The organism is Pseudorhodobacter ferrugineus DSM 5888 (assembly GCF_000420745.1).
GTDB lineage: Bacteria > Pseudomonadota > Alphaproteobacteria > Rhodobacterales > Rhodobacteraceae > Pseudorhodobacter > Pseudorhodobacter ferrugineus.
Genome location: NZ_ATVN01000012.1, coordinates 1 through 57,671, shown reverse-complemented (window position 1 = coordinate 57,671; position 57,671 = coordinate 1). Strand labels below are relative to the sequence as shown.

The 57,671-nt window shown below is 57.5% G+C and carries 50 protein-coding genes and 1 pseudogene (1 of these 51 running past the window's edge); 28 read left to right on the top strand and 23 right to left on the bottom strand.

The features are described 5' to 3' along the window. Positions 1 to 2,463, bottom strand: the 5' portion of a protein-coding gene (locus tag G560_RS19140) for an efflux RND transporter permease subunit (protein WP_022704521.1). Its footprint begins 1,287 nt before the window's first position; only the first 2,463 of its 3,750 coding nucleotides appear in the window; the start codon lies at positions 2,461 to 2,463; its stop codon lies beyond the left edge, outside the window. Continuing rightward, positions 2,460 to 3,695, bottom strand: coding sequence for an efflux RND transporter periplasmic adaptor subunit (locus G560_RS0111810; protein WP_022704520.1), 1,236 nt, complete (start codon positions 3,693 to 3,695; stop codon positions 2,460 to 2,462). Before G560_RS0111810 ends, G560_RS19140 begins: the two co-directional genes overlap by 4 nt. A 289-nt stretch (positions 3,696 to 3,984) precedes the next feature. On the opposite strand from G560_RS0111810, the gene G560_RS0111800 reads away from it, so the two are divergent. The 3 genes from G560_RS0111800 to der all read left to right on the top strand — a co-directional run bounded on the left by G560_RS0111800 (position 3,985) and on the right by der (position 7,674). Then, positions 3,985 to 4,644, top strand: a complete 660-nt coding sequence (locus G560_RS0111800; protein ID WP_028914028.1) for a hypothetical protein — start codon at positions 3,985 to 3,987, stop codon at positions 4,642 to 4,644. Between the two features lie 108 nt (positions 4,645 to 4,752). Further along, a complete protein-coding gene (locus G560_RS0111795) occupies positions 4,753 to 6,135 on the top strand; it encodes an outer membrane protein assembly factor BamB family protein (protein WP_022704517.1) in 1,383 nt (460 codons plus the stop codon). A gap of 60 nt (positions 6,136 to 6,195) precedes the next feature. Then, complete coding sequence (der, locus tag G560_RS0111790; protein WP_022704516.1) at positions 6,196 to 7,674, top strand: ribosome biogenesis GTPase Der; 1,479 nt, start codon at positions 6,196 to 6,198, stop codon at positions 7,672 to 7,674. Between the two features lie 45 nt (positions 7,675 to 7,719). On the opposite strand, the gene G560_RS0111785 is transcribed toward der, so the two are convergent. The 6 genes and pseudogenes from G560_RS0111785 to miaA all read right to left on the bottom strand — a co-directional run bounded on the left by G560_RS0111785 (position 7,720) and on the right by miaA (position 16,049). Then, positions 7,720 to 9,807 (bottom strand): dipeptide ABC transporter ATP-binding protein, encoded by a 2,088-nt coding sequence (locus tag G560_RS0111785; RefSeq protein WP_022704515.1) that lies wholly within the window; start codon positions 9,805 to 9,807, stop codon positions 7,720 to 7,722. A gap of 90 nt (positions 9,808 to 9,897) precedes the next feature. After that, positions 9,898 to 11,071: pseudogene (locus G560_RS19980) on the bottom strand (ABC transporter permease). Between the two features lie 13 nt (positions 11,072 to 11,084). Continuing rightward, positions 11,085 to 12,167 carry an ABC transporter permease gene (locus tag G560_RS0111775; RefSeq protein ID WP_022704514.1) on the bottom strand — a complete coding sequence of 361 codons (1,083 nt, stop codon included), beginning with the start codon at positions 12,165 to 12,167 and terminating at the stop codon, positions 11,085 to 11,087. Between the two features lie 132 nt (positions 12,168 to 12,299). Continuing rightward, positions 12,300 to 13,958, bottom strand: coding sequence for an ABC transporter substrate-binding protein (locus tag G560_RS0111770; protein WP_028914026.1), 1,659 nt, complete (start codon positions 13,956 to 13,958; stop codon positions 12,300 to 12,302). A 276-nt stretch (positions 13,959 to 14,234) separates the two neighbouring features. Beyond that, the gene (locus G560_RS0111765) at positions 14,235 to 15,032 is read right to left on the bottom strand and encodes an AraC family transcriptional regulator (protein WP_022704512.1); all 798 of its coding nucleotides are present in this window, start codon (positions 15,030 to 15,032) and stop codon (positions 14,235 to 14,237) included. A 123-nt stretch (positions 15,033 to 15,155) separates the two neighbouring features. After that, entirely contained in the window at positions 15,156 to 16,049 is an 894-nt protein-coding gene (gene miaA / locus G560_RS0111760; RefSeq protein WP_050525237.1) for a tRNA (adenosine(37)-N6)-dimethylallyltransferase MiaA, read from the bottom strand. 268 nt (positions 16,050 to 16,317) lie between these two features. Between miaA and pyrH the strand changes: the two genes are divergently transcribed. The 13 genes from pyrH to lpxB all read left to right on the top strand — a co-directional run bounded on the left by pyrH (position 16,318) and on the right by lpxB (position 28,530). Further along, positions 16,318 to 17,055: a UMP kinase gene (gene pyrH / locus G560_RS0111755; protein ID WP_022704510.1), complete on the top strand. Its 738-nt coding sequence runs from the start codon at positions 16,318 to 16,320 to the stop codon at positions 17,053 to 17,055. A 128-nt stretch (positions 17,056 to 17,183) separates the two neighbouring features. Next, the gene (frr, locus tag G560_RS0111750) at positions 17,184 to 17,747 is read left to right on the top strand and encodes a ribosome recycling factor (RefSeq protein ID WP_022704509.1); all 564 of its coding nucleotides are present in this window, start codon (positions 17,184 to 17,186) and stop codon (positions 17,745 to 17,747) included. A 52-nt stretch (positions 17,748 to 17,799) separates the two neighbouring features. Beyond that, on the top strand, positions 17,800 to 18,528 hold the full coding sequence (uppS, locus tag G560_RS0111745) for a polyprenyl diphosphate synthase (protein ID WP_022704508.1): 729 nt from the start codon (positions 17,800 to 17,802) through the stop codon (positions 18,526 to 18,528). Beyond that, positions 18,525 to 19,349, top strand: coding sequence for a phosphatidate cytidylyltransferase (locus G560_RS0111740; protein ID WP_022704507.1), 825 nt, complete (start codon positions 18,525 to 18,527; stop codon positions 19,347 to 19,349). The genes uppS and G560_RS0111740 overlap by 4 nt, the downstream gene beginning before the upstream one ends. Positions 19,350 to 19,352: 3 nt before the next feature. Next, a complete protein-coding gene (gene dxr / locus G560_RS0111735; protein ID WP_022704506.1) occupies positions 19,353 to 20,540 on the top strand; it encodes a 1-deoxy-D-xylulose-5-phosphate reductoisomerase in 1,188 nt (395 codons plus the stop codon). A 26-nt stretch (positions 20,541 to 20,566) separates the two neighbouring features. Next, positions 20,567 to 21,916 (top strand): RIP metalloprotease RseP, encoded by a 1,350-nt coding sequence (gene rseP / locus G560_RS0111730; protein ID WP_022704505.1) that lies wholly within the window; start codon positions 20,567 to 20,569, stop codon positions 21,914 to 21,916. Positions 21,917 to 22,029: 113 nt separating this feature from the next. Further along, positions 22,030 to 22,155, top strand: coding sequence for a hypothetical protein (locus G560_RS21630; RefSeq protein WP_280513718.1), 126 nt, complete (start codon positions 22,030 to 22,032; stop codon positions 22,153 to 22,155). Positions 22,156 to 22,327: 172 nt separating this feature from the next. Beyond that, positions 22,328 to 24,658: an outer membrane protein assembly factor BamA gene (bamA, locus tag G560_RS0111720; RefSeq protein ID WP_050525240.1), complete on the top strand. Its 2,331-nt coding sequence runs from the start codon at positions 22,328 to 22,330 to the stop codon at positions 24,656 to 24,658. Continuing rightward, the gene (locus G560_RS19130; RefSeq protein WP_050525239.1) at positions 24,658 to 25,272 is read left to right on the top strand and encodes an OmpH/Skp family outer membrane protein; all 615 of its coding nucleotides are present in this window, start codon (positions 24,658 to 24,660) and stop codon (positions 25,270 to 25,272) included. Before bamA ends, G560_RS19130 begins: the two co-directional genes overlap by 1 nt. An 84-nt stretch (positions 25,273 to 25,356) precedes the next feature. After that, positions 25,357 to 25,824 (top strand): 3-hydroxyacyl-ACP dehydratase FabZ, encoded by a 468-nt coding sequence (gene fabZ, locus G560_RS0111710; protein ID WP_028914024.1) that lies wholly within the window; start codon positions 25,357 to 25,359, stop codon positions 25,822 to 25,824. Next, positions 25,821 to 26,606, top strand: a complete 786-nt coding sequence (gene lpxA / locus G560_RS0111705) for an acyl-ACP--UDP-N-acetylglucosamine O-acyltransferase (protein WP_022704502.1) — start codon at positions 25,821 to 25,823, stop codon at positions 26,604 to 26,606. Before fabZ ends, lpxA begins: the two co-directional genes overlap by 4 nt. Further along, positions 26,603 to 27,418 carry an LpxI family protein gene (locus tag G560_RS0111700; protein WP_022704501.1) on the top strand — a complete coding sequence of 272 codons (816 nt, stop codon included), beginning with the start codon at positions 26,603 to 26,605 and terminating at the stop codon, positions 27,416 to 27,418. The genes lpxA and G560_RS0111700 overlap by 4 nt, the downstream gene beginning before the upstream one ends. Continuing rightward, positions 27,415 to 28,530 (top strand): lipid-A-disaccharide synthase, encoded by a 1,116-nt coding sequence (gene lpxB, locus G560_RS0111695; protein WP_028914023.1) that lies wholly within the window; start codon positions 27,415 to 27,417, stop codon positions 28,528 to 28,530. Before G560_RS0111700 ends, lpxB begins: the two co-directional genes overlap by 4 nt. A 219-nt stretch (positions 28,531 to 28,749) precedes the next feature. Here lpxB and mnmA read toward each other — a convergent pair whose 3' ends face one another. After that, on the bottom strand, positions 28,750 to 29,889 hold the full coding sequence (gene mnmA, locus G560_RS0111685) for a tRNA 2-thiouridine(34) synthase MnmA (protein ID WP_022704498.1): 1,140 nt from the start codon (positions 29,887 to 29,889) through the stop codon (positions 28,750 to 28,752). 121 nt (positions 29,890 to 30,010) lie between these two features. Between mnmA and sciP the strand changes: the two genes are divergently transcribed. The 5 genes from sciP (at position 30,011) to G560_RS21625 (ending at position 35,626) form a co-directional block, all read left to right on the top strand. After that, complete coding sequence (gene sciP / locus G560_RS20660) at positions 30,011 to 30,289, top strand: CtrA inhibitor SciP (protein WP_081647648.1); 279 nt, start codon at positions 30,011 to 30,013, stop codon at positions 30,287 to 30,289. Positions 30,290 to 30,382: 93 nt separating this feature from the next. Next, positions 30,383 to 31,096: a response regulator transcription factor CtrA gene (gene ctrA / locus G560_RS0111680; RefSeq protein ID WP_022704497.1), complete on the top strand. Its 714-nt coding sequence runs from the start codon at positions 30,383 to 30,385 to the stop codon at positions 31,094 to 31,096. A 113-nt stretch (positions 31,097 to 31,209) separates the two neighbouring features. After that, positions 31,210 to 33,330, top strand: coding sequence for an NAD-dependent DNA ligase LigA (gene ligA / locus G560_RS0111670; RefSeq protein ID WP_022704495.1), 2,121 nt, complete (start codon positions 31,210 to 31,212; stop codon positions 33,328 to 33,330). Further along, positions 33,327 to 35,414 (top strand): ATP-dependent DNA helicase RecG, encoded by a 2,088-nt coding sequence (recG, locus tag G560_RS0111665; RefSeq protein ID WP_022704494.1) that lies wholly within the window; start codon positions 33,327 to 33,329, stop codon positions 35,412 to 35,414. The genes ligA and recG overlap by 4 nt, the downstream gene beginning before the upstream one ends. Positions 35,415 to 35,503: 89 nt before the next feature. Next, positions 35,504 to 35,626, top strand: coding sequence for a hypothetical protein (locus G560_RS21625; RefSeq protein WP_022704493.1), 123 nt, complete (start codon positions 35,504 to 35,506; stop codon positions 35,624 to 35,626). Between the two features lie 144 nt (positions 35,627 to 35,770). Here the strand turns inward: G560_RS21625 and G560_RS0111655 are convergent, their stop codons facing one another. After that, positions 35,771 to 36,199 carry an iron-sulfur cluster assembly scaffold protein gene (locus tag G560_RS0111655; RefSeq protein ID WP_022704492.1) on the bottom strand — a complete coding sequence of 143 codons (429 nt, stop codon included), beginning with the start codon at positions 36,197 to 36,199 and terminating at the stop codon, positions 35,771 to 35,773. Positions 36,200 to 36,265: 66 nt separating this feature from the next. Here G560_RS0111655 and hisI point away from each other — a divergent pair, with 66 nt between their 5' ends. Beyond that, a complete protein-coding gene (gene hisI / locus G560_RS0111650) occupies positions 36,266 to 36,622 on the top strand; it encodes a phosphoribosyl-AMP cyclohydrolase (RefSeq protein ID WP_022704491.1) in 357 nt (118 codons plus the stop codon). Positions 36,623 to 36,625: 3 nt separating this feature from the next. Here the strand turns inward: hisI and gluQRS are convergent, their stop codons facing one another. The 8 genes from gluQRS to rocF form a co-directional block, all read right to left on the bottom strand. Continuing rightward, positions 36,626 to 37,465 (bottom strand): tRNA glutamyl-Q(34) synthetase GluQRS, encoded by an 840-nt coding sequence (gluQRS, locus tag G560_RS0111645; protein WP_022704490.1) that lies wholly within the window; start codon positions 37,463 to 37,465, stop codon positions 36,626 to 36,628. Then, entirely contained in the window at positions 37,453 to 38,781 is a 1,329-nt protein-coding gene (gene trmFO, locus G560_RS0111640) for a methylenetetrahydrofolate--tRNA-(uracil(54)-C(5))-methyltransferase (FADH(2)-oxidizing) TrmFO (RefSeq protein WP_022704489.1), read from the bottom strand. Before trmFO ends, gluQRS begins: the two co-directional genes overlap by 13 nt. Before the next feature lie 130 nt (positions 38,782 to 38,911). Continuing rightward, entirely contained in the window at positions 38,912 to 39,520 is a 609-nt protein-coding gene (locus G560_RS0111635) for a hypothetical protein (RefSeq protein WP_022704488.1), read from the bottom strand. A gap of 222 nt (positions 39,521 to 39,742) precedes the next feature. Beyond that, positions 39,743 to 40,066 (bottom strand): hypothetical protein, encoded by a 324-nt coding sequence (locus tag G560_RS19125; protein ID WP_022704487.1) that lies wholly within the window; start codon positions 40,064 to 40,066, stop codon positions 39,743 to 39,745. After that, entirely contained in the window at positions 40,063 to 42,834 is a 2,772-nt protein-coding gene (gyrA, locus tag G560_RS19120) for a DNA gyrase subunit A (protein WP_022704486.1), read from the bottom strand. The genes G560_RS19125 and gyrA overlap by 4 nt, the downstream gene beginning before the upstream one ends. Before the next feature lie 277 nt (positions 42,835 to 43,111). Continuing rightward, on the bottom strand, positions 43,112 to 44,155 hold the full coding sequence (locus tag G560_RS0111620; protein WP_028914022.1) for an ornithine cyclodeaminase: 1,044 nt from the start codon (positions 44,153 to 44,155) through the stop codon (positions 43,112 to 43,114). A gap of 40 nt (positions 44,156 to 44,195) precedes the next feature. Beyond that, positions 44,196 to 45,161: a citrulline utilization hydrolase CtlX gene (gene ctlX / locus G560_RS0111615; RefSeq protein WP_022704484.1), complete on the bottom strand. Its 966-nt coding sequence runs from the start codon at positions 45,159 to 45,161 to the stop codon at positions 44,196 to 44,198. A 1-nt stretch (position 45,162) separates the two neighbouring features. Further along, positions 45,163 to 46,089: an arginase gene (rocF, locus tag G560_RS0111610; protein ID WP_028914020.1), complete on the bottom strand. Its 927-nt coding sequence runs from the start codon at positions 46,087 to 46,089 to the stop codon at positions 45,163 to 45,165. 115 nt (positions 46,090 to 46,204) lie between these two features. Between rocF and G560_RS0111605 the strand changes: the two genes are divergently transcribed. From G560_RS0111605 to G560_RS0111590, 4 genes are all read left to right on the top strand, one after another. Next, the gene (locus G560_RS0111605) at positions 46,205 to 46,645 is read left to right on the top strand and encodes an Lrp/AsnC family transcriptional regulator (RefSeq protein WP_028914019.1); all 441 of its coding nucleotides are present in this window, start codon (positions 46,205 to 46,207) and stop codon (positions 46,643 to 46,645) included. Between the two features lie 91 nt (positions 46,646 to 46,736). Next, positions 46,737 to 48,710, top strand: coding sequence for a heme lyase CcmF/NrfE family subunit (locus G560_RS0111600; RefSeq protein ID WP_022704481.1), 1,974 nt, complete (start codon positions 46,737 to 46,739; stop codon positions 48,708 to 48,710). After that, on the top strand, positions 48,707 to 49,162 hold the full coding sequence (locus tag G560_RS0111595; protein ID WP_022704480.1) for a cytochrome c-type biogenesis protein: 456 nt from the start codon (positions 48,707 to 48,709) through the stop codon (positions 49,160 to 49,162). The genes G560_RS0111600 and G560_RS0111595 overlap by 4 nt, the downstream gene beginning before the upstream one ends. 67 nt (positions 49,163 to 49,229) lie before the next feature. Then, on the top strand, positions 49,230 to 50,006 hold the full coding sequence (locus G560_RS0111590; protein WP_022704479.1) for an enoyl-CoA hydratase-related protein: 777 nt from the start codon (positions 49,230 to 49,232) through the stop codon (positions 50,004 to 50,006). A 62-nt stretch (positions 50,007 to 50,068) separates the two neighbouring features. Here the strand turns inward: G560_RS0111590 and G560_RS0111585 are convergent, their stop codons facing one another. From G560_RS0111585 to G560_RS19115, 5 genes are all read right to left on the bottom strand, one after another. Next, entirely contained in the window at positions 50,069 to 50,428 is a 360-nt protein-coding gene (locus tag G560_RS0111585; protein ID WP_211215446.1) for a hypothetical protein, read from the bottom strand. Positions 50,429 to 50,456: 28 nt separating this feature from the next. Then, a complete protein-coding gene (gene ilvN / locus G560_RS0111580) occupies positions 50,457 to 51,017 on the bottom strand; it encodes an acetolactate synthase small subunit (protein ID WP_022704477.1) in 561 nt (186 codons plus the stop codon). A gap of 118 nt (positions 51,018 to 51,135) precedes the next feature. Next, positions 51,136 to 52,890 carry an acetolactate synthase 3 large subunit gene (locus G560_RS0111575; protein WP_022704476.1) on the bottom strand — a complete coding sequence of 585 codons (1,755 nt, stop codon included), beginning with the start codon at positions 52,888 to 52,890 and terminating at the stop codon, positions 51,136 to 51,138. Between the two features lie 686 nt (positions 52,891 to 53,576). Further along, a complete protein-coding gene (locus tag G560_RS0111570; protein ID WP_022704475.1) occupies positions 53,577 to 54,215 on the bottom strand; it encodes a response regulator transcription factor in 639 nt (212 codons plus the stop codon). After that, complete coding sequence (locus G560_RS19115) at positions 54,212 to 55,567, bottom strand: cache domain-containing protein (protein ID WP_081647652.1); 1,356 nt, start codon at positions 55,565 to 55,567, stop codon at positions 54,212 to 54,214. Before G560_RS19115 ends, G560_RS0111570 begins: the two co-directional genes overlap by 4 nt. 351 nt (positions 55,568 to 55,918) lie before the next feature. On the opposite strand from G560_RS19115, the gene G560_RS0111560 reads away from it, so the two are divergent. Beyond that, entirely contained in the window at positions 55,919 to 57,007 is a 1,089-nt protein-coding gene (locus G560_RS0111560) for a TRAP transporter substrate-binding protein (RefSeq protein ID WP_022704473.1), read from the top strand. 97 nt (positions 57,008 to 57,104) lie between these two features. Further along, positions 57,105 to 57,599 (top strand): hypothetical protein, encoded by a 495-nt coding sequence (locus G560_RS19110; RefSeq protein ID WP_022704472.1) that lies wholly within the window; start codon positions 57,105 to 57,107, stop codon positions 57,597 to 57,599. Positions 57,600 to 57,671: the final 72 nt, after the last annotated feature.

The following is a 57,671-nucleotide window of genomic DNA, read 5'->3' as shown; positions in this document are numbered from 1 at the left end:
GCGCGTAACCAGCTGCACCATGCCGCCCACAGTCGCCACATCGGCGCCAAAACGCCCTGCCTTTTCCACGTCCACGTCGATCTGCCAATCAATTCCTGGCAGGGGGCGCGTGTCCTCGATGCCAAAGACCGAGGGCATGGTTTCAATCTTGGCACGGGCAATGGCCACAGCATCGGCCAGCGCGCCGAAATCATCGCCTTTCAGGCGCAAATGGATCGGCTTGCCCGATGCAGGCCCACGGCTTTGACTAAGGGATTCGGTCTGAATGCCTGGCAGTTCAGCCAATTTCGCCATGATCCGTTCCATCACCAGATCGCCGTCCAGTTCGGGGATATCGGCGCGGTCGGCCCAAGGGATCATTTCGACCTGCACTTGCCCAATCGTGTCCAACGGGGCCAGCGCACCACCGTTGTTGGAATTGAGGCCCCCCGCACCGGCAAAGGCAAAAGCGCTTTCTACCCCGTCCGTCGCCAGAATAATCTCCTCGGCCTGCCGCAGCAGCACGTCCTTTTCGGCTAGCGACAGGTTGCCCCGCGCGCGCACATAGACAATCGCCTGTTCGGTTTCCGATTCCACAAAGAACTCTACCCCTTTGGAATGGGTCCCAAAATAGCTGAAGGTAAAACCGACCACCGCCAACACGGCCACAATCGACACCACAGGCATCACCGGATTGCCCGCGATCGCCTTGGTGAAATAGCCAAAGGGCGTGCGCCGATAGGCCCCTTTGATCGCCCGTGGTTTGCGTTCAATATGGGCGGCGGTCATGGTGATAGAGGTCAGCGCAGCGCCCAGCAAAAACAGCAAAGCCCCCGGCACAACCGCCATAATCCCCGAAGGGGCAGCCGCGCCCAACAAATAGGACGGGTTCAACACCTGCATCGCGCCCAGAAAGATCATGTACATCGACGGCACAACCAACGCGGCGCGCAGCCACCATGGCAGGGGCTTTAGCAGCTTGGCGGCCCCATCAAACTTGCGGCTGATCCGGCCCGAAACGCCGCCCAAAACCGGCAAATACACCAGCGCCACGATAAGGCTGGCCGACAGAACAAAGATCAGCGTGACAGGCAACATCCCCATAAACTGCCCTGGCACACCTGGCCAAAACAGCATCGGCAAAAACGCACAAAGCGTGGTCGCGGTGGATGACACCACAGGCCAGAACATCCGCTTGGCGGCTTCGGTATAGGCGGCCATCGGGCCGGACCCTTCGGAAATGCGCGTGTCGGCGTATTCCACCACCACAATCGCGCCATCGACCAACATGCCAACGGCCAAAATCAGCCCGAACATCACAATGTTGGACACTGTAATCCCCATCACCGCCAGCAATACAAAACACAGCAAGAATGAGGTCGGAATAGCAAATCCAACCAGCAGCGCCGACCGTGTGCCAAGGGACGCCAGAACCACAATCATCACCAGCGCAATCGCGGTCAAAACCGACCCTTCCAGCTGGCTGACCATGCTTTCCACTTGGCTCGACTGGTCCAGCGACGCTTGCACTTGCACCGCCTCACGCAGTTCCGGCGGCCAGCTGGCGCGCTCCAACTCGACCTGACGGCGCACCTCGGCAGTGGTGTCGATCAGGTTGAAGCCTTTGCGTTTCACGACCTGCACAGCCACCGTGGTTTCGCCGTTAAACCGCGCCGTCCCCAAACGGTCCTCGAATGTCAGGCGAATATCGGCCAATTCGCCCAGCGTCACCACGCGGTCGCCGTTCACCTTGACCGGCAGCGCGTAAACCTGCGCGGGCGTCTTGAACGACGACGGGATTTTCACCGCATAGGCGCCGTTCGCCGTTTCCACCTCACCCGCCGCGATCAGCTGGTTGTTGTTGCGCACCACCGAAATCAGCTCGGCCGCGGTGACGTTATAGGCCTCAAGGCGCAACGGGTCGATCACCACCTCCAGCATCTCGTCACGGTGGCCCGCAAGTTCCGCCTTTAGCACGGCATCCATGCCCTCAATCCGATCCTGCATCGACTTGGCCGCGCGCAGCAAGGTGCGTTCGGGCACCTGCCCCGACAGGGCTACGATGATGATCGGAAATTCGGAAAAGTTGATTTCGTTGATCGAATATTTGTCAGCCCCCGCCGGAAACTTGCCTTCGGCGGTGTTCATCTTGTCGCGCACATCGGCGATGATCTTGGTCTTGTCCCAGCCAAATTCAAACTCCAGCGCCACGCCGCCATAGTTTTCCGATGCTGTGCCCGACATCTTTTTCAAACCATCAAGGCCGGACAGTTCGGTTTCCATCACCTTGACCAGCAAGGTTTCACTGTCAGCCGCCGAAATACCGGGGAAGGGGACAGAGACAAACAGCGCCGGAATTTCAATATCCGGTTCGCCCTCTTTGGGCAGGGAATAATAGGCAAAGCTGCCGACCAGCAGCGATAGGACCACAAAGGCCACAACCATGCGGGCGCGGTTGGCGGCCCAGTCGATGATACCGATCATTGGCCCACATCCTTATAGGTCGGGGTCACGGCGACACCGTCGATCACAAATTCTTGGCCCACCACGATCACATCCACCGTTTCGGGCAAGCCTTCCAGCCAGACCCCGTCCACCGTGTCGCGCTGCAAGGTCACCGGCATAAATTCAGCGCGCATTTCGGCATTGACCACTCGAATGCCCAAGCGACCATTGTCATCCAGCGTCAGCGCCGAGGCAGGCAGCAAATGTGCGGGTTTTCCCGCGGTGCCAATCATCAATTCAGCGGTTTGACCGTCCCGAATGTTCAAACCTTCATTGCCAACGGTCACTTCGACCCGAAAGGTGCGGGTCAACGGATCGGCAGACCGCGACAGGAACGTCACGCGCCCAACCGTCTCGCCCCCCGATGCCAGCCGCGCCTGCGCCATCGCGCCCACGCTCACTTTATCTACATCGGATTCGGCCAAAAATCCCACCAGTTTGATCGGGTCTAACTGGATCACCGTGGCGCAAGACGCACCGGGTTGTAGCAATGCGCCCAATTCGGCTGTGTCCGTTTCCAACAACCCGTCGAACGGTGCGGTCAATGTCAGCCGCTCTATGTCGCGTGTAGCTTGTTCCAAAGCCGCTTCGGCAGACCATATCCCTGCCGCTGCTGCCGATACACCCGAACTTGCGGAATTCACCCCCGCGCGCGCGCTTTCCACCGCCGCAGTGGCCCCCGCCACGCGGGTTTCCGACGCAAAGCCGCCTTCGTTAAGTTTCATGGCCGCTGTGCCATTGATCTCGGCCTCAACCAGTCGCGCCCGCGCCTCGACCAAGCGTGATTCCGCCTCGGGCAGGCGGCCTTTCGCCTCAATCAGCCGCGATTCTGCTTCTTTCAACTGCGCTTGGCGGGTGCCCTCATCCAGCACGCACAAGGCCTGCCCTTGGGTCACGTAGGCGCCGCGCCGCAAGGGTTCAGACACCACAAGCCCAGAGGTTTCGGATTTGACATCCACCTGACGGGCCGCTTCAGTGCGCCCGCGTGCCAAAATCGCGCTGTCAATTTGCTGGGCTGTGCTGCGCTGTGCCAAAACCGATACCTTACGCTCGCCTGTGTCATCCGTTGCATCGCCTGTTGCAACGGTTGGCACCGCCGCCACATCGGCCACATCGCCAGCCGCAAACGCCATCAGTTTTTCACGCTGAAAGACCAGTAAAAACAACGCAGCACAGACAATTGCGGCTGTGATAATCGGGAAAATGCGCATTGTTTGGCCTTTTGTGTTGGGCTACCGGTTTTGCGCCACAAAGGCCGCAAGGGTGCATTGGTGTTATAAGGTTTATACGCATAACTCTTTCGCGCAGATTAAACTTTTTGGCTGGGCACTGCAAGGCAACCACCCTTTTGTGCAATTGGGTCGCCACGCCCCTGTTCCTTTGGCTTTATGCATGAACATTCATAGGAAGACCGAGGCGAAGGACCGTGTAAAGGCGGGGCAGGGCTTGGCAAGCCCTTGGCCTTGCGTGTAAGACAGGGTTAAATAATTGGAGGCAGGCGTGAGCAACTCAGAAAGCTTCATCGAAGAGGTTACCGAAGAGGTTCGCCGTGACCGCTTGTTTGCGACGTTTCGCAAATACGGCTGGATCGCTATCTTGCTGGTTTTTGGCATAGTCGGGGGGGCTGCCTATACCGAATGGCAAAAGGCGACCGACGCAACCGAGGCAAAAGCCTTTGGTGACAGCATTCTGACAGCGCTTGATGCCGATAGCTCCGAGGCGCGGCGTACCGCTTTGGAAGGGGCCGCTGCAGCTGCCGATGGTAATTCAGACCGTTTGGCAATTCAAAAACTGTTGCTGGCCTCGGACCCGGCGGCCGACAAGATGGGGACACTGAAAGCGCTTGACGCGGTAGCCGCCGATGCAAGCGTTCCACAGATTTACCGCGATTTGGCGGCGCTGCGCCGTGTCATCGTGGCTGGCCCCGATATGGACATCTCGGCACGGCGTGCAGCCCTTGACCCCTTGGCCATTCCGGGCCGCGCCTTCCGCACCTTGGCACTGGAACAGATGGCCTTCCTTTCGGTCGAAGCTGGCGATACCGCGGCAGCCATCACCCAGCTGCGCGCGCTCTCGACCGACCAAGAGGCCCCCGCAGGTTTGCGCCAGCGCGCAACCCAAATGATCGAGGCTTTGGGCGGCGAAACCGAAAAAGGTTAAGGATAGGCAGGCCTCCCGACAATCTGGGCTTGCTTTGGGGGCGCGCCATATAGAACATACGTTTGGAACATGCGGCGAAACCGGCGCTGGACAAAGGGCAGACAACAGATGACCTCTTTTTCTAACACGCGGGCCAAAACGGCCAAATCTTACGGTGTCAAATCCCTGTGCCTTCTGGCCGGATTTGCCTTGCTCGCGGGCTGCGAAAAGGAACTGATCTTGCAGGGCGAACGGTTTAACGCCCGCGCGCCCTTGGATGCCAGCATCGGCGAAGAGGGCCAGCCCGCGCCCACCGACAGCTTTGGTCAGGTCGTGAACCAGTCGGTTCCGATCAGCATTCCCGCCGCGCGCGCCAATGCCGATTGGACCCACCGTGCAGATAACGCCCAACACCTAATGCCCAATGCCAGCCTGTCTGGCGCCCCCGCGCGGGTCTGGTCGGTGGCGATTGGCAGCGGCAACAGCCGCAAAAACCGTATCACCGCAGCCCCTATTGTTGCCGATGGTCGGGTGTTCACAATGGATTCCGCCTCGGGCGTCACGGCCGTATCTGCGGCAGGCGTGAAACTTTGGTCCGCCAGTGCCGCAGCTGTCGCGGCCAACGGGCCTGCGGTTTCGGGTGGTGGTCTTGCCTATGGCGCTGGCCTGTTGTTTGCCGCCACCGGCCACGGCGAAGTCGTCGCGATGAATCCTGCCAGCGGTACAGTCGTCTGGCGCCAAAAACTTGGCTCGCCCGCAGCGGGCACGCCAACGGTTGATGGTGGCATAGTCTATGTCGTCGGGCGCGATGCTGCGGCTTGGGCGATCAATGCCAAGGATGGCAAGGTTGAATGGCAAACATCGGGCACCCCATCACCAACCGGCATCGTCGGCTCGTCGGCCCCCGCTATCACAGCCACCACGGTTTTGTTCCCCTTTGGCAGCGGTGATGTTGTCGCAGCACTCAAGGCGGACGGTTCGCCGGTTTGGTCAGCCAGCATTGCAGGCAAGCGTTTGGGCCGAGGCTATACAGGCGTTACCGATATCGCGGGTGATCCGGTGGTTGACGGTGCCGTCACCTATGTTGGCAACCAATCAGGTCGTGTCAGCGCTTTGGAAACGGCCACGGGGTCGGTTCTTTGGTCGGGACGTGAGGCGGCCTACAGCGCGGTTCTGCCGGTTGGTGGCTCGGTCTTTCTTGTCTCGGACGAGGCAAAGCTGGTCCGCCTTGATGCCAGCACGGGCGAGGCGATCTGGTCCGTCGACATGCCCTATTTTGTTCCCGTCAAGGAGCGCAAGCGCGCCGAAATCACCGCCCATTACGGCCCTGTCCTTGCGGGCGGTCGCCTTGCCGTCGCTTCGGGAGATGGCGTGATCCGCCTTTTCAACCCGACCGATGGGGCGCTGGTGGGCTCGGTCGCCCTACCGGGCGGTGCAGCCTCATCTCCCGCTTTGGCTGGGGGTGTAATGTATGTGGTTTCGCGCAACGGGCAACTTCACGCTTTCCGTTGACGTCTAACCCGTGTATGGCCAGCCTTTGATGATCTGACTTCAGCCCCCGGAGGGGCCAAGATGAGCTTTACCCTCGCCATAGTAGGCCGCCCCAATGTGGGCAAATCGACGTTGTTCAACCGCCTTGTGGGGCGCAAACTGGCTTTGGTCGATGACCAGCCCGGTGTTACCCGCGACCTGCGCGAAGGCGATGGCAAGATCTTTGATCTGCGCTTTACCGTCATTGATACGGCGGGTCTGGAGGATGTCACCGATGACAGCCTTCAAGGCCGTATGCGGCGTTTGACCGAACGCGCGGTTGATATGGCCGATGTCTGCCTGTTTTTGCTCGATGGCCGCGTTGGCGTCACCGGCACGGATGAGGTGTTCGCCGATATTCTGCGCAAAAAAGGCGCGCGGGTGATTGTCGGCGTGAACAAATCCGAAGGCAAAGCCGGCGACGCAGGCGCGATCGACGCATGGTCGCTGGGCCTTGGCGAACCCTTGCGTATTTCGGCCGAACATGGCGAAGGCATTGACGATCTTTACCGCCTGCTGCGCCCCATCGGCGATGAATTCCGTGAACGCGCCGAGGCAGACGCCCCAATTGTCGACGTAGACATCCCCGAGGACGAAGCCGACCTAGAGGCCGACCCCGAGTGGCACAAGCCCACCACGGGCAAGCCGCTGCAAATCGCGGTGATCGGTCGCCCGAACGCGGGCAAATCCACCCTCATCAACAAGATCATCGGCGAGGACCGTTTGCTGACCGGCCCCGAGGCAGGCATCACCCGCGATGCGATTTCGGTGAAAACCGAATGGTTTGGCACCCCTACGCGGATTTTCGACACCGCAGGTATGCGCAAGAAAGCCCGCATCAGTGACAAGCTGGAAAAGATGTCGGTATCGGACGGCTTGCGCGCCGTGCGCTTTGCCGAGGTGATTGTGGTCCTCCTCGACGTGGAAATTCCGTTTGAACAGCAAGATTTGCGCATCGCCGACTATGCCGAAACCGAAGGTCGTGCCGTTGTCGTGGCGGTGAACAAATGGGACCTCGAAGGCGAAAAGCAGGAAAAACTGGCCGAACTGCGCGAGAGTTTCGAGCGCCTGTTGCCGCAGCTGCGCGGCGCACCACTTGTCACCGTTTCCGCCAAAACCGGCCGTGGCCTTGACCGTTTGCATGACGCAATTATCCGAGCGCATGACGTGTGGAACCGCCGCATCCCGACCAACCGTTTGAACACCTGGCTGGGGGCGATGACCGAAGCGCACCCGCCACCGGCCCCCGGTGGGCGCCGCATCAAGCTACGCTATATGACCCAAGTGAAAACCCGCCCGCCGGGCTTTGTGGTCATGTGTTCGCATCCCGATTTGATGCAAGAAAGCTATAAACGCTATCTGGTCAACGGCTTGCGCGACCATTTTGATATGCCGGGAACGCCAATCCGCATCATGCTGCGTGGGCAGGGTGACAAAAACCCGTTCAAGGACAAGAAATTCCACACCCCAAGCCGCTTGCGTAAACACAAAGCGTCAAAAGACCCGGATCAGCGGTTCTAAGACATATCAAAGGGGCCATTTGGCCCCTTTTTTAATGCGCAGATTTTACTCGGCGGCCATGGTGATAACGGGTTCCATCTCTGCCAATATCTCATCCGACAAATGGCATTTGATTTGATGTCCCGTTGCCAGATATTTGACTGGCGGCACTTCTTTATCGCACAGCCCGTTCGGCACCTGCGATTTCCAGCGGCAGCGTGTTTGGAACGGGCAGCCCGGGGGCGGGTTCATCGCCGACGGGATATCACCTTCCAGCACGATCCGCTTTTTGATCACCTTGGTGTCGGCAATCGGCACGGCTGACAGCAGCGCCTCGGTATAGGGGTGATAGGGCGGGCTGAACACCTGATCGGTGGTGCCCATTTCAACCACATGGCCCAGATACATCACCATCACCCGATCGGCGAGGTAGCGCACGATCGACAGGTCATGGCTGATGAACAGCAAAGTCGTGCGGTTTTTGCGCTGAATCTCCATCAGCAAATCGGTGACAGCCGCTTGCACCGACACATCCAACGCTGACACGGGTTCATCCGCGACCACGATTTTCGCATCGCCCGCAAAGGCGCGCGCAATGCCCACCCGTTGCTTTTGACCGCCCGACAATTGGCGCGGCATACGTTCGGCGAATTCACGCGGCAGCTTTACAAGGTCCATCAGCTCGAGCATGCGCGCGTGGCGTTCGGCATCGGAATTGCCCTCACCAAAGATTTCTAACGCCCGAATAATCTGACGCCCCACGGTCATGGACGGGTTCAGCGTATCAAACGGGTTTTGGAACACCATCTGCACCGAGGACACGGTATCAACCGCACGTTTCTCAATCGGGGTGTCCTGAATGTCTTGATTATACAGGAAAATCTTGCCGCTGGTGGCTGTTTCCAATCCCATCAACACCTTGGCAAAGGTGGACTTGCCACAACCGGATTCGCCCACAATCGCCAAGGTTTCGCCTTCGCGCGCCTCAAAGGACAGGGTTTCATTGGCCTTGACCACCTTTTGTGCGCCGCCACCAAACAGCGACCCGCCCGAAACCTCGTAATACTTCCGCAGGTCTTCCATTTTCAAAACGACATCACCTACGGGCGTTTTTTCAAATGTCTTGACCGCGGCCAAAGGCGCGTCCCAGTCAATTTCCGCAAATTTCACACAGCGCGAATGATGGCGGTCGCCGCCTGTCTCGCCCATGCGCACATCGCCCGCATCACAGCGCCCCGCCTCAAAATAATCGCAGCGCGGGCCAAAGTTGCACCCCTTGGGCCGTTCATGCGGCAGCGGGAAGTTCCCCGGGATCGCCACCAAGGGGCGCGAGTTTTTATCGGCCGTGGGCAAGGGGATCGAGCGGAACAAGGCCTGCGTGTACGGGTGGCGCATCTTGTCGAACACTTCGCCAACATTGCCGGTTTCCACCGCCTCGCCCGAATACATCACGCATAAACGGTCGCAAACATCCAGCACAAGCCCAAGGTTATGGCTGATAAACAGCATCGACGTGCCGTATTTCTTGCCCAATTCCTTGACCAGATCGACGATCCCCGCCTCAACCGTCACGTCCAGCGCGGTGGTGGGTTCGTCCAAGATCAGCAAGGCCGGTTTGGACATCAGCGCCATTGCAATAACGATACGCTGCTGCTGGCCGCCAGACAATTGGTGCGGATAGGCGTTCACAATGCGGTCGGGGTCGGGCAGGCGCACATCGGCCACGATTTGGCGTGCCAATGCCCAAGCATCGGTTTTTGACATGCTTTCGTGGATCATCGGCACTTCGGCCAATTGCGCGCCTACGGTCATGGCGGGGTTAAGGCTTGCCATCGGTTCTTGGTAGATCATTGCGATTTCAGAGCCGCGCAGCTGGCGCAGCTCTTCCTCGCCCATATTGGTCAGGTCGCGGCCTTTGAACTTGATCGAACCTGCAACGATTTTACCGTTCTTGCCCAAATCACGCATGACGGCCAGCGCCACGGTGGATTTGCCGCAACCGCTTTCGCCGACAAGGCCCATCGCCTCGCCTGCCATGACTGTGCAGGAAAAATCCATCACAGCAGGGATTTCACGCAAGCGCGTGAAGAACGAGATTGAGAGGTTGGTGATCTCAAGGATCGGTTGGGATGAATCCCAGTCAGGTTTTGTCATGGTCTTCTCCTTTGGCGGAGGGCTTGGGGCCGAGCGCCGGGGGCTGTCTGCCCCCGGACCCCCGAGGATATTTGTGCCGAAAAGAAAGCATCAGTCTTTCATACTTTCTTCGCGCAGGCCGTCGGCGAGCAGGTTGAGGCCCAGGACGAGGCTCATCAATGCGATGGCGGGCACGACTGCGGGATGCGGGAAGACCGACAGAAGGCGGCGGCCATCGTTGATGGTCGAGCCCCAATCGGGGGATTCCGGGCTGACGCCGAGGCCGAAGAAGCCGAGCGTGCCGAGCAGGATGGTGGTGTAGCCGATGCGCAGGCAGAAATCGACAATTAGTGGCCCGCGTGCGTTGGGCAGGATTTCCCATCGCATGCTCTTCCCATAGCATGATGTACCACGGCCCTTCGCCGCGCGTTTGGCCTGCGGCGACATAATCACGAGAGCGCAGATCCAGCACGATGCCGCGCACAATACGAAACACAGTGGGCGCGTTCACAAACACCACGGCGACAAAGACGTTCAGCATGTTCGGTGCCATCGACCAGACGCCCAAAGGATCGGCGTTAAAGGCAAGGCCGGAATAGGCCCAAAGGCCGATAACCAGCGTAATGCCGACGTAAATATTGCGGCGTTTCGGATCGGTAAAGAACCGGCTTTGGAATAGCGTAACCATAAAGATGATCGGAAAGATGAACAGGATCGCGGCCAGCACCACGGGAATACCGGTGTCGCGGATTTCCGGCGTGACCAGCAGATAGAACAGCAAGATCACCGGAAACGCCAGTACGAGGTTGGCCAGGAACGATAGCCCCGTATCCAGTTTGCCTGCGAAATAGCCGGCAGGCAGGCCCAAGGTGATGCCAACCATAAAGGCGAACAGCGTGGCCGCAGGGGCAATCGCCAACACACGGCGTGCGCCCATCACAACACGGCTGAACACATCGCGGGCAAGGTTATCGCCACCCAGCAGGTAAAAGGCATAGCTGCTGCCATCAGGGGCAGGGGTGCCTGGTGGTTTGTTTTTCATGCCCGACAATTGGCCCAGGGGGTCATGCGTGATGATGATATCGGCAAAGAATGCCGTATAGACCCAGAACATCACGATGCCAAACCCAATCATCCCCACAGTGCTGTCAAACAGCTTGCCGTAAAGGCCAAGGCGGCGGCGGTAGTGGATCGACGCTGCATAGGTGATGATCAGGGCGACCCAGACGGGCCAGAATTGGATAAACATACGGGCGAAAATACTGCCCCAGCCAATCGGTTCCATGTGGTGATCCTCCTCAGGAAATCCGGATGCGGGGGTTAAGGAAAGCATAGCCGATGTCGGAAATCAGCTGGGTGAAAAGCACCACGATCACAGCGACGACCGAACAGGACAACAACAGCTCGATGTCGTTGTTGCCCGCACCTTGGACCAGCGTCCAGCCAAAGCCTTTGTAATTGAACAAGGTTTCGACGATGACGACGCCGTTCAAAAGCCAGGGAAACTGCAGCATTATCACGGTAAAGGGGGCGATCAATGCGTTGCGCAGCGCGTGGCGAATAACCACTTCGCGAAAGCGCACGCCTTTCAGGCGCGCGGTGCGGATGTATTGGGCGGTCATTACCTCGGTCATCGAGGCCCGTGTCATGCGGGCGATATAGCCCATGCCGTACATTGCCACGGTAATGACAGGCAGACCAAAGTTCCAAAAGGTGATGTTATCCATCGCGCTGGTGGCAGTGCCTTGGAACAAGGTGCGCCCTTCGATCAGACCCATTTCGGCGAGAACGGGCGAGATGCCCACGGTCGCGCTTGCAAAAACCACGATCAAGATAACGCCTGATACATATTCTGGCGTAGCGGTTGTGGCGATAGCCACGGTCGACAGCACGCGGTCGGTCCGTGATCCTTCGCGCATGCCGGCCAGCACGCCCAAGGCCAGCGCAGATGGCACCATGACAATCATGACCCACAGCATCAACCAACCTGTGGCCCCCAAGGCGCGGCCCAAGATTTCGGAAACAGGGCGTTTGAACACAGTCGAGGTGCCCCAGTCGCCTTGCAAGACCCCGCAAAAGCTGGGGGCGCTGGCGGCAGGCGTACTGGCGCTGATACAACGGCCTGCGAGCTCACCATCAACCGTCTTGGTCCAACCAGGCATAACACCCAGCCATTGGCCGTAACGCACGACCAAGGGCTGGGTATAGCCGTTATTGTCCAACCAGCTTTCTACCTGTTCGTCGCTCATCCGCACCGACCCTTCAGAGCGCGCCAGCTTTTCAAGGTTGGGCGTCAGGTTGGTCAGCGAGAAAACGATGAACGTCAGGCAAATGGCGGTCAGAACCATAATGCCAAAGCGTCGGAGAAGAAACATTACCATGGGGCATCCTCCCCCTGCGCAGGGCAGGAGCTGTTGGACTGTTGCGCTGCGGGGCTATCGCCTTGCTGCACATATTGGAACGACAGAAAAAACGAGGAGGCCGGTTTGCCCCCCCCGTTCATGACCTTAAAATCAGGCCGCGATCCACCACTTGTAATGGTGATGTTCAAAGGTCGGGTGCATTTCGGCGCCCTTCACCTTTGGATCATAGTGACGGTACAGCGACCGCCAGAACGGCTGGATCAGAACACCCTGTTCTTGCATGATTTCCTGAATTCGCTTCATCACTTCGCGACGCTTGTCGGCATCTGCAATGGAATTGGCCTTGGCCAGCAGCGTATCGAACTCTTCGTTGCTGAAGGCGGCTTCGTTCCATGCCTCGCCCGTCCGGTAGGCCAGCGACAGGATTTGCACACCCAATGGCCGCATGTTCCATTCTGTTGCCGAAAACGGATACTTGGTCCAGCCGTTCCAAAAGGTTGCGCCGGGCAGAACAGTGCGCTTGATCTTGATGCCTGCATCTCGGATCTGGGCTGCAACCGCGTCGCAGGTCGCCGCTTGCCAGGCATCATCGACCGACTGCAATTCAAATTCAAAATCGGCCATGCCGGCTTCGGTGATCAGCGCCATCGCACCCGCCGGATCGGCCTTGAGCGGGGGCAGTTCGGCATATTCCGGGTGGATAGGGCAGACATGGTGGTTTTCCGCTACCGTACCGCGGTCGTTATACCCCAACTCCAGCACAATGCTGTTGTCCACCGCCATCGACAAGGCGCGGCGCACGCGCACATCCTTGTATTCCTCGGCGTCCTGATTGAACCGCACTGCCAGCGTCGAAGACGTCACGGCTTGGCTTTCTGTCCAGCCCAGCCCGCTCAGAATATCGACGAAATCGCCGGTGGTCTGATAGGTCGCGTCAATCTCGCCCGAACCGGCTGCGGCGACGGCTGCCGACGGATCTGTGCCAAGGTCGATATAGTCGATCTTGTCCAGATACGGGCCGCCATACACTTCGGTGCCCCACCAAACATGGTCTGCATTGCGTGTCAGGGTCTGGCGAACGCCAACCTCGTTTGTTTCCGGCAAATAGGGACCAGTCCCGATCGGGTTCGCCGATGGATCCCCGTTGTCATAGGATTTGTGCACCACACCAGCCGGATAATCTGCCATGCTGACAATGGTCGAAATGTCCGGAGCGCTGAGCTTGATGACAACGGTATGGCTGTCGACAACCGTGATCGCACCTTCGGCCGCCATCTTGGTTTCGGTATTCATCAAGGATGCCATGCGCCCGGCCATTGAATTGCCTTCAACATTGCCATCACACCAGCGGGTCAGATTATGGGCCACATCCTCGGCGGTGAAATCATCGCCATTGTTCCACGTCACACCTTTGCGCACGTTCAACGTGTATTCTGTCGCATCATCATTGGTGGACCAGCTGTCCAGCAACATGCCGCGCAACGACCCGTCGGCATTGTATTCCACCAGATATTCCAGCCAACCACGGGTAAAGCAGGCAATCTCGCTCCAATCGGCGGTGCGGGGGTCTTTCAGACCGCGGGTTTCCATTTGCATCCGCAGCGTGCCGCCCATCGTCGGGGTCTCACCCGCGGCCTGCGCTTCGGGCGCTGCAAGGCCAAGCAAGCCGTATGCGGCAGGGGCCGCGACGCCAAGCGCCGTTGCGCGGGTCAGAAATTCGCGGCGGCCCATCGTGCCTGCTGCCACTTCGCCCGCATAGGCCACAGCGGCCGGATGGGTGGGCTTGGCGATTTTTGTCATTTTAGTCATACATATCTCCCTTGTGAATTGTTCTGGCTCTAGGTTCGTCCTAGGCCAAGAATCGTTTTTATAGGTTGGCCCCAAGACATGTGCCTTCGGACGACACGTCATTTCCGCATGGATTGGGCCATCGGTCAACGACTGGTTTCGCCTCATAATGTCACAAACGCGACAAAAGCCTAAAACCGACACATGTCGCTTTTAGGACACGGCTCATCAGGTTGCAACCCTTGGGGCAGGTCAAGGAACCTCAAACCTCTGAAATGTCAGACATTTCTAAACTGTTCAGGCTTGTTTACGAAACGCTGATGGGGATTTTCCGGTTTTGTGCTGAAAGGCCCGCGTGAAATACGCAGGCGATGCAAATCCAAGTGCGCCTGCGATTTGGCCCACCGGAATCTTGGTTTCCGATAGCAAAGTCCGCGCTTCAAAGATCAGACGGTCGTGTAGCAGCGCCGATGCAGGCTTGCCACAGGTCTGTTTGCAGCAGCGCGTCAGATGAGTCGGCGTCACCCCAAGCGCTCCGGCAAAATCGGCAACCCCCATCCCAGACCGAAAATTGCGTTCCAACAAACTGGAATAGCGCGCGACCAAACGGCCCGCCGCATCGGGGCGCTTCACCTCATCCGCGCCCTTTCGCACCTGCCGTTCCAGCCAGACGCCCAGCAATCCCAGATAATGCCGCGTGGCCCGGTCATGGGCGGGAACATCGCTGTCCATTTCGCGCAAAATTGCGTCCAGCGTGACGTTTAACTCTTGTGCGACAAAGGTTTCGCGGATGCGCAGATGGTGCGGCGCGGTGGGCAGGGTCACATCGCAGTTTTTCCCGAAAAATACGGCCGTGCCAAAGACTTGCGACCCTACCTCAAACCCGTGCATCACGCCTGCCGGAATGAAAACTGCGTTATTGGCCGTATAGCCGCGCGTCGAACCCGCGATCGTGATCCGGCCCTGTCCCTTGGTGAACCACAGCAACGTCGGCTCGGCTAGTGCGCGCATTGCTTCAACCCGCCAACGCCCGTTGGCCGCCAGTCTCGGGATCGCGACAAGCCGCAATTGCGACAAAGCTGAAAGATCTTGCATATCGACACCGTCCTTTGGTCCACGCTGAACAGCTTACGCAGCCGCTTTGCCCGGACCCAAGCGCAAAATTGCAATAATCGAACCCGTCCACAGACCTATCCACAGCTTTGGCACTTTCCCGCCCTACCGGGCCGCCGGATCCAGCGGGTTCCAGCCAGCCATCCGGCTGCGAAACCAGGTGCGCTGCCGTTTGGCATATTGCCGCGAGGCAAGCTTTGCCTGCTCAATCGCGGTCTCTAACGGCACTGCGCCGCGCAAATGCGCCACCAGTTCCGGCGCCCCAATTGCGCGCGCCGACTGGCGCATCGGCTGCCAATAGGGCATTTCGGCCCGCACCTCCTCCAACGCCCCTTGCGCGATCATCTGGTCAAAACGCCCGTCAATCCGGGTGTTTAGCCAATCAACATCCGGTCGCAGCACAATCGGTTCGACTTGGGCCAGCGGCAGCAGTGCAGGCCCTGTCTCATCCTGCCACGCCGCCAACCCGCGCCCCGTAGCCTCTAGCACTTCCCATGCCCGTTGCACCCGCGCAGGGTTTGCCGCATCGATTCGCGTGGCAGTGTCCGTGTCCAGTTCGGCCAATAGCGCCGCCACACCCTCTGCCGCCATCCGCGCATCGGCCAAGGCACGCATGGGCGCAGGGGTCGGCGGAATCTCGGCCAAGCCATCGGTCAAGGCTCTGAAATATAATCCCGTCCCGCCAACAATCACTGGCCGCAGCCCCGTCGCCAACACGGCCCGTACCTCGCGCAACCAATGCCCCACGGAATAGTCCTGATCCCGCCCGATATGCCCGTACAGCCGGTGGGGCAGGGCCACTTCCTCCTCCGCACTCGGCCGCGCCGTCAGCACTCGCCAACAGTCGTACACCTGCAAAGCATCGGCATTGACCAAAACGCCGCCACCGCGCGCCACAATATCCGCCGCCAGCGCAGACTTGCCACTGGCCGTTGGCCCCGCGATCAAAACAGGCCGCTCGGATGACAGCCCCGCGATCACCCTATCCCATCCCGCCACATGTCCTCGCTTTCTTTTCGGTTCAAATATCCTCGGGGGTCGACCATTGTTCGCCATTGGTTCGAGCCAATGGGCGGCGGGGCAGACAGCCCCCGTGGTTGGCGCTGCGACCGATGCCTCCCCCGTAAACCCGCATCACCGGCCTAATCAACGCCCGTATCAATGCCCGTATCAATGGTTGAACCCGCCTCCGTTTTGCGACATTTTGCACCGCAGTCCAAGCCGTGATCTGCCAAAGGTCTGTGCCAGCCAGTCAGGAACCCCGAAAATGTCCGCTATTTCGTCCGAATCCCCCGTCACCACGCACCGCCGCGTCATGCTCAAAATCTCGGGAGAGGCGTTGATGGGCGACCAAGGGTACGGTCTGCACCCGCCAACCGTGGCCCGCATCGCCGCCGAGGTGCAATCGGTGCATGATATGGGTGTTGAAATTTGCATGGTCATCGGCGGCGGCAATATCTTTCGCGGCCTCCAGGGCTCGGCCCAAGGGATGGAGCGTACCACAGCCGATTATATGGGCATGCTCGCCACCGTGATGAACGCGCTGGCCATGCAGGCCGCACTCGAGGCGTTGAAAATCCACACCCGCGTGATTTCGGCTATTCCAATGGATCAGGTCTGCGAACCCTATATCCGCCGCCGCGCTGTGCGCCACTTGGAAAAGAAACGCGTTTGCATTTTCGCGGCGGGCACAGGCAATCCTTATTTCACCACCGACACCGCCGCCACCTTGCGCGCCAATGAAATGGCCTGCGAGGCGATTTTTAAAGGCACCAAGGTTGATGGCGTTTATGACAAAGACCCGAAAAAACACGCTGATGCCAAACGCTATGACACTGTCACCTATGACGAGGTGCTGCAAAAACACCTCGGCGTGATGGATGCCTCTGCCATCGCGCTTGCCCGCGACAATAACCTTCCAATCATTGTGTTCAGCCTTGATGAACCCGGAGGTTTCCGCGGTATTCTGGCGGGGCAGGGCACCTACACCAAGGTTCATGGCTAATCGTTTCTTAAGGCGGGCCACGTAAAACCAAGGTGGTTCGCCCCTTTTTCTATACATACAGCGGGCAAGGGGGTATAAAGCCCCAAACCGCGCCCGATGTGGTACTCCAATTGTTCTAAGAGGCTAATATGTCAGACGATTTCATGCTTGATACCGATGATCTGGAACGCCGGATGGATGGCGCGCACGCGTCTTTGCGCGCCGAATTTGGGACGCTGCGCACGGGCCGCGGCTCGGCCTCGATGGTTGATCCGATCATGGTCGATGCTTACGGCGCAATGACACCGCTCAATCAGGTGGCCACCGTCAACGTCCCAGAACCCCGTATGGTTACTATCAACGTCTGGGACAAAGGCCTCGTTGGCAAAGTCGAAAAGGCGATCCGCGAATCCGGTCTGGGCATCAATCCGCAGCTGAACGGCACTATCATCATGCTGCCGATCCCCGAGCTGAACGAAGAACGCCGCCGCAGCCTGACCAAGGTCGCGGGTCAATACGCCGAAAGCGCCAAGGTTTCCGTCCGCAATATCCGCCGCGACGGCATGGACCAGATCAAAAAGGCCAAAAACGATGGCCTATCCGAAGATGACCAGAAGTTCTGGGAAGGTGCCGTCCAAGAGCTGACCGACAAGGCCATCGCTGCAATCGACAAAGCGCTAGAGGCCAAACAGCAAGAAATCATGCAGGTTTAAACCGACCAGCCCCCACCGTTCCTTCAAATTGTCCAAGGGCTTTTCAGTGTCAGTGCCAAACATCACCCAGCAGGCCCAGCCCGTCGAACACGTCGCCATCATCATGGATGGCAATGGGCGTTGGGCCACTAACCGCGGCTGGCCCCGCCTTGTGGGCCACCGTAAAGGCGCTGAACGGGTCAAACAAATCGTGTCGGCGGCCCCTGATATGGGCATCAAATGGCTGACAATCTATGCGTTTTCTACCGAAAACTGGAAACGCTCGACCGAAGAGGTGCTTGGCCTTATGGCCATTTTCGCCCGCTATATCCAGCGCGAGGCGGACCGCATGGCGGCCGAAGGCGTGCGCATGCGCTTTATCGGCGACCGCTCCAAACTCGACCCCAAACTCCAACGCCTTATGGCGGGGATTGAGGCGCGGACGGCTGGCTTTTCGCGCCTGAACCTGACCGTCGCCATCAACTATGGCGGGCGCGACGAAATTCTGCGCGCCACCCGCGCCTTGGCCCAAGAGGTTGCCGAAGGCCGCCTTGACCCGAATGACCTGACCGAGGCCGCGATTGCGCAGCGCCTTGATACCGGCGGCCTGCCAGACCCTGATCTGGTCATCCGCACTTCGGGCGAAACCCGCACGTCGAACTTTATGATCTGGCAATCGGCCTATGCCGAATATGAGTTCACCCCAACCCTGTGGCCTGATTTCAGCCCGCAGGAATTGGCCAATATCCTGTCCCGTTTTGGCAATCGCGAACGCCGTTTCGGCGGGGTACCCGCACTATGACACCCACATCCAACCGTTGGGCCGATCTGCGCCCCCGCATGCTTTCGGCCGCCGTGCTGGCCAGCGTTGGCGCCGTCGAAATATGGTCGGGCGGCTGGACGTTTTCAGTGCTTGTTATCCTGCTTATTGCCTTCATGCTGTGGGAATTGGGCGCAATGACCCGCCCGCCGGCAATTAAACGTGAAAGCCGCATTCCCCAAACCCGCAGCGCCGCTGCGATGGGCGTCTTGGGCGGGGTTTGCCTTGCGATCAGCCTTTACTCCCCACGCGAATTCAGCGCCGCTTTGCTGCTTGTGCCCGCGCTTGCCTTTGCGCTGACCCCGCGCCGCGATCGCCGCTTGTCGGCCCTGTGGGCCGCTGGGGCCATGATTGCAGGGTTTGGCCTGATCACCTTGCGCAATGATGCAGGCACAGCGGCGATTGTTTGGATCGTCTTGGTCGTCGTGGTGTCTGATGTGATGGGGTATTTTGCAGGCCGGATCCTTGGTGGGCCAAAGTTCTGGCCTGCGATCAGCCCGAAAAAAACATGGTCCGGCACCGCTGCGGGCTGGGTCGGGGCTGTGGCTGTGGGTGCTGTGTTCTGGTCAATGGGCTATGCCCCCGCCGGCATCTTGCTTCTATCGCCGCTTGTCGCCTTTGCAGGTCAAATGGGCGACATCGCCGAAAGCTGGATCAAACGGCGCACCGGCGTCAAGGACAGTTCGAACCTTATTCCCGGGCATGGCGGGTTCATGGACCGCTTTGATGCGATGACGGGGGCTGTGGTTTTGGTCATGCTTTTATCTTTGGTAATAGCCCTACCGCTTCCGGTCGGGGGCTGATCCTTGCGCTCAATATCCATTTTCGGCGCAACCGGATCGATCGGTGAAAGCACCTTTGATCTGATTATGCGCGGCGGTGGCCCTGCTGCTTACCGCACCGTGGCGCTAACAGGGTCCAGCAATATCAAGCGTTTGGCAGAAATGGCCCGCGCTCTGAATGCCGAGGTTGCCGTAACCGCGCGTGACGATTTGCTGCCCGATTTGCGCGCCGCCCTTGCAGGCACAGAAACCATTTGCGCCGCGGGCCAGGCGGCAATTTCCGAGGCCGCAGACCGCCCGGCTGATTGGGTGATGTCGGCCATCGTGGGGGCGGCAGGCCTTGTCCCCGGTCTGCGCGCCTTGCGCCACGGCGGCACACTGGCGCTTGCAAATAAGGAAAGCCTTGTCACTGCTGGCCCCTTGCTCATGGCCACTGCCGCCAAGTACGGCGCGACGATACTGCCGGTCGACAGCGAACATTCCGCCGTGTTTCAGGCCCTTGCGGGCGAGGATCAGGCGGCGGTGGAACGTGTCATCATCACCGCCTCGGGCGGTCCGTTCCGTCAGTTTTCAATGGCACAGATGCAGGCTATCACCCCTGCACAGGCCGTAGCTCACCCCAATTGGTCGATGGGCCAGCGCATTTCAATCGACTCGGCGTCTATGTTTAACAAAGCCTTGGAACTCATTGAAACCCGTGAGTATTTCGGTTTTTCGCCCGATCAGATAGAGGTGATTGTCCACCCTCAATCCATCGTGCATGCGCTGATCGGATTTTGTGATGGTGGTATCATGGCCCATCTTGGCCCCGCCGATATGCGCCACGCCATTGGCTTTGCCTTGCATTGGCCGCAGCGCGGGCATGTGCCGGTCGAACGGCTCGATCTCGCGCGCCTTGCCGCCCTGAATTTTGAAGCCCCCGATCCCGCCCGCTTTCCCGCCTTGCGCCTTGCGCGCGCTGTGATGGACATGCGGGGCCTGTCAGGGGCCGCCTTTAACGCGGCCAAAGAAATCGCTCTGGATCATTTTATCGCGGGCAATCTGCCGTTTTTGGCGATGGCGCAGGTTGTAGAAGACACACTTGCCCGCCTTTCGCACCAAAATAGCCTTCAAATTGCCGCGACTGCCCTTGAGGATGTCCTCCACATGGACCATCTGGCACGTAAGACCGCCACCCAAATCGTGGCAGAAGCGGTCGCATCTCGGCATTAAACCCGGCAGTAAGGAAGACAAGCGCAGTGGAAATTATCAACCTGATCCCGTCCTTCGGCAATTTCGCATGGACGATTGCCGCCTTTGTGGTCGCTTTGTCGATCATCGTCGCCGTGCATGAATATGGCCATTACATCGTCGGCCGCTGGACCGGCATCCATGCCGAGGTGTTCAGTCTCGGCTTTGGCCCTGTGTTATATTCCCGCATGGATAAACGTGGCACACGCTGGCAAATTGCCGCCGTTCCCTTTGGCGGTTTCGTGAAATTTCTGGGCGACAGCGATGCGGCCTCCGGCAAGGATGGCGCGGCGATCTCGCAGCTGCCCGATGCCGACCGCCGCCACACCATGCACGGCGCCCCCCTTTGGGCACGCTCGGCCACCGTCCTTGCTGGTCCCGTTTTTAACTTTATCCTAACAATCCTGATTTATTGCGCGATGATTCTGTATTTCGGCGTGGCAATCGACCGCGCCGTGGTGGGCGATGTAAAACCTTTGCCCAACAACAGCCAAACCCTCTTGCCCGGCGATGAGATTTCTGCACTGAACGGCGTGGCGACTCCCGACCTGCAAGGCTTTATCACCACGGCCCGCGCCTTGCCGTCGCAGCCCAGTGTCAACTATACTCTGACCCGCGATGGTCGCGACATCACCCTGACCGGCCCATACCCTTTCCCCGCGCTCATCGGCTCCATCGCGCTGGAATCGGCGGCGCAAGATGCGGGCCTGACCGAAGGCGATGTTATTCTTGCCATCAATGACCAGCCGGTAAATGCCTTTGGCGACTTGGTGGCCATCGTCAAGGAAACCAAAAACGCCGAGCTTTCGCTCAAAGTTTGGCGTCCAGACGCCCAAACCGGCACTGAATTTGACACCATCCTTACCCCGCGGATGACCACCAGCCCAAAGGCAGATGGCGGCTTTGAAGAGCGCTTCCTGATCGGTCTTGGCGAAGGGCTGATGTTCACCCCTCAAGTCTATACCCCTGGCCCGATTGAAACGGTCACCATCAGCGTTAAACGTACGTGGAACCTGATCACCACAAGCTTGTCTGGCCTTGGCCACATCGTTTCGGGCGCGATTTCATCGTGCAACCTGCGCGGCCCCATCGGTATCGCCAAAACCTCGTCAGCCGCAGCGTCGCAAGGCGGGCTGACGTTTATGATGATGATCGCGGGCCTGTCCACCGCCGTGGGTTTGATGAACCTGTTCCCCATCCCCGTGCTGGATGGCGGTCATCTGGTGTTTCACGCGTATGAGGCAGTGACTGGCAAACCCCCATCCGACCGTGCCTTGCGGGCCCTGATGATGGTGGGTTTGGTGATGCTGCTGTCGCTGATGGTCTTTGCGCTCGGGAACGACTTGTTCTGCCCGTAACACCTGTTAACCAAGCTGTAACTTTTCGAGCTTTTGCCCAATTGGCGCCACATTCGCGCGCTAAATTGGGCCTATCGAAACGCTAACCACAGGTGAACACCATGCAAACGGTCATGAACGGATACCAAGGCTTCTCTTTGCTTTTGGGGCTGAACTGGGACCGCCTTTTCAGCGTTGGCACCATTGTCGTTGGGCTTCTGGCGGGTGCGTTTTTGGGCAGTGTAATCCTGTTTCCCTAAGCGATAAACCTCAGAAAAATTGCGCGCGCACGGGGGTGCGCAAATGTTACGCCGCAAGATATTGATCCAATATGCGCCCATGCCCTTTTGACAAGGCGATCCATTACCGTTAGTCAGGGTCAACTGGATTATTTTATGGGGCTAAACAATGTATATTGCGGATCGGGTTTCCATGTCCCGCAACATCTTGCGCCGGATCAAACGTCATTCGGCCATCGTTTCGGTTTCTGTAATCGTCTCAATGGCTTGTTTGGGCGCAGCCTCGCAGGCGCAGGCGCAAACGTACCAATTTTCCAACGTGCAGGTCGAAGGTAACCAGCGCGTCGATGCTGCGACCATCATGTCTTATGCAGGAATCGGGCGCGGGCAGGCCGTGTCTGTGGGGGAGTTGAACGACGCGGTACAGCGCATTAACAGTGCCGGATTGTTCGAGGACGTACAGATCAACCCAAAGGGCAATACCCTTGTGATCACCGTCCGCGAATTTCCGACCATCAACATCATCAACTTTGAAGGCAACAAGCGCCTTAAGGATGAGGCGCTGGCCAAAATCGTAAAATCCCAGTCGCGCCGCGTGTTTTCGCCCGCGCAGGCCGAGGCGGATGCCGCCGAAATTATCAAGGCATATCAGGAATCCGGTCGCATCGCGGCCACCGTAGATCCGAAAATCATCCGCCGCGCTGATAACCGCGTCGATCTCGTGTTCGATATCCGCGAAGGTCAGGTGGTCGAGGTGGAACGCCTTAGCTTTAACGGCAACCGAGCCTTTAGCGACCGCCGTTTGCGTCAGGTTCTCGCCACCAAACAGGCCGGAATTTTCCGGGCTTTTATCCAATCCGACACTTTTATCGCCGACCGCATCGAATTTGACAAACAGCTGCTCAAGGATTTCTACCTTGCGCGCGGCTATGTCGATTTCCAGGTGCTTGACGCGGTGGGCGAAGTCACCCGTGAACGTGATGGATTTTTCGTTACATTCTCGGTGCGCGAAGGGCAGAAATTCAAAATTGGCAATGTCACCACAGTCTCGGAAATCGACGGGGTGGATGCTGCCGAATTCGAAAATGTCATGAAACTGCGTTCGGGCGTCACCTATTCCCCGACCATCATTGAAAATAACATCGCACGGATGGAAAACCTTGCGCTGAAAAAGTCGCTTAACTTTGTGACAATTGAACCGCGCATCACACGTAATGAACGCGATATGACGCTGGATGTCGAATTCGCCATCATCCGTGGTCAGCGTGTGTTTGTCGAACGTATTGATATAGAAGGCAATACCACCACAATGGACGAAGTTATTCGTCGTCAGTTCCGCGCCGCAGAAGGGGACCCCTTCAATCCACGTGAAGTGAGCCGCGCTGCAGAACGCATTCGTGCGCTTGGCTTCTTTAAAGATGCCAAAGTCGAAGCCGAACAGGGCAGCGCCTCCGATCAGGTCATCGTGAATGTTGATGTCGAAGAACAGCCCACAGGCTCGCTGACCCTTGGCGCAAGCTATGGTGCAGATTCGGGTATTGGCTTTAGCGGTGGTTTCACGGAAACCAACTTCCTTGGGCGTGGCCAAACCGTTGGTGCATCGATCGAAACTGCGGCCGATTCCAAAAGCGGTGGGTTGACCTTTATCGAACCTGCCTTCTTGGGCCGTGATTTGTCGTTTTCGATTGGCGTGGATTATGCCGAAAGTAACTATGATAACTCGTTCTACAACACCCGCTCGGCCTCGATCGGCTTTGGTCTTGGCTTCCCTGTTGGTGAAAACAGCCGCTTGCAGCTGAATTACAAACTGGCCGAGACGGCTGTGCGCAAGGTTGATCCAGCCTCATCGCAGATCCTGCGGAATGAAGAAGCACTTGGCGGGCAGTTTTCGTCGTCGCTTGGCTATGCGTTCGAATACGACTCGCGCAAAGACGGGATCAATCCGCTTGGTGGCGTCTTGTTGCGCTTCAGTCAGGATTTCGCAGGGCTTGGCGGCGATTCGAAATACATCAAAACCGAAGCCCTTGCCTTGGTTGAACGCCGCGTGCTGAACGAAGATGTGACCCTGCGTGCCGTCGCCGAAGGCGGTATGCTACACATGATCAAAGGAAATTCACGGGTAACCGAACGTTTCTTTGCCTCCGGCAAAATTCGTGGTTTTGAAGGCAACGGCCTTGGCCCGCGTGACCTTGACCCTTTGGGCAACCAAGATGCCTTGGGCGGCAATATGTTCGCCGTGGCGCGGCTCGAGGCGGAATTTCCGATCGGCCTGCCGGACGAATACAAAATCAAGGGCGGTGCCTTTGTTGATGTTGGTTCGGTCTGGAGCCTTGATAACACCAACGGCGGCGTTGCTGGCGGAAACACCGTTGATGACGGCGCAAAACTGCGTGCTGCCGTGGGTGTGTCCTTGTTCTGGGAAACGCCGATTGGCCCCTTGCGCTTCAACTTCTCGCGCGCAGTCAAAAAACAAACCTATGACAAAGAACGCAAATTTGACCTGACGATTTCGTCGCAGTTCTGATGTTAGGGCGGTTTGTAGCAGCGTCGCTCTTGGCGATCGCAGCCGCTGCGGGGGCGGTTGGTGCCAATGCGCAACAGACCGCCCCCGCCCCCGCCCCCCCCGCCGCCGAGGCAGAAGCGTCGCAGCCCAGTTTCCAATCTCAGGTTCTAACCGTAAACCAGCTACGCCTGTTCGAAGAGTCCGATTTCGGCAAGTCATCGTTGACCCGTCTTGAGGCAGACTCGCGCACCTTGCAGGCCGAAATCCGCCAAATCGAATCTGATCTCGAGATCGAAGAGCGTTTGCTAACCGAACGCCGCGCCACGTTGTCACCTGCCGATTTTCTACCCATCGCCAGCGCATTTGATGACAAGGTTGAAAAAATCCGCGCATCATGGGGCGCAAAGGACCGTGACCTCAAGCGGCAGCGCGAAGAGGATCAACAAACCTTCTTTCAATCCGCAGTCCCCGTTTTGGCTGAGCTGATGCAAGACATGGGGGCGGTGATGTTGCTGGATCAGGGCTCGGTGATCCTTAGTCTTGACCGTGTGGATGTTACCGATATCGCGATCGATCGGATCAATGCACGGCTCGCAATCTCTCCCGAACCAGATACCCCGGCCCCCAAACCCTGATTGCGCGCGCCTTGTCTCGGGCCGCGCGACTTGCTAATCACACAGCAACCGCGTCCAAAATCTGCGCCTCAAAGGAATGACCCCATGACCGATGCCGCACCGCTGCCAACCACGGCCGATATCGACCTGATCCAGCGCATCCTGCCGCACCGCTATCCCTTCCTTTTAGTAGATAAAGTGCGCGACATCGTGCCCAACCAATCCGCCGTCGGCATCAAATGCGTCACCATGAACGAGCCGCAGTTCCAAGGCCATTTCCCCGGTAAACCCGTCTTTCCCGGCGTTCAAATCATCGAAGCATTGGCCCAAACCTCCGGCATCCTCGTCGGTGTGTCTCTCGACCTCGCCGATAAAAACCTGCTGGTCTATTTCATGGGCATCGACGCCGTGAAATTCCGCCGCATGGTCGTGCCGGGCGATGTTATGGAACTCCACGTCACCGTCAAACGCGGCGGCGGCAAGGTCTGGAAATTCGAAGGCCGCGCCACCGTCGATGGCGAACTCTGCGCCCAGGCCGAATTCACCGCCATGATGGACCTGCCAAAGGCATGACCTCCCAAATCCACCCCTCCGCCGTGATCGACCCCGCAGCATCCATCGGCGCGGGCTGCAAAATCGGCCCCTTCTGCATCGTTGGCCCCGAGGTCACGCTCGCGCCGGGCGTTGAACTCAAATCCCACGCCGTCGTCACTGGCTGGACCGATATCGGCGAGAACACCACCATTTTCCCCTTCGCCTGCGTGGGCGAGGTGCCGCAAGACCTTAAATTCAAAGGCGAACGCACCCGCCTGATCGTGGGCGCGCGCTGCCGCATCCGCGAAGGGGCGACCCTGAACACGGGGACCGCAGGCGGCACCGGCATCACCCAAATCGGCGATGATTGCCTGCTGATGACCGGCGCGCATGTCGGCCACGACGCCACCCTTGGCAACCGCGTCATCCTTGCCAACCAAGCCGCCATCGCGGGCCATTGCCAGATCGGCGATGACGTGATCATCGGCGGGCTTTCGGGCGTGCATCAATGGGTTCGCATCGGCCACGGCGCCATCATCGGCGCTGTCACAATGGTCACTAATGACGTTCTGCCCCACGGCCTTGTCCAAGGGCCGCGCGGCGATCTCGATGGCCTCAACCTCGTCGGTCTCAAACGCCGTGGCGTGGACCGCGCCGAAATCACTGCTTTGCGCGCAGGCTATCAGATGCTGGCCCAAGGCGACGGCACCTTCCTTGACCGCGCCCGTAAACTGGCCGAAGAAACAGACAGCATCCATGTGCGTGAGATGACCGATTTCATCCTTTCCGCCACCGACCGTTCGTTCCTGACGCCAAAATGACCGACCTTGCGATCATCGCAGGCGCAGGTGCGCTGCCCGCTGCCTTGGTCGCCCAACTGGCGGACCGCCCGCTGATTGCGGCGCTTGACGGCTACACGCCATCGGGCCTTACCCCCGATATCAGCTTTCGCGTCGAACGCCTCATTCCGTTCCTGAAGCACCTTTTGGATCAAGGTATTACGCGCGTATGCTTTGCCGGTGCCGTGCAGCGCCCCGCGCTCGATCCCTCGCTGTTCGACCCGCTGACGGCGCAAATGGTGCCGCGCCTGATTGCCGCAATGCAAGCCGGCGATGATGCCACATTACGTGAAGTGCTTAAAATTTTCCAAGAATTTGATCTTGAAATCCTTGGGGCCGCTGATATCGCGCCCAACCTCACGCCACCCGCAGGCCTGCTCGCAGGTCAAACCAGTCCTCAAGACGCCAGTGATGCCACCCGCGCCGCCGCGATTACCCACGCCTTGGGCGCGGTCGATGTGGGGCAGGGCGCGGTCGTGCAGGCAGGCCTTTGCCTTGCTGTGGAAACCATCACAGGCACCGATGCGATGTTGGCGCAAACCGCCCTGATCCCGCCAAATCTGCGCCCCAAAACCACCAAGGGCCTGTTTTACAAGGCCCCGAAACCAACCCAAGATCTGCGCATCGACTTGCCCAGCCTCGGGCTGCAAACCCTTGAAATGGTGCACAAAGCAGGGCTTGGCGGCATTGTCTTTCAGGCGGGCGGTGTGATCCTCCTCGACCAACCCGCGATGATAACCCGCGCCAAGGCACTCGGCCTGTTCTTATGGTCGCGCCCAGCAGACGCGCCATGAAACTGACTCTCATCGCGGGCGAACCTTCGGGCGACCGCCTTGGGGCCGCCCTGATGGCAGCGCTGAAAACGCTGCAGCCAAACCTACAATTCCACGGCATCGGCGGCCCCTTGATGCAGGCCCAAGGCCTCACATCGCTTTTCCCGATGGAGGAACTTTCCATCATGGGCATCGCGGAAATCCTGCCAAAATACCGCCACCTCAAACGCCGAATCGCGCAAACGGCCGCAGCCACACTGGCCGAAAACCCTGCCGCCCTGATCACCATCGACAGCCCCGATTTCTGTCTGCGCGTGGCAAAAATCGTCAAACAGGCCAACCCGGCGCTAAAAACCATCCACTATGTCGCCCCTTCGGTCTGGGCATGGCGCCCCGGTCGCGCCACGAGAATGGCCCAGCATATCGACCATGTCCTCGCCCTTCTACCGTTCGAGCCGCCCTTGATGCAGGCCGCAGGCATGACCTGCGATTTCGTCGGCCATCCCGTTGTCTCGGAACCCCTAGGCACGAAATCCCCACACGACGGCCCGCTCATCCTCGCGCTCCCCGGCTCGCGGCGCGGCGAGGTGACGCGTCTTGCCCCCATCATCGGCGAAACCCTTGGCCTGATACACGCACACCACCCCAATGGCCGCGTGGCCTTGCCAACCGTGCGCGGCGTGGCAGATTTGGTGCGCGATCTGACCCAAAGCTGGCCCATGCAGCCGCAGATCATCGAAAACCTTGATGACAAACGGGCAGCCTTCGCCAACGCCACCTGTGCTATCGCCGCCTCTGGCACTGTGTCTTTGGAACTGGCGGCCAATGCCTGCCCGATGGTCATCGCCTATAAAATGCACCCGATCACCCATTGGCTGATGCGCCGCGCCGCGTTGATTGACACGGTAACGCTGGTCAATCTGGTGTCCGAAACCCGCGCTGTGCCGGAATTTCTGGGCCCCGAGTGTCGCGCAGAAAACATCGCGCCGACGTTGCTGGCCCTGATGGACCAAGGGCCAAAGCGCGCCGCCCAAATAGGGGCGATGGATATTACAATGCAAAGGCTCGGCCGTGGCGGCGATCCCCCTGCCTTGCGTGCCGCGCGCTCGGTTCTGGCGCAAATCAGCCCCTGAAGTGCACCGCGAAATCGCCGGTCCAAAAGCGATTTTTACCCATTTCATCTTGGCCAAAATACCTGCGCCGCAGGCATCCGCCCTTGCATCCCGCCCCGTGCATCCGTGACGCAGGCCGCCCGCGTCCCAGGTTAACATCAGGTTAACAAAAATCTAAAATAATAACACTATCAAATGGTTACAAGAATGACCGCGCGCGGTCATTGCGCAGGAAAACTCTCACTTGCCGCGCCAAATCCACCCGCCCCCCAAAACCCGACTGCCCGTTGCTTCATAAAAAACACAGGCCTGTCCGGGCGAAACCCCTTCTTCAGGGCTCAATAATTCTACCTCAGCCTCGGTCGCCGAAATCGGCCTCAAAATCGCCTCACGCGGCGGGCGGGTGGACCGGACCTTGACCATCAAAGACCATTCTTTTTGGCTTTCCATCGGGGCGTCCCCCAGCCAGTTAATCTCTCTCAAAGGCACGATCCGGGTCGACAGCGCCTCTTTCGGCCCAACCACGACCCGCTTCAAATCGGCATCCAGTTTGACCACATAAAGCGGGTCTTCCAGCCCTCCGATCCCAAGCCCACGCCGCTGCCCTATTGTATAATGAATGACCCCGCGATGGGTGCCCAAAACACGCCCCTCCATATCCACAATCTCCCCCGGATCTGCCGAGCCGGGCCGCAGCTTTTCAATCACCGCTGCATAGTTTCCGTTGGGCACAAAACAGATATCTTGACTGTCTGGCTTATCCGAAACCGCCAGCCCGAATTTCGCCGCCAGCGCCCGTGTCTCGGCCTTGCTTTCCAGATGGCCCAGCGGAAACCTAAGATAGGCCAGTTGTTCCGCGGTGGTGGAAAACAAGAAATAGCTTTGATCGCGGGCATGATCGGCGGCCATATGAAGCTCTGGCCCCAAAGCCCCGTCTTTGCGCTGGATATAATGACCCGTCGCCATACAATCGGCGTCCAAATCGCGGGCAGTATTGAGAAGGTCCTTGAACTTCACCCGCTCATTACAGCGAATACACGGAACCGGAGTCGCCCCCGCCAGATAAGCGTCGGCAAATTCATCTATCACCGCCTCCTGAAATTTGTTCTCATAGTCCAGTACATAATGCGGAAAACCCATCACCTCGGCCACACGGCGGGCATCATGGATATCGCGGCCCGCACAGCACGCGCCTTTTTTCGCCAGCGCCGCCCCGTGATCATAAAGCTGCAAGGTCACGCCCACGACATCATAGCCCTCGGATGCCAGTTGCGCCGCCACGGCCGAGCTGTCGACCCCACCTGACATCGCAACCACGACACGGGTCTCGGCAGGGGGCTTGGCAAAGCCTAAGGAATTCATCGGGTGATCAAGTGACATGGGTCCGCCTTTACGCTGATGTCTCGCAATATAGGAAAATGCAACACACTCTCAACCCCACGTTTCATGCTTGATTAAGCCTGATGCCGCAAAGTGCCCTTACACAAAGAGGGTTGTGGTGATGTACCTTAAGAAAGTTGATGGGCCCCGGCAGGTAACGCTTCCGGATGGATCGGTGTTAAGCCGAGCAGATCTGCCACCCGCGGAAACGCGCCGCTGGGTGGCCAGCCGAAAGGCAATCGTTGTTCGTGCTGTCGCATATGGATTGATTAGCGAATCAGAGGCTCTAAAGCGGTATTCCTTGTCGGATGAGGAGTTTGCATTATGGCGGGCTGCTGTGGAAACACATGGTGAAAATGCGCTAAAAGTGACAACACTTCAAAAATATAGACAACTTTAGATTGTATTTCGCAGTGACTAGATCACAGTAACGTCCAGTTAACCATTCGACTGCATGGTGGTTAACAACAGCGGATAGATGCGGAGTTGCTATATGAGAATTCTTTTGGTTGAAGACGATCCTACAACATCACGCAGTATTGAATTGATGTTGACCCATGCCAACCTGAACGTATTTTGTACCGACTTGGGTGAGGAAGGGATCGATCTTGCAAAGCTTTATGATTACGATCTGATTTTGCTTGATCTTAACCTTCCGGATATGAGCGGCCATGACGTGCTGCGTCAGTTGCGTTTGGCGCGGATAGATACGCCTATCCTGATCCTTTCGGGGGCGGATGATACGGAAAGTAAGCTTAAGGGCTTTGGCTTCGGTGCTGACGATTACATGACCAAGCCCTTTCATCGTGAAGAGTTGGTGGCGCGAATCCACGCTATTATCCGTCGGTCGAAGGGGCATTCACAATCGGTGATCAAAACAGGGCAAGTTTGCGTGAACCTGGATGCCAAGACGGTGGAGGTAGATGGGAAATCAGTGCATCTGACGGGCAAAGAGTACCAAATGCTTGAACTTCTGAGCCTGCGGAAGGGCACGACCCTGACCAAAGAAATGTTCTTGAATCACCTTTACGGCGGCATGGATGAACCTGAGCTAAAGATTATTGACGTATTCATTTGCAAACTGCGTAAAAAACTGGCCGAGGCAACGGGCGGTGTGAACCATATCGAAACCGTTTGGGGCAGAGGTTATGTTTTGCGCGATCCTGCCGCCGGTCAAGAAAGCGCGCGCATTGCAATTGGTGCGTAATTTGCTTGTTAATGTGATGGGCTGGCGAAACGGTGCGATGATTGATGTGACGCATCTGGACGCGGTGATAACAGACCCCTAAACCTGTTTGTGTCGGGTTCAGGGGGCTAGCAATGGTAGACAGGCAGAAAACAGATGTAGCGGCCCTGACCGAAGCAGAGGCTTTGGCAGAGTTGGAGCGGTTGTCTGCTCTGCTTTTGGCTGCAAACGCCGCCTATCACACCCAAGACGCCCCCGAAATTTCAGATGCGGAGTATGATGCGCTAAAGCGCCGAAATTTGGCAATTGAAGCCAAGTTTCCACATCTGAAGCGCGCTGACAGCCCAAGCGATCAAATCGGCGCAGCTGTGGCCGAGGGTTTCGGCAAAATCGCGCACGAAATTCGCATGCTTAGTCTGGAAAACGCTTTTGACGACGCAGATGTCGTGGATTTTGAAGATCGGATCCGCAAGTATCTTGGCCACGACGGCCCGATTGCCTTTACGGCCGAGCCGAAAATCGACGGTTTGTCGCTGTCTTTGCGCTATGAACAGGGACAATTGGTGCAGGCCGCGACGCGGGGAGATGGGGAAGTCGGAGAAAATGTGACGCAAAACGCCCGTACCATTTCCGATATTCCGCAGACCTTGGCTGACGCGCCTGACGTTTTGGAAGTGCGCGGCGAAGTCTACATGAGCCACACCGATTTTCAGGCGTTGAACGAACGGCAGGTCGCGCGGGGTGGGAAAACCTTTGCCAACCCACGCAATGCGGCGGCAGGTTCTCTACGGCAACTGGATCCCGGGATCACCGCGGAACGCCCTTTAAGTTTTTTTGCCTATGCATGGGGGGCTGTGTCGGCGCCTTTGGCCGAGACCCAGATGAATTCCATCAACCGATTGAGGGCTCTTGGTTTTTCAATCAATCAGCTGACCAAGGTCTGCAACACCGCTGCTGAGATGTTGGATCACTACCACGATATAGAAGCGCGGCGTGCGAGCCTTGGCTATGATATTGATGGTGTGGTTTACAAGGTGAATGAGCTTGCGCTGCAACGTCGCCTCGGGTTCCGCTCGACCACGCCGCGGTGGGCGATTGCGCATAAATTCCCCGCTGAATTGGCTTGGACCCGTCTGCTCGCGATCGACATTCAGGTGGGTCGCACAGGGGCTTTGTCACCGGTTGCGCGGTTGCAACCCGTTACGGTGGGCGGGGTCGTGGTATCGAATGCCACGCTGCACAATGAAGATTATATTCTGGGCCGCGACAGTAAGGGCGAGGCGATCCGGGGCAGTAAAGATATCCGCGTCGGGGATTGGGTGCAGGTGTACCGCGCCGGAGATGTCATTCCGAAAATTGCGGATGTCGATCTGTCCCAACGGCCCAATACAGCGCAACCCTATGAATTTCCAACATTTTGCTCCGAGTGCAATTCGCCCGCTGTGCGGGAAGAAGGCGATGCAGTGCGCCGCTGCACCGGCGGTTTGATTTGCCCCGCGCAGGCCGTTGAACGCCTGCGTCATTTTGTTGGGCGTGCCGCGTTTGACATTGAAGGGCTTGGCGCAAAACAGGTCGAGGCTTTTTATCGTGATGAATGGGTGCGGACCCCCGCAGATATTTTCACGCTGCGTGCCCGCTTTGGCACCGGTATCCAGCAGTTGAAAAACCGCGAGGGCTGGGGGGCGAAATCGGCTGAGAACCTGTTTGATGCTATTGATGAAAAACGCAAAATACCGCTGAATCGGGTGATTTTTGCACTTGGTATTCGCCATGTCGGAGAGAACTCGGCCAGTCTATTGGCAAACCATTATTCGACTTGGGACCAGTTTGAAGCGGCCATGACCCATGCAACGATTGGCGAGGGTGCCGAGTGGGACGAACTGCTTGCGATTGACGGTGTCGGCGGGGTGCTTGCAGCCTCGGTTATTGCCGCATTCCAAAATGACAAGGAACGCGCGGCGATTGATGCCTTGGCTGCGGAATTGGACATTCAGGCTGTTGCAAAACGCGGACCTGTCGACAGCCCTGTTGCGGGGAAAACGGTGGTTTTCACCGGCACTTTGGAAAAGATGACACGGGCCGAGGCCAAAGCGCGCGCGGAAAGCCTTGGTGCAAAGGTGTCGGGGTCGGTGTCGGCCAAAACCGATTTGCTGGTGGCTGGTCCTGGGGCGGGGTCAAAGGCCAAGGCCGCCGCCGATTTGGGCGTGCAAACAATAGATGAAGATGGCTGGATCGCCTTGATAGGCGACGCATGAGCAGGCCAGAGGTTCTTTTCCCGCTGTTTGCAGATTTGGAAACGTTGGATGGCGTGGGGCCGAAAACGGCCAAGGCCTTTGCAGGGCTTGGGGTTGAAAAGCCGAAGGATTTGTTGTTGCTCCTGCCGAATTCCGGCATTGATCGCGCCAGACGGGCCTCGGTTCGTGATGTGATCCCACCGACAACTGTCACCGTCGAGGTGGTCGTTGGCCCCCATTTCGCGCCGCGCAGTAAGGGGCGGCCTTACCGTGTTATGGTGACGGACAGTGCATTGGAATTTCAATTGGTTTTCTTTCATGCGCGTGGTGAATACCTGCAAAAACTGCTTCCAACCGGGCAAAAGCGGTTGGTTTCGGGGCGGGTCGAAGTGTTCGACGGTATAGCGCAAATGGTGCATCCAGATCATGTTTTGGGGTTAGAGGAGGCGGGGGAATTGCCCCAGTTTGAACCCGTCTATCCGCTAACGGCGGGGGTGACGCAAAAACTGGTTGCCAAAGCGGCAGCGGCTGCACTTGCACGGATGCCGGATTTGTCGGAATGGATAGACCCTGGCCAAAAGGCGAAAGAAGGCTGGCCCGATTGGGCGGCGGCGGTGCAAGCGGCCCATGCGCCCAGCAGCAATGCGGACTTTGCGCCCACATCACCTGCCCGCGAACGCCTTGCCTATGACGAGTTTTTTGCCCATCAGGTCACCCTGTCACTGGCGCGGGCGTCTTTGCGCAAGTCCAAAGGGCGACCAAGCGTGGCCACAGGGCAGATGCAAAAGGCGGTTTTGACAGCACTTCCCTACAAGCCCACAGGTGCGCAAACCCGCGCGGCACAGGAAATCGCGCAGGATATGGCCGCACCTGTCCGGATGAACCGTTTGCTGCAAGGCGATGTCGGGTCTGGCAAAACCTTGGTCGCGTTTATGGCCCTTTTGGTCGCGGTTGAGGCGGGCGGACAAGGCGTGATGATGGCCCCCACCGAAATTTTGGCGCGACAGCATTTGTCGGGGTTGATCGATTTGGCAGCCCTTGCCGGTGTGCGGTTAGAATTGCTGACAGGCCGCGATAAGGGGGCTGAACGCGCCCGCAAGCTAGAGGACCTTGCGCAGGGTCGTATACAAATTCTGGTCGGGACCCATGCGGTTTTTCAAAAAGACGTTACTTTCCAAGATCTTCGCCTTTCTGTTATCGACGAACAGCACCGTTTTGGCGTGGCGCAACGGATGGAATTGGGGGCAAAGGGCCAATCGGTTGATGTGCTGGTCATGACGGCAACGCCCATTCCGCGCAGCCTTGCGCTGGCCAGTTACGGCGATATGGACGTGTCCGTGCTGGATGAAAAACCACCCGGACGAAAGCCGGTGCAAACCGCGCTGGTGCCCACAAGCCGGATCGACGAGGTGGTTGAAAAACTGCGACAAGCCGTGGCTGAGGGGCGACAGGCCTATTGGGTTTGTCCTTTGGTCGAGGATTCAGAGGTGCTGGATTATGCATCCGCCGAGGCGCGGTTTCAGCATTTGCGCGCGGCTTTGGGCGAGGGCGTCGTGGCGATGGTTCATGGCCAAATGCCATCGGCTGAAAAAGACGCCGCGATGGCGGGGTTTGTTGCTGGGCAGTCAAAGGTTCTGGTCGCGACCACAGTGATTGAGGTGGGTGTGAATGTGCCCAATGCGTCGATCATGGTGATTGAACGCGCTGAAACTTTTGGCCTTGCGCAGTTACACCAGTTGCGGGGGCGGGTAGGGCGCGGGTCGGCGCATTCGACCTGCCTTTTGATGTATCAATCCCCGCTGACCGAGACGGGCGAGCGGCGGCTGAAGGTTCTGCGTGATACTGAAGACGGGTTTCGCATTGCCGAAGAAGACCTTGCCATGCGCGGTGCTGGGGACCTGATTGGCACAGCACAATCGGGCCTGCCAAGATTTCGCGTTGCCGATATGGAGCGTCAAACCGCGCTTATGGCGGTGGCGCAATCGGACGCGCGTAAGCTGCTGCATGATGATCCAGCCTTAACAAGCCCGCGCGGCCAAGCGGTGCGCAACCTGTTGTGGTTGTTGGACCAAGATCGCGCGATCCGACTGATCGCGGTAGGATGATCTCTATTTGTTCTCAAATGTTCTTAAAAAGTTCTTTACAATCCGCTGGGGGTGTGAGAACAATATGTGAACAAGCGAGGAGGTTCCCAATGATCACCGAAATCAAAGCCGTTGCTGCCCGTTCGTCCCAAACACTGTTTGAGGATGTGTTAGGGGTGATGTCGATTTTTGCTGTGCTGGTTGTTGGGCTTGCGTTGCCCTCATTGATCTAAGTTACTGCCTGCGATCTGTTGCCTTGGGCGCGTGAATTTGTGTTTGCCATTCGGAAAACACCGGGGTTGTCCCACCCCGTATCCACGCATCTCAGATACGCTCGACTCATCGCCGCCAGCCCAAATGGGTTGTGCGGCGTTTTTTTACAGGCTTTCTGCTGCTTCTGCCGTCGCTTCGATCGCCAATAGAATCGAGGCGTGCCGATTGCGAAATGCGCGGGCGGGTTCCAGCACCGCGAAACCGTCAAACGGAGCAGGCGGCACGGGGCCACCTGCCAGCATTGCGCGCAAGGCATCACGGCCGCGTTGCAACTCGGTCGTTGAAAGCCCGATCACCCCGCGCCCCAAAATCGCTGCCGCCGCCTGTCCCAAAGCGCAGGCTTTTACATCCTGCGCGAATTCGGATACGCGCCCGTTTTGCAGTACCAGATCCACCGTTACCACCGACCCGCAAAGCGGCGATCGTTTGCGAACCGTCGCCATTGGCCCAGACAATCGCCCCAAATGCGGAATATCCGCGGCCAATTCCAGTATTCGACCGGAATAGAGCTTCATCATTTCGGCATCGCTCATGGCTTTTATCTCCGTGCGTTACCGCATAGATAGTCGCCCAAGCACGGGATGCAAAGGAAAAGACTGATGTCATTTGATCCGACCAGCCTAAAGTATGATGCCAACGGCCTTATCCCCGCGATTGCGCAGGATCATGCGACGGGCGACGTGCTGATGATGGCGTGGATGAACGCGACAAGCATCGAGCGCACGATTGCAACGGGGCAGGTTACCTATTGGTCGCGGTCGCGTCGGGCATTTTGGGCCAAGGGCGAAACCTCGGGGCATGTGCAGCGCTTGGTCGAGTTTCGGGTGGATTGTGACCGCGATTGCCTGCTGTTGAAGGTCGATCAGACCGGGCCTGCCTGCCATACCAATCGGCGGTCGTGTTTTTACACGTTAGTCTCTGCCGGCGTGGAAATCATCACAGCAGACCCGATTTAGGGTTTATAGTCCGACCATCGCACGAATATCAGCGGGGCTTGCTCCTTCTGCACAAAACTTGGACAGCGCACGTGCATCATCGCGCTTTGCCAACCTTTTGCCTTGATCATCGCGGATCAGGCGGTGATGATGATATATCGGGGTGGGCAGGCTGAAAAGGCGCTGCAAGATGACCTGAATCGGTGTAAATTCAAACAGATCCTCACCGCGAATGACGTGCGTCACCCCTTGATCCGCATCATCAAAGGTCGAAGCGAGGAAATAGGCGACGATATCTTCGCCCTTTCGGCTTAGAATCACATCGCCAATTTTTGCCATTGCCTCTACCGGATCAACCTGATGCAAGCACGCATGTGCAGCGCCGGTTTCAACGAATTCCAGCGGCACAGGGTCGAGTTCAGAGAAGGCTTGGGCCAAATCCAGTCGAAGCGCATCTTCGGGTTGGCGGCTGGACATCGGGCGGTGGCGGCAGGTCCCTGGATAAACCTGATGTGCAACACCTTCTTGTGGCGCGGCTAGCGCTGCACGAATGTCATTGCGTGAGCAGGCGCAGGGGTAGAGCAGCCCCCGATCGACAAGCCGTTCAAGCCGTTGATTATAGTTTGTAATACGGCGGGATTGCGTATGGATTGGCCCGTCCCATGACAGGCCGAGCCATGTTATATCTGTGACAATAGAACTAGCCCATTCGGGTTTTGAACGATCAAGGTCTGTGTCTTCCATACGCAACAGGAATTGACCGCCGTGCGCACGTGCCGTATCATGTGCAAAGATTGCAGAATATGCGTGGCCCAGATGCAAAGGGCCGGTGGGTGAGGGGGCAAAACGCGTTACGAAAGCCACGCCGTAAAGGCCTCTTTGGCGCGGTCGGTATAGGCTTTGTAGCGGTCTTTGCGCCCGCGCCGCCCGCCCTTGGCGTCAATTGGTGGGAACAGGCCAAAGTTCACGTTCATCGGTTGAAAGGTTTTTGCTTCGGCCCCGCCGGTTATATGGGTGATCAGCGCGCCCATCGCGGTATCGGCTGGCGGCGGGGGCAGGTCACGCCCCAAGATTTCTGCAGCCGCCATCCGGCCTGCCAAAAGGCCCATCGCAGAGGATTCGACATAGCCTTCAACCCCGGTGATCTGCCCCGCAAAGCGGATATTGGGGCGCGATTTCAGGCGCATCTGATCGTCAAGCAGAGTGGGCGAATTTATGAACGTGTTTCGGTGAATGCCACCAAGCCGCGCAAAGCTGGCATCCTGAAGGCCGGGAATCATTTTAAAAACAGATATTTGCGCGCCATACTTCATCTTTGTCTGAAAGCCTACGATGTTGTACAGGGTTCCCAGTTTGTTATCTCGGCGCAGTTGCACCACGGCATAGGGCTTTAACGGGTTATGCGGGTTGGTCAGGCCAACAGGCTTCATCGGGCCAAAGCGCAGGGTTTCACGGCCACGCTCGGCCATCACCTCAATCGGCAAACAGCCATCAAAATAACCCGCCGTTTCGCCTTCGTGAAACTCGGTCTTTTCCGCCGTCAACAGCGCGTCGATAAACGCCTCATATTGCGCCTTGGTCATCGGGCAGTTCATATAGGCGGTCTGTTCTTCCTCGGTATCGCCTTTGTCATAACGCGACTGCATCCATGCCACAGACATATCGACACTTTCGGCATAAACAATCGGTGCGATTGCATCGAAAAACGCCAAGGCATCGGCGCCAGTCGCTGTGCGAATGCTGGCCGCCAAAGAACCCGATGTCAAAGGGCCCGTGGCGATGATCCAATGACCTTCCGTTGGAAGTTCGGTAATCTCTTCATAAGATACACAAATCAACGGGTGGGCCAGTATCCGTGCCGTCACATCCTCGGCAAAAGTATCGCGGTCGACGGCCAGCGCGCCACCCGCAGGCAAGCGGTGTGCGCGGGCGATTTGCATGATGATCCCATCCGCCGCGCCCATTTCCCAATGCAGCAGGCCAACGGCGTTTTGTTCGCTATCGTCTGACCGGAAGGAATTCGAGCACACCATTTCTGCCAAGTTGCCAGTGCGATGGGCAAAGGTTGCGACCTTGGGGCGCATTTCGTGGATGACGACCCGAACGCCCATTTGAGCGGCTTGCCAGGCTGCTTCTGACCCGGCCATGCCGCCGCCGATGATGTTTAATATCTGTTCCATAGGCGAGATGTAGCCCTTGGGGCCCCATTTGAAAAGGGGGATAGAACATTCCCCGCAGCAGAAGTCGATCCAAGGATTTCGATCAGCCAAAGGCACGGCTTGCAACCGAATTACCGCCTGCGCTAAAGTGCTATGTTACGCCAATCTGCGTCACAACCTCGCCTTTGCGGCTATTGCGGTCTGACATCTTGTCATATCCGATGGTCGCGCTGATCCGGATGGGTTGGCTCGGAATGTCATAGTGAAGACCGACCCGCACTCCATTAGCCACAGCGCGCAAAAACGCCTCGTCAAACTCGCTTACCGACGCCTCGATATAGGCCGTAGTCGTGTCATTGAACGTGTGGAAGGCGCCAAAGCGCGCTGCGATGAAATCCATGTTGCGCCGCGCACCAGCCATGCGATGGGTCGCAATGCCAATTTCGGCCTTTGCCTCGATCTGGGTGCGGTCGGATACGTCCGAAATCACCTCAACGCCTGCGCTGCCAATCGTAGCCTCGCGGCCATCGACATCGGCCAGCGACACGAATACCCCGTATTTGAAGCTTTCACGTGGCATCAAATATATATGCGCATCAATCTGGCCCAATGTGCCGCCGGCATAAGATGTTGCCGAAAGATCCAGTTGCATAGCAAGCGCATCGGTGAGGCAAGAATCGCCTGTGATACGGCCAATCGGGCCACCCGTGTTGCCCGTTATGCCATAGGGAAGCTCGCCCTCGGCAAAGTTAAGGCCCAAAGAAGCGCTTTGGGCAAGGATTGGGGATGCATAGAAAATGGTGCCGTAAGTCAGCAGCGACCGCAGCAGGGTCGTTTTCGTGATGGTAGCTTGTGAAATGGGACGTCCTATCCCTTAAGGGGGCCACCAAAGGGCGCGACGTTGTTTTGAACTGAGACCTTTATGCCAAAAAGCTCATGGTGAATAAATCATTAAGTTAACAAATGGTTAATGCATACCCCGTCATGACCGAGCGGCGTAAAGCTGCGCGCGTTCGGCTTGCACATGGGCCAGCCGGTCACCGCCATCGAACCGCCCCAGGGCCTGCGCTTTGTCAAAATAACCATGCGCCGGCAATTCGCCCGCCAGCCGCGCGTGACACAGGGCAGCCCTGAACGGCCGCCCTGTTGTTGCGTCTTCGACCATCAACGCTTCAAGTGCCTGGGTCAGCCTGGCGATGCTGCCGGGCGAGGGCAGGGCCAATCTCCGGGCCAACGCACCGTAAGATACCACCTCAGCCCGGCTGGCCAAGCTTTCCAATGCCTCGACCAGCCCCGGCAGGGTCATTCCGTTTCTGTACCCGGCTCGACAGCCGTTTCGACCACGGCGTCACCTTCAATGACCGCGCCATCCTCATCGCCTTGATCGGCAACCCGCGCCACCGATACGACAACTTCGCCCGCGCCGGTATTGAACACCTTCACGCCACCGGCCGCACGCGACCGGAAAGAAATTCCCTCTACCGGCACACGAATGGATTGGCCTGTCGATGTAGCCAACATCACCTGATCCGACCGCTCCACAGGGAAGCACGCCACCAGCGCGCCATTGCGGCCCGCCATCGCCTTAACCCCTTGGCCCCCACGCCCGCGCACGGGATAGTCGTGGCTAGATGACAGCTTGCCCGACCCACCTTGAGTGATGGTCAGGATCAGGTCTTCAAAGACCTGCATCTCGGCAAAGCGCTCGGCCGACAACTCGCCTGCCAAGACGGTTTCTTCCTCGTCGCTCTCCGGCTCGTCCATCACGCCTTCTTGCTGACGGCGCATTTTCAGATAAGCGGCGCGTTCATCAGGGGTCGCGTCAAAATGTCGGATCACTGACATGGAAACCACTGTGTCATCATCTTGCAAACGAATGCCGCGCACGCCCGTCGATCCACGGCTTTTGAACACGCGCACTTCGGTGGTGGGGAAGCGGATCGCTCGACCACCCGATGTCACCAGCATGATGTCATCATTTTCGTCGCAAATCCGTGCATTTACCAGCGAAACGCCATCCGGCAGCTTCATCGCAATCTTACCGTTGCGCATCACATTGGTGAAATCAGACAGCGCGTTTTGGCGCACATCACCGTCGGAAGTGGCAAAGAAGATCTGCAAATCATCCCATTCGTCGTCTGGGACATCGACGGGCAGAATAGCCGCAATCGACACACCCGCCACAATTGGCAGAATGTTGACCATCGCCTTGCCACGCGCATTGCGCCCCGACAGCGGCAAGCGCCAGCATTTCAGCTTGTAGACCATCCCATCGGTCGTAAAGAACAACAGCTGCGTATGAGTGTTGGCCACGAACAGCGTCGTCACCACGTCGTCCTCTTTGGTCGACATGGACGATAGGCCCTTGCCGCCGCGCTTTTGGGCACGGAATTCATGCAACGCTGTGCGCTTGATGTACCCACCCGAGGTAATGGTCACGACCATATCCTCACGCTCGATCAGGTCTTCGTCTTCCATATCGCCTGACCAATCGGAAATTTGGGTCCGGCGGGGCACTGCAAACAGTTCTTTTACTTCGGTCAGCTCGGCGGCGATGATGCCCATGATCCGCTCACGGCTGCCCAGAATTTCAAGGTAATCCTTTATCTTGCCAGCCAGCTCTTGCAGCTCGTCCGTAATCTCGCCCACGCCAAAGGCGGTTAGGCGCTGCAAGCGCAGGTCCAAAATCGCGCGGGCCTGAATTTCGGACAGGTTATATGTGCCGTCATCATTGACCTTGTGGGACGGGTCATCGATCAGCTGGATAAAGGGTATGATTTCCCCCGCAGGCCAGCGCCGCGTCATCAAGCGCTCCCGCGCCTCACCGGCATCAGCGGATGACCGGATGGTCGCAACCACCTCATCCACATTGGAAACTGCCACAGCCAAACCGCACAGAATATGGCTCCGCTCGCGCGCCTTGCGCAACTCAAACGCGGTGCGGCGCGCGACAACTTCTTCGCGGAACGTGATGAAATAGGTCAGAAAATCACGCAGGGTAAGCTGTTCAGGTCGCCCACCATTCAGCGCCAACATGTTACAGCCGAAATGGATTTGCATTGGCGAAAAGCGGAACAATTGGTTCAGCACCACATCCGCTGTCGCATCGCGCTTCAGTTCAATCACTACGCGCACGCCAATCCGATCAGATTCGTCTTGCACATGCGCAATGCCCTCAACCCGCTTTTCGCGGACCAATTCGGCGATCTTTTCGATCATCGTTGCCTTGTTCACCTGATAGGGGATCTCATCAATGATAATCGCCCAGCGGTCTTTACGAATTTCCTCAACCCGCGTCTTGGCGCGGATAATGACCGATCCGCGCCCTTCCAAATACGCCTTACGCGCACCGGACCGGCCCAGAATAACCCCACCAGTTGGAAAATCGGGGGCGGGGATAATCTCCATCAACGCCTCGGTCGACAGGTCAGGGTCGGCAATCAGGGCCAAAGTGCCGTCAATCACTTCACCCAGGTTATGCGGCGGAATGTTGGTCGCCATGCCCACGGCAATACCGCCGGCCCCATTGACCAGCATGTTCGGGTAGCGGGCCGGCAAAACAGTCGGCTCACGGTCCTTGCCATCATAATTGTCTTGAAAATCAACGGTGTCTTTGTCGATATCGGCCAAAAGGAAGTTCGCCGTTTTGGCCATCCGCACTTCCGTATAGCGAAACGCCGCAGCCCGGTCACCGTCCATCGAGCCAAAGTTGCCTTGGCCGTCCAACAGCACCAAAGACATGCTGAAATTTTGCGCCATCCGCACCAATGCGTCGTAAATAGCGCTGTCACCATGCGGGTGGTATTTGCCCATCGTATCGGCCACGGGGCGCGACGATTTGCGGTAGGGTTTGTCAATCGTGTTGCCGACCTCGTTCATCGCATACAAAATACGGCGGTGAACCGGTTTCAAACCGTCGCGAAGGTCTGGAATGGCGCGGCTGACGATCACGCTCATCGCGTAATCCAGATAAGCCGTTTTCATTTCATCAATGATTGAAACCTGCGGGCCGTCATGGGCCATGCGTTCAATGATTTCATCAGTGTTTTCAGTGTCTTCCGGACGGTCTACCACGTCTGCCGCTCTTTCTTTTCCGGCCCCGCACAGCAGGGCTATATCTAGTTGCCCGAACTATAGACCATCGCGCATATAGGGTGCAATCCCGCCATGCCGGTCAATTCGCCCGAACCTCTAACGGATCCTAATCCAAGGCTTCAAGTCTTTGTTTCTAAATCATTAATCAACAGTATTTGAAACTCGTAAAACACGTCCGCTGTCTTTACGACTAAAATATCCTCAGGGGGCGCGAGCGCCCCCTTGTTTGTCCAAAATCCGCTCTTGCAAAACCCGCTCAGGCAGAGCGGAGCAGCATCCCGAACAAGTCCCTTGGATCATCGGGGTCGGCCACAATATCCAACTGCTCACACATGCCGGTTTCGGCCAGTTTGCTGTGAATATAACGTAGTGCCGAGAAGTCCTCGATTGCAAAGCCCACACTATCGAACAAGGTAACCTGCGCAGCACTGGTCCGGCCCGCCAATTCGCCTGTAATCACTTGCCAAAGCTCTGTCACCGGATGGTCTGCGTCCAGTTGCTGGATCTCGCCTTCAACTCGCGTCTGCGCTGGGTACTCCACAAAGATCGACGACCGCAGCAAAATGTCGCGGTGCAATTCGGTCTTGCCAGGGCAGTCACCGCCGACCCCGTTGATATGTACGCCCGAGCCGACCATGTTATCGGTCAGGATCGTCGCTAATTGCTTGTCCGCCGTCACAGTGGTGATGATCTGCGCACCTTCAATCGCCGCCTCTGGTGTCTTACAGGCTGTCAACTTGATCCCGCGCCCCTGCAGGTTTGCCACGCATTTTGCGGTGGCGGCGGGGTCAATGTCGTAAAATCGGACCTCGTCGATGCCGCAGATCGCCTTAAACGCCAGCGCCTGAAACTCGGCCTGCGCGCCATTGCCAATCAACGCCATTACGCGCGCGCCTTTGGGGGCCAACCATTTGGCAGCCATCGCACTGGTCGCCGCTGTGCGCAGCGCCGTTAGAATAGTCATTTCTGACAAAAGGATCGGATAACCCGTATCGACACTTGCCAAAAGTCCAAAGGCTGTAACGGTTTGCAGTCCTTTCTTCATGTTGGATGGATGCCCGTTCACATATTTGAACCCATAGGTTTCCCCATCCGAGGTTGGCATCAATTCGATCACCCCCACGTCGGAATGGCTCGCTACCCGCGGGGTTTTGTCAAATTTGCCCCAACGCCGGAAATCAGCTTCGATTTCCTGCACCAAATCGGCCATCACGCGTTCAATTCCAATATGAAGAACGATCTTCATCATATTGGCAACGCTGACAAAAGGCACATAGGCCTGTTTCGAGGGGGTCTTCATGTTTGTCTCCATTTGGTCGTTCTGCGGGGGGCGCAAAATGCTATTGGGCAGTTGCGCCCGCACGTGGCGTCAGATGGATGTCTGCAATCATGCAGCGCACCGATCCACCCGCCAGTTCAATCGTTGGCACATCCAGCGCCATGAGTGGCATCATGCCTTCCAATCGCGCACGGTTTTCTGCACTCAAGGACTCCCGCGTCGTGGTAGACATGCACAAAAAACGGCCCGCGTCACCCGTCAGCTCAATCGCATTTCCAGAAAATCCTGCAATCTTGACGGAAGACAGGAAAATTACCTCGCGTCCGGTTTCTTCTAGCCGTTCCACAATCTCGGCGCGCCGCGCGGGGTTGATGATTTGCTCCAGCCCGACCATTGCCATATCGGTGCCAATGCACATCAATACATTGGTATGGTAGATCTCTTTGCCCTCATGGTCATGCGCGTCAAATATCATCGGCTCATAACCGAAATTGGTGCAGAACCGTTCCAAGGCTATCGGATCAGCGCGGTTGGATTTCAAGGTGAACGCAATGCGGCGGATATGGTCAAGCACCATCGCCCCTGTGCCTTCCAGCGCTAGCCCGTCCTGTTCCAGCCATGAATAGTCAATGATGTCTTGTACGCGGTAAGCAGTTTTCAGAAAGTCCAGCACATCCTGCCGCCGTTCGCGCCGCCGCGATGGGGCAAACATCGGATACACAGCCACATGCCCGCCGGTCTGGGTGGAAAACCAGTTGTTCGGGAAAACCGAATCCGGCGTGTCGCAGCTGTCATCATCATCAAACACAAGCACCCTCACGCCTGCGCTGTGCAGCTGTGCCACGCCCACGTCAAACTCGGCCAATGTATGCACCGATCCCGCATCCCGTGCGGCATTTGCTTTGCGTTGAAAGGCGTTGTCGGCATGGGTTTCGGGGTTTGGGTGAAACGCATGCGAGCGGATCATGATTACGGCATCCGGCGCTTTGGCCAGATTGCGGCGTAAAGGGGCGGGTTTGGGTGCCATATTAGCCAAAGCTCCGCGTAGGCCGGTCAAACACTTTGCGCCCCATCAAGGATGCCACCAGATCAACCATCAGGCGTGCCGTGCGCCCGCGTTCGTCAAGGAACGGGTTCAGCTCTACCAGATCTAGCGAAGTGACAAGCCCGCTTTCATGCAGCAATTCCATCACCAAATGCGCCTCGCGGATCGTGGTGCCACCCGGCACCGTGGTGCCCACAGCCGGTGCAATCGACGGGTCCAGAAAATCCACGTCCAGCGACACATGCAGCATACCGCCCGCCGCCACGACCTTATCCAGAAAGTCGCGCAGGGGCTTGACGATGCCATATTCATCCAGCACGCGCATGTCATTGATTTCAATATCATGTTCCAGCAACGCCGCGTGCTCTGCAGGGTCAACCGAGCGGATGCCGAACAGGCAGATGTTCTCTGGTGGGATCACGGCAGGGAAGGGGCCAAAGGCATCAAATCCGTCACGCCCGGTGAAATAGGCGACGGGCGTACCATGCAAGTTGCCGCTCGTCGTGGTTAAGGGGGTGTGAAAGTCGGAATGCGCATCCAGCCACAACAAAAACAACGGCTTACCTTTGGCCGCAGCATGGGCCGCAGCCCCTGCGACCGAACCCAAAGCCAATGAGTGGTCGCCACCCATGATGATCGGAAATCCCGTGTTCAGCGCGCTATCTGTCGCGGTGCGCAGGGCGTTCGACCACCCCACAACTTCGGCCAGAGAATGCACTGCGGGGTTATCGCAGGTGGCATCTGTTGCAGGAACAATATCCACATCGCCCATATCCTCGACGCCGTGCCCAAGGTCGCGCAGGGTTTGCGCAAGGCCCGCAACACGGTAGGCAGCGGGCCCCATAAGACAGCCGGCGCGGCGTTGGCCTGCGTCAATTGGGGCGCCGATCAGAATGCAGTGCTTGGGCATTGAAAACTCCATGTCAGGGTTATGCCAGATTTGCTTTGATATACCGGCAGAAAATATCTATATTTTTGCCAATTTGACTAATCTTACGTACATAATGCAAGGTAAGAACGCCGAAATGGACGATATTGATCACGCCTTGATTGCTGAATTGCGCCGCGATGGCCGCGCATCGCTGTCTGACCTTGCGGGGCGGCTGGGGCTGGCTCGTGCGACAGTGCGCGCGCGGATGGAAAGATTGCAAGCCTCGGGCGAGATCGCAGGGTTTTCAGTTCTGACGCGCGGTGATGTAATGGCGTCCCCCGTGCGCGCGCTTATGATGATCGGGATCGAGGGTCGAGGTGCGGAAAAGACGATGGCCCGGCTGGCGGGTATTCCGGCCGTGATTGCTGTGCATTCGACCAATGGGCGATGGGACTTGATTGCCGAAATCGGTACGTCAACCTTGCCTGAACTGGACGAGGTGATGTTTCGGGTGCGCGAAATTGATGGGGTTGTAACGTCCGAAACTAATCTTTTGCTGTCTACCCGCCGCGCCGCTTCGCGCCGCATGTCTTGATCACATGACTGCGACGGCTTAACGCATCCCCATTGGCCCCACCGCAAAATCACGCTAGGCTAACGATAACGTGTGCAAACAGGATGCCCCAATGATTGTCGAGCTTGGCCATTTCGTACTTATCCTCGCTTTGTTTGTGGCGATGATCCAAACTGTCATGCCTTTGGTGGGCGCGCATTTTCGCTGGACCGGATGGATGGCCGCTGGCGAGGTGGCTGCAAGTGTGCAGCTTCTCCTTGTCGCCACCAGCTTTGCCGCCCTGACCTATGCCTTTGTCACGTCAGACTTTTCCGTGGCCCTGGTCGTCAACAACTCTCACACGTTAAAGCCGATGCTTTACAAAGTGGCGGGCGTTTGGGGCAACCACGAAGGGTCTTTGCTGCTCTGGTCATTGATCTTGGCGGCCTTTGGCGCGTCGGTCGCATGGTTTGGTACCAACTTGCCGCCAACCCTGCGGGCGCGGGTTTTGGGCGTGCAGGGCAGTATTGGCGTGGCGTTCCTTGCGTTTATGCTATTCACCTCGAATCCCTTTGTGCGCTTGGCTGTGCCGCCCTTCAACGGCCAAGACCTGAACCCCCTGTTGCAAGATCCCGGGTTGGCCTTTCATCCACCGTTTCTCTATCTCGGCTATGTCGGCATGTCGGTTGCATTTTCTTTTGCGGTTGCTGCACTGATTGAGGGGCGCGTCGATGCCGCTTGGGGCCGCTGGGTCCGTCCGTGGACCTTGGCTGCGTGGGTTTTTCTGACCATCGGTATCGCTTTGGGGTCGTGGTGGGCCTATTACGAACTTGGTTGGGGCGGGTTTTGGTTCTGGGATCCGGTAGAAAACGCAAGCTTTATGCCTTGGCTGATCGGAGCAGCTCTCTTGCATTCTGCCATCGTGGTGGAAAAACGCGAGGCGTTGAAGGCGTGGACCATCCTGCTCGCCATTCTTGCCTTTGGCTTTTCGCTTATAGGTACGTTTATCGTCCGCTCCGGCGTTATCACCTCGGTCCATGCCTTTGCCAATGACCCTGAACGCGGCGTGTTCATTCTGCTGATCCTCGCCTTCTTTATGGGCGGCGCATTGATGCTGTTTGCGTTCCGTGCGGGTGCGATGGAGGCCAAAGGCCTGTTCGCTCCCGTCAGCCGCGAAAGCGCATTGGTCGTCAACAACCTGTTGCTGGCCGTGTCTTGTATGGTGGTTTTTGTCGGCACAATCTGGCCATTAGTCGCGGAACTTCTTTGGGATCGCAAGCTCAGCGTGGGGGAGCCGTTCTTTAACGCCGCCTTTACCCCGTTTATGATTGTGCTGGCCTTACTGCTACCTTTGGGTGCAATCTTGTCGTGGAAACGTGCCGTCTTGGGCCGTCCGCTTCGTGCTTTGATACCTGCAATGGTGCTGGCAGTGTCGTTAGGGCTGTTGGCCTTTGCCATGCAAACTGGCCGCTCGGCGCTTGGGCCTATCGGCCTCGGGCTTGGCGCTTGGGTCGTGTTTGGCGCGATGGTGGATCTGTGGCTGAGATCGGGGCGTGGGTCCGTCGCAGACCGGATGGGCCGCATCCTGCGCTTGCCGCGCGCTGATTGGGGCAAATTCACAGCCCATACTGGTTTTGGCGTCACCGTTTTTGCCGTGGCCGCGATGATGGCCTGGCAGGTCGAAGATATACGGACCATGCAGGTAGGCGAAAGCTATGATCTTGAAGGGTACACCGTCACCTTAACCTCTGTTGAAAAGGAAACAGGGCCGAACTATTTTACAACAATGGCGCGGATGGACATCACCCATAATGGTGCGGCGGTCGCGACCGTTTACCCCGAAAAACGGGTTTATCCCGTGGCCGCTATGCCCACGACCGAGGCAGGGATTGATTACGGTTTTACCCGCGACCTCTATATGGTCATTGGCGACGCACAAGATGACGGGTCATGGGCGGTGCGTAGCTATTTCAAACCCTTCGCCAACTGGATTTGGGGCGGGTCTATGTTGATGGCCTTGGGAGGATTTATCAGCCTTGCAGACAGGCGCTACCGCGTGGCGGCAGGCGCACGGGCGCGGGCAACAAAGGCGGTGCCTGCGGAATGATGCGTCCTCTTATCCTCTCGCTTGCCCTGATTGCCACGCCGGTTTTGGCGGTGCAGCCCGATGAAATACTGTCCGATCCGGCACTCGAGGCCCGCGCGCGCACCTTGTCCAAGGATCTGCGTTGCCTTGTCTGCCGGAATGAGAATATCGACGACAGCAACGCCGACCTTGCGCGCGACTTGCGGCTATTGCTGCGCGAACGGCTGGTGGCGGGTGATACCGATACAGCCGCAATTGCCTATATTGTTGATCGCTATGGTGAATATGTGCTGCTGAACCCGACATCGAAAGGGACCAACTTGATCCTGTGGATTGCAGGGCCTTTAATGCTGTCCCTTGGCGGCATTGTGGCAGGCACCTATGTGAGTCGCCGTCGCGGGGCGGCCGAGACGGGCACCACCGACCTGTCGCAAGACGAAGAAATGCGGCTTGCCGAAATTTTGAAAGACTGACGTATCGTTCTGCTTTCCCTTTGGGGCGCGCCCGCTATGCTGCGGCCAAACCACAAAGGAAACCGACATGCAGTTTGAAACCATTACTTATTCTGAAACCGACGGCTTGGGGGTTATCACCCTGAACCGCCCAGAGGTGATGAATGCGCTGTCCACCCAAATGCGGGCCGAGCTGACCTATGCCGTGAAAGACGCGAGTAAAAGCATGCGGGCCTTGGTGCTGACAGGGGCAGGGCGCGCGTTTTGTTCGGGTCAGGATTTGGGCGACCGCGCGCAGATTGCAAACATTGATCTGGAACGCACCTTGCGCGATGAATACGAACCCTTGCTGCGCGCGATTTACGATTGCCCGATCCCCACGATTTCGGCCGTGAACGGGCCCGCGGCAGGGGCAGGGGCTAATGTCGCGCTTGCCGCCGATGTGGTCATCGCGGCGCAATCGGCCAGCTTTATACAGGCCTTTACCCGCATTGGCCTGATCCCCGATGCAGGAGGAACCTATTGGTTGCCACGCCAGATCGGCTCGGCCCGCGCGATGGGGGCCGCCCTTTTTGCCGATAGAATCAGCGCCGATCAGGCAGCGGCTTGGGGCATGATTTACGAATCCATTCCTGACGATAGCTTTGCAGCCCATTGGCAGGCCCGCGCCGCCCATTTGGCCAAAGGCCCGACTGCGGCCTACAAAGGCGTGAAAACTGCGATCCGGACCAGCCATTCCAACACTTTGGACCAACAGTTGACGCTCGAGGCGCAGCTGCAAGGCGCCTGTGGTCTGACCCATGATTTCAAGGAAGGCGTGATCGCGTTTTTGGAAAAGCGTCCTGCGCAGTTTGAAGGGCGTTGATCAAATACCGACAGCGTATCGCGCTAGAAAGCTACTGAAAGCACGCCTTGATGCCCAACGCATCAAGGGCAGCGCTGCAAAAGCCGTATACCCTGCGGTGTGATGATCACCAAAACCTCTTCGGCCATTGCCCCCGTGGCCCCCAACAAAGGACCACGGGCAGCCATAACCCGCCCCGCAGACTCATTTGCACCTTCTTCGGTGATAACTCCGGCAAAAAGCAGCGCATTCAACCCGCGTACGGATTGCGCGTCAGTCAATGCCATTGACCCACCCTCCCCCCCCGCAAACCAACCTTCTCGCGTGTATTCTGCGGCCGAGTAGGTGCCGCACTGCTCTGGTTTGCCATAGTCGGCATAGCCATCAGCCTGCGCCACCGCGCTCAACGACAGCAAGGTTATGCCGTAAATCACTGGCCGCATCACAGCTGCCAAGCGAAACCCCATATGCTCATGCCCCGCGCGAAAGGGCCGCAACCCCCGTCCGCGCAATCTCGCGCAGCCCCAAAGGCCGCATCAAATCGGCAAACGCATCAATCTTTTCCGGCGTGCCCGTCATCTCAAACACAAAACTTTCCAACGTGCTGTCGACCACATTGGCGCGGAAAATTTCAGCTAACCGCAACGCTTCAATTCGCGCATCACCCTTGCCTGCCACCTTGAATAGCGCCAATTCGCGCTGAACAGATGGCCCCTCAACGGTCAGGTCATGTACTTCATGCACGGGTACAATCCGGCCCAACTGCGCTTTTATCTGCACAATCACTTGCGGGGTTCCGCGCGTAACAATGGTAATCCGCGACCGTTTGCCTTCATGGTCCACTTCCGCCACAGTTAGGCTGTCGATGTTATAACCGCGACCGGAAAACAGCCCGATTACCCGTGCCAAAACGCCACTTTCGTTGTCAACCAGCACCGCAAGCGTATGCTGTTCTATCACATCTCCATTCGGATCGCGCAGATCATAGGCAGAATGGCTTGTAGACCCTTGTTTTATATTCAGCGGCGACATTTTCGCGCCCTTTCTTTTCGGTAAAAATACCCCACGGGGGTCCGGGGGTGTGAAACCCCCGGCGTTTGGTTTGGGTCCGGGGGTGTGAAACCCCCGGCGTTGTCAATTCAGCGCGGCATCAGACCAACACAGCACCCTTGGCCCCGATGGCGCCCGCCGTATCTGCCTCGCCCAACAGCATCTCGTTATGCGGCTTGCCCGATGGGATCATCGGGAAACAGTTTTCATGTTTTTCTACCAGACAATCGAAAATCACCGGCCCGTCATAGCGGATCATTTCCATGATCGCGTCATCCAGATCCTTGGGGTCCGAACATTTGATACCCTTGCAGCCAAAGGCCTCGGCCAGTTTCACAAAATCGGGCAGGCTTTCCGACCAGCTTTGTGAATACCGCTCGCCGTGCAACAATTGCTGCCACTGGCGCACCATGCCCAAACGTTCATTGTTCAAGATGAACTGCTTGGCAGGGGCACGAAACTGCATGGCTGTGCCCATTTCTTGCATATTCATCAACCAAGATGCTTCACCCGCCACGTTGATCACCAAAGCATCGGGATGCGCAATCTGCACCCCGATCGATGCGGGCAACCCATAGCCCATCGTCCCCAAACCACCCGATGTCATCCAGCGGTTCGGATCTTCAAAGCCCAAAAACTGCGCTGCCCACATCTGATGCTGGCCGACTTCGGTCGTGATATAGCGGTCCATGCCTTTGGTTAGCGCTTCCAATCGCTGCAAAGCGTATTGTGGCTTAATCACGGTGTCCGAGCTTTTGTAATCAAGACAATTCACCGCACGCCATTCGGCAATCTGCTTCCACCACTTGGCCAACGCAGGCTTGTTCACCTTCCGGCCCCTAGCTTTCCACAACCGCAGCGCATCTTCCAACACATGCCCCACATCGCCCAAAATCGGCACATCCACGCGGATCACCTTGTTCAGGGATGACGCGTCAATATCGACATGCACCTTGCGGCTGTTCGGGGAAAAGTCGGCAATCCGCCCCGTGATCCTGTCATCGAACCGCGCCCCGATGTTCAGCATCAAGTCGCAGCCATGCATACACAGATTTGCCTCATAGGTGCCGTGCATGCCCAGCATCCCCAACCACTTATCGCCCGAGGCCGGATAACTGCCCAATCCCATCAAGGTCGAGGTGATCGGAAAGCCCGTCGCCTCTACAAATTCGCGCAACAATTGGCTGGCGGCAGGCCCCGAATTTATGACGCCACCACCCGTATAAAACACGGGCCGTTCGGCGGTTTCCATCATTTCGACCATCTGGGTGATCGCGTCTATATTGCCCTTCAGCTTGGGCTGATAATGCGACACCTTGGCTTTTTGCGGCGCCATATATGCACCCGTGGCGAATTGCACATCCTTGGGGATATCAATCAAAACCGGGCCGGGGCGACCATGCGTGGCCACATGAAACGCCTGATGAATGGTCTCGGCCAGCTTTTCCGTATCTTTCACCAGCCAGTTATGTTTGGTGCAGGGGCGGGTAATGCCAACGGTATCCGCCTCTTGGAACCCGTCGGTGCCGATCATAAAGGTCGGAACTTGTCCCGTGAAAACGACCAAAGGAATGCTATCCATCAAGGCATCGGTCAACCCAGTCACCGCATTGGTTGCACCAGGGCCCGAGGTTACCAGCACAACGCCAGGCTTGCCGGTTGACCGGGCATAGCCTTCGGCCATATGAACAGCCCCCTGTTCATGACGTACCATGACGTGGCGAATGTCGTTTTGCTGGAAAATGGCGTCATAAATCGGCAGGACTGCCCCGCCTGGATAGCCAAATACCACCTCTACGCCCTGATCCTTCATGGCCTGAACCACCATTTCCGCGCCAGTCATTACCTGTGCCATCGTCTTCTCTTCCTCTGTCTCCGCAGATTGCGGCCCTATCGCAACAAAAAGCCCCCGGGGGTAAAGCGGAGGCGCATGGGGTTTGTAAATGGTTTTCCGCTACCGGCCCATACGCCTTTTCAAAATGACCACTACAAGTCTGTTCATGCGCCTAACCCTCTGGCTTCGGTTGGGACCATATGGCGGGTCAAAAGGCGCGTCAACACCGAAAAGTTGAAATAAAGTGTCGCAGTCCGGAAAGAAACTTACTTAAAGTTACAAAATTGTTAGATAAAGCGTAAGAAGCGCGAAAGGTGAGGTGATTTCTTGCGCCCTGGGTTGTGCCTAATCGTCGTCGTAACAAACCGCGTTGGATTTTTGCTGTTTGGGGCGCACAGTTAGAGGCCGCATAGAAATGCGATCCAAGCTGGCGACGCAGACAGGGCGGCGCTTTGCAAGCGGCGCCTTGTATTATTTTGGCCTAATAAACAGCTTCTACCTACGCACGGCGACCGGCCAGTCAAGACACCACGTACCGTTGCCTTCTGCTAGGTTCCGGTCGCAACGGGCTTGCCCCAATGGAGCCATCACAGCACCCCAAAGCGTGACCGCGCTGGGCAGTTTATTGGAGCCGATGCAAACATAACTGAACATTGGTTTTTGGATCCAACGTAAACGGAGTACTCAAGCAAAGATGAAATGGCGTATTAGTTTCCCGTGCCTTGCAGCACGCCATGTTCCATCGCATAGCGGGTCAAGCCTGCGGTGGAAGAAATACCCAGCTTGCGTTTGATATTCTTGCGGTGGGTTTCGACTGTGCGCACCGAAATGTCCAAGGCCAACGCAACGTCTTTGTTAGATTTGCCTTGCGCCAGTTCCAACAAAATCATCTGCTCGCGGCTAGTCAGTGCCTCACGTGTATCACCGTTGGTGGGGCGGATCGCACTCGCCGCACCGGCGCAAAGATAGCGCTCGCCACCCATCACTGCATCAATGGCCTGCTTGATTTCTTCGGTTGGAACATCCTTTAGCAGGTAGCCCATAGCGCCATGATTGAGAGCGGCGCTGATGTATTCGGGGCTGTCATGCATCGACAGGATCAGAATGCGGGTGTCGGGGCGCTGCTCCAGAATGATCTCGGTCGCGTTCAACCCATTGACCAAGGGCATGTTCAGGTCCAGCAACATCACGTCAGGATCGAGTCCTGCAATCTGGTCAATCGCCTCGCGCCCGTTGCACAATGTGCCGACCACCATAATATCATCATAGGTTTCCAAAATGGCACTGATACCTTGGGCGACCATCGGATGATCATCCACGATCAAAACGCGAATAGGGTCTGTCATTGGTTTGCCTTTGCGTCTTGGCCTTTGGATAGGCCTACAGGGTTTTTTGCGATAGGGGTCAGCATATGAGTCAGCGGGACCTGCGCCTCAATCATCAAGCCTGTTTTGGTTGAAATGACACGCAGCGTGCCATCAAGGCGTGCCATTCGTTCTGCCATATTTCGCAGCCCCAAACCAGAGGGCTCGGATCCAGTCTCCGGCATGCCGCGACCGTTGTCTTGAATGCGAAGGACCGCCCCTAATTTTGTGCCACGGACCAGCATGTTGACCCGTGTGGCCCCCGAGTGCCGCTCAACATTTGTCAGCGCCTCTTGGGCGACGCGGTAAAGCGCGATTTTGGCGTCTTGGTCAAGCCGGTTGCGGAACACAACCGTTTCAAAATCAACCTCAATCCCCGTGCGCGCGCCAAACTCTTCGGCCAGCGATTGCAGGGCAGGGCCAAGACCAAGGTCATCCAACACGCCGGGACGCAAATCTCGGCTGATGCGGCGGACCTCTTGGATCGCGCCGTTCAAATGCGTGATGCCTGAACTCAGGCTATCCCCTGCGCGCGTATCCCCTGTCGTCTGCCTGCGCCGCGCCAGTTCCAGCGTATATCGGACGCCGACTAAAATCTGGCTGATACTGTCGTGCAATTCCCGTGCCACACGGCCACGCTCTTCCTCTTGGGTGTCAAACACCCGTTGGGTCAGCGCCTTCAGCTTATCTTCTGCAAGGCGGCGTTCGCGCAGGTTCAAAAACAATCCTGATAAGAACACCGCGAAAACCGCCGCCGATGTGATACCACCGATATATAGAAAGGTCCGTTGTACCCGTGCTTTGGTCTGCGCGCGCGCCGACGCCACCGAAGCCAACACATCATCAATAAAAATCCCCGTCCCAATCGCCCAATGCCAATCCTGCAAACCAATTACATAAGACACCATCGTCGCAGGCTTACCCGAGTTAGGTTTCGGCCAAGTGTAGGTATGATACCCCGATCCTTGCCGCGCCAGCCGGATCAACTCATCCACCACCGGCACACCATTGGAATCGCTAAGGCCGGCCCAGTTTTTCTCGATTAGCCAGGTTTGGCGCGGGCTGACAAGGTTGGTGCCCTCATAATCATAGACGAAATAGAATCCTTCGTTGCCATAGGTCATCGCTGCCAAAATCTGCAACACCTCGCGCTTGGCGATCTCGTCATCGGGTAGCGCATTGCCGTAGACGGGGCCAAATGCGGTACGTGCGATTGATACATAATTGCGCAGCTCGGCCTTCTTGGCCGCTATCAATTCCGCCTCAAGCACTGCAATTTCGCGCTCTGCAACCCCGCGCGCCTCCTGCAAGACAATAAAGCCGACGGTCAGCATCGCAAAAACCAGCGGCAGCGTAGCCAAAAGAAAAATCTTTTGCCCATAGCTTAGCTTTTTGCCAAAACTCCACGCCAGCCCTTGCTGCACCTTATCCCGCCTCCGTCTCGCGCAATGCCCACGAATCGTAAGATGCCGTTGATACCGAACCAGCGTCAATGCCCGTCAATTTCGCGCCAATGTCGGCATCCTGCAAATGTTAACGCCCCAACTGGTCTTATTTTCTATCCACTTCTGCCAGTTCTACGTAGTACTAGGTATTCCTTGCGTCGAAATCCCCCGCTAGTGTCCCAAAACGTTAAAAGTAAACCCGCCACAAAAAAGCGGGGAGTCTCATGGGAGGAGAACTATATGGACCGTCGTTCATTTTTGACCAAAGCCACCATCGGTGGTGCGACCGCTGCCGCAGCGTCCACGCTGGCGGCCCCGATGTATGCGCAAGGCAACCGCACGTTGACCATGGTCACCACATGGGGCCGTGGCCTTGCCGGTGTGCACGATTCTGCGCAGCGCGATGCTGATCTGATTACTGCCATGACCGATGGTCAGTTGACTGTCGATCTGAAAGCCGCTGGCGAACTGGTTGGCGCGTTTGAAGTGTTTGACGCCGTAACCTCGGGTCAAGCAGATATGTATCACGGTGCAGACTATTACTTTGTAGGTCAGCACCCTTCCTATGCGTTCTTTACCTGCGTCCCAATGGGGATGACGGCGCAAGAACTGGCAAACTGGTACTACCACGGTGGCGGCCACGACTTCCATGATGAGCTGGGCCAGACCTTTGGTCTGAAATCCTTCCTTGGTGGCAATACCGGCGCGCAGTCGGGTGGTTGGTTCCGCAAAGAAATCACCTCGGCAGATGACTTCAACGGTTTGAAATTCCGTATGCCAGGTCTTGGCGGTAAAGCGCTGGGCAAGCTGGGCGCATCTGTTCAGAACCTTCCAGGCGGTGAAGTGTACCAGGCCTTGGCGTCTGGCGCGATTGACGGCACCGAATGGATCGGCCCATGGGCTGACGAAAAGGCCGGCTTTCAGGAAATCACCAAGTTTTACTACACCGCAGGCTTCCACGAGCCAGGTGCAGGCCTATCCTTGGCGATGAACCGCGAAGTGTTTGAATCGCTGACCCCAGCCCAGCAGAAAATTGTGGAAGTTGCAGCAGGCGAAGGCCACCAGTGGAACCTCGCTCAGTTCTTGTCCAACAACGGTGCTGCATTGACCCGTTTGCAGGCAGCTGGCGTGAAAACTCTGGAATTCCCAGACAGCGTTTGGGATGCGTTTGCCAAGGCAAGCCAGGAAGTCCACGACGAGAATATGGGCGATGATCTATATAAGCGCGTCTACGACAGCTACATGGCTTCGATGAAGTCTTCCGCAGCTTGGATCGACAAGTCAGACGGTGCCTATACCCGTCAGCGGACACGCACTCAGTCCATGTAATCCGCCCTTTGGCAGATTGAAAACTCCCCCGGCCAATGGCCGGGGGCTCTGTCTTGGCAGGTTAACTGCTGCGACGTTCCTGCAGGGGGGGATCGAAATGCTCGACAGCATTTCCGCACTATTTTCCAACATCGCCATGTCATTTGTCCACTTCTTCTATGCGATCACGCATCCGGGGGAATGGCTTGCCTGGCTGGGTGAATTGGGTAAACTCGAAACGGTAGAGGCCAAGCAAGCGCTGGGGCGCTTTATCTTTTACGGCGCCAGCAAAGATTTTTTCTTTGTCGTCTTTACCGCATTCCTGATCCTGACGGCCGTGGGCATCTGGCGCAAATCCATTATGTGGGGCGTTGTGCGCGGGCTGGAATGGTTTGCCAACACCCTTGGCCGTGCGGTTGCGTGGATCGGCTTGCTCATGGTGTTGCAGCAAATCTTTATCGTCTTCTTACAGCGGATATTCAGCGCCTCGGCCATCGAATTTGGCCCTTTCGCACCGTTTGGCTATGCGTTGTGGGATGGTTTTACATTTGTCTCGCACGACGTGAGCTGGTGGTCCGAAGAACTCAAACTGTTGATTGTCACTGAGAACTGACCCGGCATTGTCACCGCGATTTGACCCACCCATTAGTTATGTTCTCTATGTCATGATGGCGTCAATGCTGTT

Coding starts and splice junctions, on each gene's coding strand:
- mnmA (WP_022704498.1), bottom strand. CDS start 29,889: ATGTCACTTGATCACCCGATGAATTCCTTAGGCTTTGCCAAGCCCCCT.
- G560_RS0111740 (WP_022704507.1), top strand. CDS start 18,525: ATGACACCCACATCCAACCGTTGGGCCGATCTGCGCCCCCGCATGCTT.
- G560_RS0111595 (WP_022704480.1), top strand. CDS start 48,707: ATGATGCGTCCTCTTATCCTCTCGCTTGCCCTGATTGCCACGCCGGTT.
- G560_RS19110 (WP_022704472.1), top strand. CDS start 57,105: ATGCTCGACAGCATTTCCGCACTATTTTCCAACATCGCCATGTCATTT.
- hisI (WP_022704491.1), top strand. CDS start 36,266: ATGTCATTTGATCCGACCAGCCTAAAGTATGATGCCAACGGCCTTATC.
- G560_RS0111765 (WP_022704512.1), bottom strand. CDS start 15,032: ATGCAAGATCTTTCAGCTTTGTCGCAATTGCGGCTTGTCGCGATCCCG.
- G560_RS0111605 (WP_028914019.1), top strand. CDS start 46,205: ATGGACGATATTGATCACGCCTTGATTGCTGAATTGCGCCGCGATGGC.
- ctrA (WP_022704497.1), top strand. CDS start 30,383: ATGAGAATTCTTTTGGTTGAAGACGATCCTACAACATCACGCAGTATT.
- G560_RS0111560 (WP_022704473.1), top strand. CDS start 55,919: ATGGACCGTCGTTCATTTTTGACCAAAGCCACCATCGGTGGTGCGACC.
- ilvN (WP_022704477.1), bottom strand. CDS start 51,017: ATGTCGCCGCTGAATATAAAACAAGGGTCTACAAGCCATTCTGCCTAT.
- pyrH (WP_022704510.1), top strand. CDS start 16,318: ATGTCCGCTATTTCGTCCGAATCCCCCGTCACCACGCACCGCCGCGTC.
- G560_RS0111775 (WP_022704514.1), bottom strand. CDS start 12,167: ATGGTAATGTTTCTTCTCCGACGCTTTGGCATTATGGTTCTGACCGCC.
- G560_RS19125 (WP_022704487.1), bottom strand. CDS start 40,066: ATGACCCTGCCGGGGCTGGTCGAGGCATTGGAAAGCTTGGCCAGCCGG.
- G560_RS0111590 (WP_022704479.1), top strand. CDS start 49,230: ATGCAGTTTGAAACCATTACTTATTCTGAAACCGACGGCTTGGGGGTT.
- der (WP_022704516.1), top strand. CDS start 6,196: ATGAGCTTTACCCTCGCCATAGTAGGCCGCCCCAATGTGGGCAAATCG.
- G560_RS0111700 (WP_022704501.1), top strand. CDS start 26,603: ATGACCGACCTTGCGATCATCGCAGGCGCAGGTGCGCTGCCCGCTGCC.
- G560_RS0111770 (WP_028914026.1), bottom strand. CDS start 13,958: ATGACTAAAATGACAAAAATCGCCAAGCCCACCCATCCGGCCGCTGTG.
- ctlX (WP_022704484.1), bottom strand. CDS start 45,161: ATGGCACCCAAACCCGCCCCTTTACGCCGCAATCTGGCCAAAGCGCCG.
- G560_RS0111620 (WP_028914022.1), bottom strand. CDS start 44,155: ATGAAGACCCCCTCGAAACAGGCCTATGTGCCTTTTGTCAGCGTTGCC.
- G560_RS0111810 (WP_022704520.1), bottom strand. CDS start 3,695: ATGCGCATTTTCCCGATTATCACAGCCGCAATTGTCTGTGCTGCGTTG.
- lpxB (WP_028914023.1), top strand. CDS start 27,415: ATGAAACTGACTCTCATCGCGGGCGAACCTTCGGGCGACCGCCTTGGG.
- G560_RS0111600 (WP_022704481.1), top strand. CDS start 46,737: ATGATTGTCGAGCTTGGCCATTTCGTACTTATCCTCGCTTTGTTTGTG.
- G560_RS0111795 (WP_022704517.1), top strand. CDS start 4,753: ATGACCTCTTTTTCTAACACGCGGGCCAAAACGGCCAAATCTTACGGT.
- G560_RS19115 (WP_081647652.1), bottom strand. CDS start 55,567: ATGCTGACCGTCGGCTTTATTGTCTTGCAGGAGGCGCGCGGGGTTGCA.
- fabZ (WP_028914024.1), top strand. CDS start 25,357: ATGACCGATGCCGCACCGCTGCCAACCACGGCCGATATCGACCTGATC.
- frr (WP_022704509.1), top strand. CDS start 17,184: ATGTCAGACGATTTCATGCTTGATACCGATGATCTGGAACGCCGGATG.
- lpxA (WP_022704502.1), top strand. CDS start 25,821: ATGACCTCCCAAATCCACCCCTCCGCCGTGATCGACCCCGCAGCATCC.
- sciP (WP_081647648.1), top strand. CDS start 30,011: ATGTACCTTAAGAAAGTTGATGGGCCCCGGCAGGTAACGCTTCCGGAT.
- trmFO (WP_022704489.1), bottom strand. CDS start 38,781: ATGGAACAGATATTAAACATCATCGGCGGCGGCATGGCCGGGTCAGAA.
- rocF (WP_028914020.1), bottom strand. CDS start 46,089: ATGCCCAAGCACTGCATTCTGATCGGCGCCCCAATTGACGCAGGCCAA.
- G560_RS21625 (WP_022704493.1), top strand. CDS start 35,504: ATGATCACCGAAATCAAAGCCGTTGCTGCCCGTTCGTCCCAAACACTG.
- G560_RS0111655 (WP_022704492.1), bottom strand. CDS start 36,199: ATGAGCGATGCCGAAATGATGAAGCTCTATTCCGGTCGAATACTGGAA.
- G560_RS0111570 (WP_022704475.1), bottom strand. CDS start 54,215: ATGACAGACCCTATTCGCGTTTTGATCGTGGATGATCATCCGATGGTC.
- G560_RS19130 (WP_050525239.1), top strand. CDS start 24,658: ATGTTAGGGCGGTTTGTAGCAGCGTCGCTCTTGGCGATCGCAGCCGCT.
- G560_RS21630 (WP_280513718.1), top strand. CDS start 22,030: ATGAACGGATACCAAGGCTTCTCTTTGCTTTTGGGGCTGAACTGGGAC.
- ligA (WP_022704495.1), top strand. CDS start 31,210: ATGGTAGACAGGCAGAAAACAGATGTAGCGGCCCTGACCGAAGCAGAG.
- G560_RS0111585 (WP_211215446.1), bottom strand. CDS start 50,428: ATGCGGCCAGTGATTTACGGCATAACCTTGCTGTCGTTGAGCGCGGTG.
- G560_RS0111575 (WP_022704476.1), bottom strand. CDS start 52,890: ATGGCACAGGTAATGACTGGCGCGGAAATGGTGGTTCAGGCCATGAAG.
- bamA (WP_050525240.1), top strand. CDS start 22,328: ATGTCCCGCAACATCTTGCGCCGGATCAAACGTCATTCGGCCATCGTT.
- recG (WP_022704494.1), top strand. CDS start 33,327: ATGAGCAGGCCAGAGGTTCTTTTCCCGCTGTTTGCAGATTTGGAAACG.
- G560_RS0111785 (WP_022704515.1), bottom strand. CDS start 9,807: ATGACAAAACCTGACTGGGATTCATCCCAACCGATCCTTGAGATCACC.